We start from the raw sequence: 42,960 nt of genomic DNA on the forward strand, positions 1-42,960 counted from the left end.
AGCTGGTCGGCGGCCTGCGCTACGACAACTTCCGCGCCGCGTACCACAACGCCGCAGGCAGCCTGAGCAACTCGCGCTCCGACAGCCTGTTCAGCCCACGCGTGGGCATGATCTTCCAGCCTGACGAGCTGACCTCGTACTACCTGTCGTACGGCACTTCGTACAACACCTCGGGCGACACCTACCAGTTTGGCAACCCCGGCACCACCACGGCGCGCACCGCCAATACCGATCCAGAAAAGAGTCGCAACATCGAAGTCGGCGGCAAGTTCGAGCTGTTCGAGCGCCGCGCCCTGCTGGGTGTGGCCGCCTTCTACAGCCAGAAGTACAACGAGCGCAACACCGACCCCGACACCGCTGCCGCGCAAGAACTGCTCTCGGGCAAGCGCCACGCCACCGGCATGGAGTTCAACCTGGCGGGCCGCCTGACGCCGAAGTGGGAGCTGTTCTTCAACCACACCTGGATCCCGTCGGCGAAGATCGACAAGAGCAACGTGGTGCTGGCCGCCAACGGCGGCGGCGCGCAGGTGCAGGGTGACCGACCCGGCCTCACGCCCAAGCACAGCGGCAGCGTGTGGAGCACCTACGCTGTCACCTCCAAGCTGCGTGTGGGTGCTGGCCTGACATACCGCGCCAAGCAGAACCCCGAGGGCTCGCGCGCCGTGTACGCCAGCGGCTTTGCCGTGGTGGACGCCATGGCCGAGTACGCGTTTGACGACAAGACCTCGCTGAAGCTGAACGTGAGCAACCTGTTCGACCGCACGTATGCCGAAGGCCTGTACCGCGGCTTCTACACGCCCGGCGCCCCGCGCGCTGTGCAGCTGACGCTGAAGACACGCTTCTGACGCACCTCTGAAGTCCCTCGAAGAACCGGCCCCGGCACTGCCCGGGGCCGGTTCACAATGGCTCCATGTTCCTGCACATCCAAGACGTTCTCACCGCCGACGAGGTCGCGTTCTTCCGGCAAAAGCTCTGGGCGGCCGACGCCCCCTGGGTGGACGGCGCCCGCAGCGCGGGCGGCCAGGCGGTGCACCAGAAAAACAACCTGCAGCTCGCGCAAGCCAGCGAGCTGTCCGCCCAGCTCCAGAGCCTGGTCAAGGCCGCGTTGAATCGCAACGCCCTCTTCTTTTCGGCCGCGCTGCCGCGCCGCATCTACAACCCGCTGTTCAACAAATATGGTGATGGCGCCAACTACTATGGCAACCATGTGGACAGCGCCGTCATGCACTCCCGCGCCGACAGCTGCTGGGTGCGCAGCGACCTGTCGTGCACGCTGTTCCTCACCCCGCCCGAGGACTACGACGGCGGCGAGCTGGTGATTGACGAAGCCCTGGGCGAGAAGCGCATCAAGCTGCCTGCGGGCGACATGATTCTGTACCCCAGCAGCACCGTGCACCAGGTCGCGCCGGTCACGCGCGGGCACCGCGTGAGCAGCTTCTTCTGGGTGGAGAGCATGGTGCGCGGGCTGGAGCAGCGCCAGTTGCTGTTCGACATGGACATGGCCCTGCTCAAGCTGCGCCAGACACACGGCGACACCGACCCGTCGGCCATCGCGCTGTCGGGCACGTACCACAACCTGCTGCGCATGTGGGCCGATGTGTGAACCGCAGGCCCCTACCCCACGGCTGCGACCGAGGGTATGAGACACCCCGCAAGAACTATTATTTTGATAGCACCCAGCGCATGATCCACTAGCGCTTGGTGCTATTTTTGTTTGTATGACCCAATTTCCTGCACGCCACACCATCCCCCCGGGCCTGGTCACCCTGGCCGACCACGAGCAACACGCGCGCACGCAGCTGGACGACAACGCCTGGGCGTACTTCAGTGGCGGCGCGGCCGACGAGATCAGTCTGCACGCCAACCGCAGCGCCTGGGACGCCCTGCCCCTGTGGCCCCGCGTGCTGCGGCCGCTGGCGGGTGGGCACACCCGTGTGCCCCTGCTGGGCCGCACGCTGGCGCACCCCATCCTGCTCGCACCCGTGGCCTTCCAGCGCCTGGCGCACCCCGACGGCGAACTGGCCATGGCCTATGCCGCAGCGGCGCTGGGCGCGGGCGTGGTGCTCAGCACCCAGGCCAGCGTGTCGCTGGAGAGCGTGGCCCAGGCCGTCCTGCCCGACCTAGGGCGCGGCCCGCTGTGGTTTCAGCTCTACCTGCAACCCGACCGTGGCTTCACCCAGGCACTGGTGCAGCGTGCCGAAGCGGCCGGCTACGAGGCCCTGGTGCTCACGGTGGATGCCCCCACCAGCGGCGTGCGCGACCGCGAACGGCGTGCGGGCTTTCGGCTTCCGCCCGGCGTGGGCCCCGTCAACCTGGCAGGCCTGCAGGCACCCGCCCCTTCCGCATTGGGCCCCGGCCAGAGCGCCCTGTTCGACGGCCTGCTCCACCATGCGCCCACGTGGGACGACATCGCGTGGCTGCAGTCCATCACCCGGCTGCCGGTGCTGCTCAAGGGTGTGCTGCACCCCGCCGACGCACGCCAGGCCGTTTCGCTGGGCGCGGCGGGCCTCATCGTGTCCAACCATGGCGGGCGCACGCTGGACACGGCCCCTGCCACCGCCACCGCGCTGCCCCGTGTGGTGAAGGCTGTGCAGGGCAAGGTGCCGGTGCTGGTGGACGGCGGCATCCGGCGCGGCACCGATGTGCTCAAGGCCATGGCGCAGGGCGCCTCCGCCGTGCTGGTGGGCCGCCCTGCCGTGTGGGGCCTGGCCAATGCAGGTGCTGCGGGCGTGGCCCATGTGCTGCGCCTGCTGCGCGACGAGCTGGAGGTCGCCATGGCACTGACCGGCTGCGCCACGCTGGCAGAGGCCACACCTGCGCTGCTGGAGGGGCAGGACGGAGCCCCATCGGGCCCAGGCTAAAGCGGGGTATCAGTAACCGCCAGAGGCAGGCATCACCTTCCCCCTGTCGGCAGGAATGATTTATTGCAAATGCGATAGATTCGTATTTATAATCACAATCATCCTTTCAACAGCCAGCCACACTGCCTGCCGCCATGATCGTCTGTGTTTGCCGCCGGGTTTCGGACCGTGAGATTGCCCGCCATGCCCGTGCCGGCATGAGCTTCGATGAGATCCAGTTCGAACTGGGCGTGGCCACCCAATGCGGATGCTGCGAAAGCTGCGCCCGCGACGTGGTGGCGCAGTGCAGTGTCTCGAACCCGGTAGCCGCCTTGCGCAACGATGCGGCGCCGCAGACGATCCAGCTTGCCAGCTCCATCCTGGAAAGCAAGTCATGGAACTCCTCTCTACCCTCGCAGGCAGCCTGATCCTGGTCGCAGGTTCGGCCTGGTGGATCTTTCGCAAATAATCCGGGTTTACCCGGCAACGTCCGCCCTATGCTAGGGGCGGCGCTGCCCTTCCTTTCTTTTTATGTCTCACCCTGATCGTTTCGCCCCCCCTGCCGGTGTGAGCCGCAATGCCGTGATCGTCGGCTCCGTGGTGGCGCTGCATGTGGCGGGCATCTGGGCCCTGCAGTCCGGCCTGGTGCGCAAGGCGGCCGAGGTGATCGTGCCGGCCGAACTGCTCAGCGAATTCATCGCGCCGCCCGCCCCGCCCAAGGTCACCCCGCCGCCACCGGCACCACCACCCCCTCCCAAGCCAGCGCCCAAGGCCGCGCCGCGCCCGGCACCGATGCCCGTCGCCATTGCCGACCCCACGCCAGCGCCCAATGCCCCCACCGGCATCACCACGCCCCAGCCGCCCGCACCGCCCATCGAGGCCCCCGTGGCGCCCCCGGCCCCCGCGCCTGCGCCCCCGGCACCACCCGCACCACCCAAGATCGAGCTGCCGTCCAGCGACGCGGCCTATCTCAACAACCCCAAGCCCAGCTACCCCGCCATCAGCAAACGCATGGGCGAGCAAGGCAAGGTGGTGCTCAGGGTGCTCATCGGCACCGATGGCGTGCCGCAAAAGGTCGAAGTCAACAAGTCCAGCGGCTTTGACCGGCTGGACCGCCAGGCCCAGGACGCCGTGATGCGCTGGCGCTTTGTGCCCGGCAAACGCAACGGCGTGCCCGAGGCCATGTGGAACCTCGTCCCCGTCAACTTTGTTCTCGAATAAACCAATCACCGCTCAGGGAGTTTTCATGGAATCGCAATTCGGCATCGCCAACGTCTGGATCCAGGGTGACTTTGTCACCCGCGCCGTCGCCATCCTGCTGCTGGCCATGTCGCTGGCCTCGTGGATCGTCATCCTCATCAAGGCACTGGACATCATCAAGTTCAAGAAACACGCCCGCGCCGCCCAGGACTTCTGGCACAGCGAGGACTTTGCCGCCGGCCTGACCAAGCTGGGCGCCGACCCGACCAACCCCTTCCGCCACCTGGCGCTGGAAGGCCGCGAAGCCACCGCCCACCACCGCAACACCAAGGCCCACCTGCACGACAGCCTGGACGTGAGCGACTGGGTCACCCGCTGCCTGCGCAACTGCATCGACGAGTTCACCGCCCGCCTGTCCTCGGGCCTGGCCATCCTGGCGTCGGTGGGCTCCACCGCCCCGTTCATCGGCCTGTTCGGCACCGTGTGGGGTATCTACCACGCCCTGCTGGCCATCGGCACCTCGGGCCAGTCCACCATCGACAAGGTGGCCGGCCCCATCGGCGAGGCGCTGATCATGACCGCCCTGGGCCTGGCCGTGGCCATCCCGGCGGTGCTGGGCTACAACGCGCTGGTACGCGGCAACAAGTCCATCCTGAATGGCCTGAACAGCTTTGCCCATGACCTGCACGCCTACTTTGTGACCGGCGCCCGCGTGAACGCTGGCGAGCCCGGCAAGGTGCTGCCCATGAAGAAAGGCGGCTAAGCCATGGCCTTTGGAACCCAAGACGACACCGATGACGTGATGAACGAGATCAACATGACGCCCCTGGTGGACGTCATGCTGGTGCTGCTCATCATCTTCATCATCACCGTGCCGGTGATGAAACACGCGGTGAACGTGGACCTGCCCCGCGCCACCAACCAGCCCGAAAACGTCAAGCCCGAGACCGTGCGCCTGTCGGTGTCGGCCGATGGCAAGTTCTTCTGGAACGAGTCCCAGGTGTCGGAAGAAGAACTCTTCCCCCGCCTGCAGGCCGAGGCCGCCAAGGAGCCCCAGCCAGACCTCCACATCCGTGGCGACAAGAACGTGCGCTACGAATTCGTGGCCCAGGCCATGGCGGCCGCGCAACGCGCTGGCGTGCGCAAGATCGGGTTTGTGACCGACCCGCAGGGCCAGTAAAGACACGGCGAAAGTCACCGGCCCGGTCCCTGCGCATCTTGGCCAGCCCACCCTTCATGGGCGCGCTGGCGGGCGCCAGGGAACGCAGGGCCCGTGCGGCGGGCTCGCAGCCCCCTGCACTGCGCCCAGGGCGCACGAACCCTTGTCCCGCGCCCAGAGCGCTACTCAACGCCTCGCCCTTGCACCTGATGCGGGGCGGAACCAAGAACAAAAAGAAACACACCGTTCGCTTGACTTGTAATTGCGAATCGTTATCATTAACAAAACGCACTGCAATGACCCAGGAAAACTCCATGCAAGCCTCCCTGACCTCCGCCCCGCTCCGCCGCGCCGTGCCGGCTGACTCCGCAGACGCCTCGGCATCTGGCGAGGCCCCGTCGTCCGGTGCGCATTGCGCCACTGCTGCACTGGACAGCAGCGTGCTGCTGCAAGGGCACAAGACCGTCGCCATCAACCACAACGGCTCGGTGTACCGCCTGCAGGCCACCAAGCTGGGCAAGCTCATCCTGACCAAATAGTTTCATCGTGGGGCGACTCCCGGGCTTGCAACAAGCTCGCAAGGGTCGTTTTTGCCAGCCAACGGGTTTGCTCCCGCGTAGCCAGGCTTTTTTTTGCCGCCCCCCCGACCCTGCCAACAAAAAACCGGCCCACAGGCCGGTTTTTTCATGCTCCCAGAGGGTTTTGAAGCGATTTCAGCCCCATGCGCTAGTGGAACATGCGCTCGAAGCTATCAAAATAATAGCAACCACACTCCCTGCCGGGAGCCCCAGAATCAGAGGCCCAGGGCTGCAATGCCCGCGCGGGCGATCTGTGCATCTTCGGTGGACTTCACGCCGCTCACGCCCACGGCACCCAGGCACTGGCCGTCCTTCATGATCGGCACGCCGCCTTCGAGCAGGCCGTCAATGGTGGGCGCGCTCAGGAACGAGGTACGGCCGCCGTTGATCACGTCCTCGTAGACCTTGCTTTCGCGGCGGCCCAGAGCGGCCGTACGGGCCTTGGAAGGGGCGATGTGCGATGACACTGCTGCTGCACCGTCCAGACGCTGCAGCCACAGCAGGTGGCCGCCATCGTCCACGATGGCGATGGTCACGGCCCAGTTGTTCTTGAGGGCCTCGGCTTCGGCGGCAGCGGCCACGGCCTTGACGTCGGCCAGTTCGAGTTCGTGCTTGGTTTTCATGAAAGGATCCGAAAGTGGGAGAGGAAACCGGGCCGCACAGGCCGCCCCGGCACGCAAAGAGAACCGAGCATACCGGCATCCCCGGCGCCGTTGCCCCCAGCCAGGGTGAAAGTATCCTTACCAAAAGTAGGTGACCGGGTGCGGTCATTGCAAAGCAAAAAAGCATCACCACCTAGAATTTGTGATGTCTGCGTCGTGCAGGCCAACAAGGAGAGACACAAGATGAATGACCAAGTCACCACCCTGGGCCACTCTGCGGGCTATGGCATCTCGCAGGAAGAGCGCCACAAGGTGCTTCGCAATACGTACTGGCTGCTGGCCCTGAGCATGATCCCCACTGTGCTGGGCGCCTGGATCGGCGTGTCCACCGGCATCACCCGCTCGCTGACCGGCGGCCTGGGCCTGATCGTGTTCCTGGGCGGCGCGTTCGGCTTCATGTTCGCCATCGAAAAGACCAAGCGCTCGGCCGCAGGCGTGCCGGTGCTGCTGGCCTTCACGTTCTTCATGGGCCTGATGCTGTCGCGCATGATCGGCATGGTGCTGGGCTTCAAGAACGGCACCGACCTCATCATGACGGCCTTTGCCGGCACGGCCGGAGTGTTCTTCGTGATGGCCAGCCTGGCCAGCGTCATCAAGCGCGACCTCTCGGGCATGGGCAAGTGGCTGATGGTGGGCGCGCTAGTGCTCATGGTCGGCGGCATCATCAACGTGTTCGTCGGCTCTGGCGTGGGCATGATGGTGATCTCGATGCTGGCCATCGGCATCTTCAGCGCCTACATGCTGTATGACCTGAAGCAGATCCTGGACGGCGGCGAAACCAACTACATCAGCGCCACGCTGGCCCTGTACCTGGACATCTTCAACGTGTTCCAGAGCCTGCTGGCCCTGCTGGGCATCATGGGCGGCGAGCGCGACTGAGCCCTGCCAGTCCCTTGACCTCCATCAAAAGGCTCCCTCGGGAGCCTTTTTTGTGGGTCGCCACCCAGGATCAAGCCTCAATAGCGCGGCCAGTGTGCCGATAATGCAAGTACATGTATCCACAAAGCCCTTCCACCGCATTGCGCCTGATGGTTCTGGCGGGCCTGTTGCTGCTTGCAGGCTGCGACAAGATCCCGGGCCTGGGCCCCGACCCGCGCGTGGCCCAACGCGATGCCGAGGCCAAGGCCATCGGCGGTGCCTGCCGACACGCACTGCGGGGGCTGGAAGACTGCTACACCCTCAACCCCAAGGCCTCCAAGGCCTCGGTGTTTGCAGGCTGGAAGGACATGGACGCCTACATGCGTGAGAACAAGATCGAGGGCACGCCCTCGGTGCTGGGCAAGGTGGAAAAGCCCGAACGCAGCGAACGCGCACCCGACATCGAAACCGAACCCCGCGACCCCGCAGCCAGTCGCAACCGCAGCTGATATCGCGCGGGGGAGGCAAGGCCACGGGACGGAGGGCTGCGCTCTCCCCTTCCTGAGGCCTCTTTCTGGCAACCGGACTCAGACCCGCTCGAACACCGCCATGCTCTCCACATGGGCCGTGTGCGGGAACATGTTGATCATGCCCGCCGCCGTGCACCGGTAGCCGGCCAGATGCACCAGCAGCCCGGCATCGCGCGCCAAGGTGGCTGGGTTGCAGCTCACGTACACAATGCGCTTCGGGGGCGTCCAGCCTTCGGCCCCTGCAGGCAAGGGGCCAGCGCCCTCGGCGCCAATGCGGGCCTGTTCAATGTCCGCCAGCGCCTTGGCCAGCGCAAACGCCCCTTCGCGTGGTGGGTCCACCAGCCACTTGTCGGCAGCGCCGTCGGCCACCAGCATCTCGGGCGTCATCTCGAACAGGTTGCGCGCTACAAAATCCGTAGCTGCCAGCGCTTTATGGTCCGGCGCCTGGGCCTGGTTTAGTGCATAGTTTTCGCGCGAGCGGGCCACCAAGGCCTCACTGCCTTCAATGCCCAGCACCTCGCGCGCCTGCGTGGCCAGCGGCAGCGTGAAGTTGCCCAGGCCACAGAACCAGTCGATCACGCGTTCGTGCGGTTGCACGTCCAGCAGGCGCAGCGCGCGGCTCACCAGCACGCGGTTGATGTGCGGGTTCACCTGGGTGAAATCCGTGGGCTTGAAAGGCATGGTGATGCCGAAGTCCGGCAGTGCGTACGACAGCTGCTCGCCGCCCTCGTCCAGCAGCTTCACCGTGTCCGGGCCCTTGGGCTGCAGCCACCATTGCACATGGTGCTCCGCCGCAAAGGCGCGCAGCCTGGTGATGTCACCGGTGCTCAGCGGCTCCAGGTGGCGCAGCACCAGCGCGGTCACGGTGTCGCCGCAGGCCAGTTCGATCTGTGGGCAGGTGTCGCGGGCATCCAGGCTGGCAATCAGTGCGCGCAGGGGCATCAGCATGGCATCGACGTGCGGGGGCAATATCTTGCAGGTCTGCATATCAGCGATGTAGCGGCTCTTGCGCTCATGAAAGCCCACCAGGACCTGGCCCTTCTTGATCACGTGGCGCACCGCCAGGCGGGCGCGGTAACGGTAGCCCCAGGCGGGCCCTTCGACGGGACGCAGCATGGTCTCGGCCTTGACCTTGCCCAGGTGCCAGAGGTTGTCTTCCAGCACCCGCTGCTTGACGGCCACCTGGGCGCCCACGTGCAAGTGCTGCATCTTGCAGCCGCCACAGGCGCCTGCGTGCAGGCCAAAGTGGGGGCAATCCGGCCGCACGCGCTGGGACGACTCGCGGTGGATCGCTACCAGGCTGGCCTGCTCCCAGTTGTTCTTCTTGCGGTGGGTGTTTGCGGTGACCAGCTCGAATGGCAAGGCACCATCGATAAAGACCACCTTGCCGTCGGGCTTGCGGGCAACGCCCTGGGCGTCCAGGTCCATGGACTGCACGTGCAGCCAGCCTTCTGGCAGGTCGCTTTGGGAATTCTGCTCGGTGGGTTCAAACGAGGGGGATAGTTCTTTCGGTTCGCTCATCCCCCGATTGTCTCAGGCGCGGCACGCCCACTGGCCGCACCCCTGCGAACTGTCCGTTTCAGCCCCGGTCAGCACGCGCAGGCCGCATGCCCCCGGGCGCGGACACGGCCGTGAGTGGCAGCTTGTTGATGGTGAGTTCACAGCCAAAGTTGTCGGGCGAAAACACGAGGGTCGAGCCCGGGGCCACCAGGGGCAGGGTTTCGTGGATCTGCCGTGACATGTCCACCGGCGGCACCGGGGCGCGGTACACGATGTCCTTGTCAGGGCCATAGACGACGTAGCAGGATGCAGCGGCCGTCTGGCTGAACAGGGCAGCCACCAGGGCTGCGGCGGCATAGGGGAAAGCGGTCGTCATGGTGTAGCTCCTCATGCAAGCAGATCTGCAGAGAATTATGCGGGCTTCTGCCAGCACCGCCAATCCGGTAGGTGTACGCGCATGGTGTGGAGTCAGCGCAGGTACAGGTGGTTGGTGTGCTTGACCTCTTCCATCACCGCATAGGTCCGCGTCTCGCGCACGCCGGGCAGCTGCCACAGCACGTTGCCCGCAAACACGCGATAGGCATTCATGTCGGCCGATCGCGTCTTGAGCAGGTAATCAAACCCGCCCGCCACCATGTGGCACTCCATGATCTCGGGGTGCACCTGCACGGCGGCCTTGAACTGGTCGAACACGTTGGGCGTGGTGCGGTCCAGCAGCACCTCCACGAACACCAGCATGCCCGCGCCCAGCTTCAGGGGGTTCAGGCGCGCCTCGTAGCCCAGGATGAAGCCATCGCGCGTGAGGCGCTGCACCCGCGCCAGCACGGCCGTGGGCGACAGGGCCACCGCCTCGGCCAGCTTGAGGTTGGCAATGCGGCCGTCCTCCTGCAGGATTGACAGTATCTTGCGGTCAATCCGGTCGAGATCGGGTTCTGCTTGCATCTTGATTAGCGATTAATTCGGTGTAGAAGCCAATTTTCGACCATTTATTCACCACCAACCCAAGGATCATCGCCAATAACGCGCCCCACCAACACTTTCCCCCGTGTTGGGTCCCGCCAAACCCCTGAAAGACTCCGCCATGACGCAGCCCTCCGCCCCGTTTGCAGACTTCGCGCCCCGCACGCCGCTGAACAACCCGCTGCGCGCCGCCGTCACCGCCGCCACCCGCCGCCCCGAGCCCGAAGCCCTGGCCCCGCTGTTGGCCCAGGCCCGACTTCCTGCCGATCAAGCCGCAGCGGCTGAGCAACTGGCACTTCGCATTGCCAAGGCGCTGCGCGAACGCAAGGCCAGCGCCGGGCGTGCAGGCATCGTGCAGGGGCTGCTGCAGGAGTTTTCGCTGTCGTCACAAGAAGGCGTGGCCCTGATGTGCCTGGCCGAGGCGCTGCTGCGCATCCCCGACAAGGCCACACGCGACGCGCTGATCCGTGACAAGATCAGCCACGGCCAGTGGGATGCCCACCTGGGCAAGAGCCCCTCGCTCTTCGTCAACGCTGCCACCTGGGGCCTGCTCATCACCGGCAAGCTGGTGGCCACGCACAGCGAGGGCAGCCTGGGCAACTCGCTCAGCCGCCTGATCGGCAAGGGCGGCGAGCCGCTGATCCGCAAAGGCGTGGACATGGCCATGCGCATGATGGGCGAGCAGTTTGTGACCGGCGAAACCATTGACGGAGCCCTGCGCAACGCCCGCACGATGGAAGCCGAGGGCTTTCGCTATTCGTACGACATGCTGGGCGAAGCCGCACTGACCAGCGAAGACGCCAAGCACTACTACGCCTCTTACGAGCAGGCCATCCACGCGATTGGCAAGGCCTCTGCCGGGCGCGGCATCTACGAAGGCCCCGGCATCTCCATCAAGCTCTCGGCGCTGCACCCGCGCTACAGCCGCGCGCAGTTTGGCCGGGTGATGGACGAGCTGTACCCGCTGGTGTTGCGCCTGACCGCGCTGGCCAAGCAGTACGACATTGGCCTGAACATCGACGCCGAAGAAACCGACCGCCTGGAGCTGTCGCTGGACCTGCTGGAGCGCCTGTGCCACGAGCCCACCCTGGCGGGCTGGAACGGCATTGGTTTTGTGATCCAGGCCTACCAAAAGCGCTGCCCGTTCGTCATCGACTATGTCGTGGACCTGGCCCGACGCACCCAGCGCCGCCTGATGGTGCGCCTGGTCAAGGGCGCGTACTGGGACAGCGAAATCAAGCGCGCCCAGGTCGATGGCCTGGAGGACTACCCCGTCTACACCCGCAAGGTACACACCGACATTTCGTACATCGCCTGCGCCAAGAAGCTGCTGGCCGCGCCCGAGGCCGTGTACCCCCAGTTCGCCACGCACAACGCCGAGACGGTGGCCACCATCTACCAACTGGCAGGCAGCAACTACTACGCAGGCCAATACGAATTCCAGTGCCTGCACGGCATGGGCGAGCCGCTGTATGAGCAGGTGGTGGGTGCCATCACTGCGGGCAAACTCGGCCGCCCCTGCCGCATCTACGCCCCCGTGGGCACGCACGAAACCCTGCTGGCCTACCTGGTTCGCCGCCTGCTGGAAAACGGCGCCAACACCTCGTTTGTGAACCGCATTGCTGACGAAACGATTGCACTGAATGAGTTGGTACGCAGCCCCGTGCAGGTCGTAGACCAGCAAGCTGCGGCAGAAGGCACTGCGGGCTTGCCCCACCCCCGCATTGCCACGCCCCAGGGCCTGTATGGCGCGCACCGCACCAACTCGCGCGGGCTGGATTTGTCGAACGAAAACACGCTGACCGTGCTGGCCACCACCCTGCAAGCCACGGCAAGCCACGCCTGGACGGCAGCGCCCCTGCTGGCTACTGACTTGCCCGTAGGCACCACCCAGCACGTGCGCAATCCTGCTGACCATAGCGATGTGGTGGGCCGGGTGCAAGAGGCCACCACCGCCGACGTAGACCAGGCCCTGGCCCACGCGCAGGCCGCCGCAGCCCCCTGGGCCGCCACGCCGCCCGCCGAGCGCGCTGCCGCCCTGCTGCGCACCGCCGACCTGCTGGAGGCCCGCATGCAGCCCCTGCTGGGCCTGCTGATGCGCGAAGCGGGCAAGAGCGCTAGCAACGCTGTGGCTGAAGTGCGCGAGGCCGTGGACTTTTTGCGCTACTACGCAGCCCAGGTGCAAAGCAACTTCGACAACGCCACCCACATCCCGCTCGGCCCCGTGGCCTGCATCAGCCCCTGGAACTTCCCGCTCGCCATCTTCATGGGGCAAGTCGCCGCCGCATTGGCCGCAGGCAACCCGGTGCTGGCCAAGCCCGCCGAACAAACCCCGCTGATCGCCGCCGAGGCCGTGCGCCTGCTGTGGCAGGCCGGTGTGCCCCGCGCCGCCGTGCAACTGCTGCCCGGCCAGGGCGAGACGGTAGGTGCCCGCCTGATTGGCGACGCCCGCGTGATGGGCGTGATGTTCACCGGCTCCACCGAAGTGGCACGCATCCTGCAGCGCACCGTGGCCGGGCGCTTGGATACCGCAGGCCGCCCCATCCCGCTGATTGCAGAAACCGGCGGGCAGAACGCGATGATCGTGGACTCGTCCGCATTGGTAGAACAGGTGGTGGGCGACGCCGTGTCGTCGGCCTTTGACAGCGCAGGCCAGCGCTGCTCCGCCCTGCGCGTGCTGTGCGTGCAGGAAGAAGCTGCGGACCGCGTGGTGGAGATGCTGCAAGGTGCCATGGGCGAACTGCGCTTGGGCAACCCCGCCGAGTTGCGTGTGGACGTGGGCCCCGTCATTGATGCCGAGGCACAGGCAGGCATCGCCCAGCACATCGAGAAATTCAAGGCCCAGGGCCACCGCGTGTTTCAGCACCCGAATCATGTTGCTGCAGTCAGCGCACAGGGCACTTTTGTACCGCCCACCCTGATCGAACTGAACCACATCGGCGAGCTGCAACGCGAAGTCTTCGGTCCTGTGCTGCACCTGGTGCGCTACGCCCGCAACGACCTGGACCAGTTGCTCGACCAGATCAACGCCACCGGCTACGGCCTGACCCAGGGCGTGCACACCCGCATCGACGAAACCATTGCCCGCGTGGTCAACCGCGCCCACGCCGGCAACGTGTACGTCAACCGCAACATGGTCGGCGCCGTGGTGGGCGTGCAGCCCTTTGGCGGCGAGGGCCTGTCGGGCACGGGGCCCAAGGCAGGCGGGCCGCTGTACCTGCTGCGCCTTCTGTCACAGCGCCCGGCCGACGCGCTTGCCCGAACTTTTGCCGAGGCCGACCGCACCAGCCCACCCGACGCCGATCTGCGCGAGCGCCTGCTGGCACCCCTCGCCACGCTGGAGCAATGGGCGCAGCAACAAGGCAACGCCACGCTGGCCGCCACCTGCCAGAGCTTTGCCCACCAAACCCACAGCGGCACCGCCCGCACCCTGCCCGGCCCCACGGGGGAACGTAATGTCTATACGTTGGCACCCCGCGCCCGCGTGCTGTGCCTGGCGCACAGCACGGACGACCTGCTGGTGCAGACGGCTGCCGTGCTTGCCAGCGGCGGCACCGCCTTGTGGCCCACGGCCCAGACCCATCTGCGCACGCAGTTGCCCACGCTGGTGCAAGCGCAGATCCTGCTGCAGGACAACACACTGAGCGACAGCACACAGGCGCTGGACGCTGTGCTGCACCATGGCGACACCTCATCGCTGCAGGCCGTGTGCACCGCCCTCGCCCGCCGCGCGGGGCCTATCGTGGGCGTGACGGCACTGCAGCCCAGTGCAACGGACATCCCGCTGGAGCGCCTGCTGATCGAGCGCGCGCTGAGCGTGAACACAGCCGCAGCTGGCGGCAACGCGAGCCTGATGACCATTGGATGAGGGACCAGCATCGGGCCATCATCCAACCTGGAGAAATTTGAATAAAATTGGCTGCTAGCGCTTATTCATCAAGCGCCAGCAGCTATTAATTTAATAGCACTCAAGATACCGATGCCAGCGGCAGATTGAGCAACAGGTTCTGCGGCTTGATGCGCACCACGCCCTCGGCGTTGGTCGCCAGCCCCAGGTACACCGGCTTCCCCGCCACATCGGCACGCATCTCGGCCGGGTTGGCAAAGGTCAGCGTGAACAGGCTCACCAGCCGCGCCATGCGCTCGCCATCCACCGGCCGATCCTGGTACAGGTCGTTAAGGATGGCGGTGGACTCCGCATCCAGCCCCACATGCCAGAGCCACGCGCTGTCGGTGACCTGGTGCACAGGCTCGATCCGCACTTGCACGCCCAGCAAGTGGCCGACCCAGCGCTCCAGCACCCGCGCCAGCGCCTTCAGGCCAGAACGGGCGCGGGTCATCTTGAAGGTCAGGCCATGGCTCAGGTCCTGCGTCAGCTCATGGGTCAGGTCGAGCAGAAAGTGGTGGCGGTCGCTCTCCTGCCAATATTGCGCCGCATTGTCGGCCGACAGCACCTTGACCTGCGCCGTGGGCTGCAGTGCACCGCTTTGCAGCAGCAAGCGGCCCACCTCGCCCAGGCCCGCGGTCTCGTTGAGCATGTCGAGCGTCGCCCGGTCGCCTGCCAGCATTTGCCCGTCTTGCAAGGTGATGCGCTGCGAGCGAAACAGCATCTCGGCGGCGCGGGCTTCGAAGGCGTCGTTGCAGTTGTCCAGCACTTTGCGCAGCAGGGCCTGCACCACGGCATCGATGAACACGGCAGGCACGTTCACCGCCCCGCTGCGCATGAGTTGCAGGTAATACGCCTCCAACGTGCCGGCGGCCAGCAGGCCATCGCGGAAGCGCAGGAACACGGTGTAGTTCTCGCGCGCGTCTTCGTCCTGCAATGCAGCCAGCTCCGCAGAGGTGACCGCCCGCGCGGGTGACACCTTGAGCGATTCATGCAGTGCGATCTCTGCAGCGCACGACTCCGGCACCAGCGCCAGCTCTGGTCGGGCCAGCAGGCAACGCAGGTATCCGTCGGTGGGGGGCCGCCGGCCACGGGCATCGCGATCCAGCGTTTGGAAACCACAACCGGGCCAGAAATCGTGAAGTGTCGTCATGAAGAAATGAGAGAGCCAATGACCTCAGAGGATGGTAGCCGCGGAAGCTTCCGCACCACGACGCAGCACAGCGAGTACGCATTGGTATCCGCTTGCTTCCCAACATCACCAGTCAAGAAAGACCTGTTGCCGTGCCTTCAAGGTCCAGTGCGCGAGCACATCATGCCTGCTCAGGCCGTAGAGGCTGTCTACCAAGGCAAACTGCGTCACGGTCCACGCCACGGGAGCAACCACCATTGGGTCAATGCGTGCGTGCTTGTAGTGCAAAGTCATGTGCGGGTGGAAATGGCTGCGGATCTGAGTTTCTGCAAACCCCAGGCGGCGCATCGTGTTGCCAAGCGCATGTTGAAATCCTCGCAATTCACGCGCAGCGCCCGCTTGTGGCGCAAGCTCGACGGTGCCGAAAGTCCCCTTTTCAAAGCCGCCCCGGGACTGCAGCACGTCGAGGCGGACCCCAAACGGTTCGTAGTCCATGGCGCTACCCGCCGCCAGCGCCAAGTCGATTACCTCTCGGGGGATGCTGTTCAGGAAGCGCCCCAGGTAATGGAGCGTGATGTGCAGCCGATCCAAGGGCATGGGCTCGCCTCTGCCCGCCCCACAGGGTCCTTGGAGGCGCTGCAGTAACCTCTTGGCCATCTCGGCGGCAAGCGGCGTAGGGGAAAGAAAATAGTAGAGATCGTGAAGCTGGGACATGGCGCACAAAGCTCCGGAAGATCCGTCGCATTGTGCGCCAATACTGTTTAAATAACCAGTATTTTGATTTACCCCCCACTCACTCCCACTCAATCGTCGCTGGTGGCTTGCTGCTCACGTCGTACGTCACGCGGTTGATGCCACGCACTTCGTTGATGATGCGGCCTGACACCTTCTTGAGCAGCGCGTAGGGCAGTTCGGCCCAGTCGGCGGTCATGAAGTCGCTGGTCTGCACGGCGCGCAGTGCCACAACGTAGTCATAGGTGCGGCCGTCGCCCATCACGCCCACGCTCTTGACGGGCAGGAACACAGTGAAGGCCTGGCTGGTGAGGTCGTACCAGGTCTTTCCTGTAGCTTCGTCCTTGAAGTTACGCAGCTCTTCGATAAAGATCGCGTCGGCACGGCGCAGCAGGTCAGCGTATTCCTTCTTCACCTCGCCCAGGATGCGCACGCCCAGGCCGGGGCCGGGGAAGGGGTGGCGATAGACCATGTCGGGCGGCAGGCCCAGGGCTACGCCCAGTTCGCGCACTTCGTCCTTGAACAAATCGCGCAGGGGTTCCAGCAGCTTCAGGCCCAACTGCTCGGGCAGGCCGCCCACGTTGTGGTGGCTCTTGATGGTGACGGCCTTCTTGCTCTTGGCGCCGCCGGATTCGATCACGTCGGGGTAGATCGTGCCCTGGGCCAGGAAGGTGGCACCCTTGTGGCCACCGGTGCCTGCCTTGAGCTTGGCGGCCTCGGCCTTGAACACGTCCACAAACAGGCCGCCGATGATCTTGCGCTTTTGCTCGGGCTCGCCCACCCCGGCCAGCTTGCCCAGGAACAGGTCGCTGGCGTCCACGCGGATGACCTTGGCGTGCAGCTTGCCCTCGAACATGTCCATGACCATGTCGCCTTCGTTCAGGCGCAGCAGGCCGTGGTCCACAAACACGCAGGTGAGCTGGTCACCAATGGCGCGGTGGATCAGCGCGGCAGCCACGGACGAATCCACGCCGCCCGACAGGCCGAGGATCACCTCCTCATCGCCCACCTGCTCGCGAATCTTTTGCACAGCCTCTTCGATGTAGTCGCCCATGACCCAGTCGGCACGGGTGCTGCAGATGCCCAGCACAAAACGCTCCAGCAAGGCGCGGCCCTGCACGGTGTGTGTGACTTCAGGGTGGAACTGCACGGCGTAGTAGTGGCGGCTTTCGTCGGCCATGCCAGCGATGGGGCACGAGGGTGTGGAGCACATCACCTTGAAGCCCGGGGGCAAGGCGGTGACCTTGTCGCCATGGCTCATCCACACCTTGAGCATGCCATGGCCTTCGTCCGTGGCGAAGTCCTCAATGCCCTTGAGGAGTTCGGTGTGGCCATGGGCGCGCACTTCGGCGTAGCCAAATTCGCGGGTGTTGGAACCCTCGACCTTACCGCCCAGCTGCTGGGCCATGGTCTGCATGCCGTAGCAGATGCCCAGCACGGGGATGCCGAGTTCAAACACCGCATCCGGCGCCTTGTCGTCCACCTCGTACACGCTGGCGTGGCTGCCCGACAGGATCACGCCCTTGAGCGAGCCGTCCTTGGCGTAGTCGCGGATCCACTCGTCGGTCACGTCGCAGGGGTGCACCTCGCAGTACACATGGGCCTCACGCACGCGGCGGGCGATGAGCTGGGTGACTTGCGAGCCGAAATCGAGGATGAGGATTTTCTGGTGTTGCATGGTGGTGGTCCGTCAGAGGCTGGAGAGATCAAGGAGCGGGACGCCGCTGCGCTGGGCGGCAGCGATCTGGTGAGAATCAAAGGTGGCCAAAGGCAGGCGCAGCGAGCGCGCCAGCCACAGGTACGCAGCATCAAAGGTGGGCAGGCCGGTTTCCAACGCCACATCGAGCACGGCCTTGTGCTGGGCAGGGGCCAGTTCGTGCAATTCGACGCGGTGACGAATGGCTTCGAGCACGCCCCACAGGCCTTCGACGGAAGCGGCTGGAATGCGCCCGCTGTTCACACCGGTGGCCAGTATGTTGTGGCACTCCCAGTGCCAGAGGTTGGGCGCCTGCGGCTCGACCTCATCGCGGCGGATCAGGGCGTACAGGCGGCGGGTGTGTTCGCTGGCCGCGTCCGGCAACAACCAGGCGGCAGTGACCGAGGCATCAAGCACGAAAGCGGTCATGCAGTGCTCCGCCCTGCACGGCGCAAGCCATCCACTGTTGTTGACCCAGCGGGTTGAATGCTGGCATGCAACACGTCCATCTGGCCCAGTTCGCGCGCAATCTGTTCGTCAGAAATCACTGGGCGGCGGCGCACCGGTAGCATGCGCACCACCTCTTTGCCATGGCGGGTGATGCGCACTTCCTCCCCCTGCTCGACCAGTTCGATCAAGGCAGAGAACTTGCTTTTTGCTTCGTAGATGCCAACGGACTGCATAAATAAAAAAGTCTGGTCTGAATGGTGAATTCAGACCAGACTATATCAGTCTGACCAGATTTTTTCAATCAGGCCAGATCGGTTTGCAACGATCAGTCAGCGCGGTAGTTCGGCGCTTCCTTGGTGATCTGCACATCGTGCACGTGGCTTTCGCGGATACCAGCAGTGGTGATCTCGACGAACTCGGCCTTGTTGTTCATCTCTTCGATCGTGGCGCAACCGCAGTAGCCCATGGAGGCACGCACGCCGCCAGCCATCTGGTAGACGATGCTGACCATGGAGCCCTTGTAGGGCACGCGGCCTTCGATGCCTTCAGGCACCAGCTTGTCGGCATTGGGATTGCCGGTGCTCGATTCCTGGAAGTAGCGGTCGGCACTGCCCTGCTGCATGGCGCCAATGGAGCCCATGCCGCGGTAGCTCTTGTAGCTGCGGCCCTGGAACAGGATGACTTCGCCGGGCGCTTCTTCAGTGCCCGCAAACATACCGCCCATCATCACCGTCCCAGCGCCAGCGGCCAGGGCCTTGGCGATGTCGCCGCTGTAGCGAATACCGCCGTCCGCAATCAGCGGCACGCCGGTGCCCTTGAGGGCCGTGGCCACGTTGTCGATGGCCATGATCTGGGGCACGCCCACACCCGCCACGATGCGGGTGGTACAGATGGAACCTGGGCCGATACCGACCTTGACCGCATCCGCACCGGCCTCAACCAGTGCCAGGGCTGCAGCGCCGGTCGCGATGTTGCCGCCGATCACGTCGATCTGCGGGTAGTTCTGCTTGACCCAGCGCACGCGGTCGATCACGCCCTTGCTGTGGCCGTGGGCCGTGTCCACCACGATGGCATCCACACCGGCCTTGACCAGGGCTTCGACGCGTTCTTCGGTACCTTCACCCACACCCACCGCCGCGCCTACGCGCAGGCGGCCTGCGGCATCGCGGGCCGCGTTGGGAAAGCTGGTCTGCTTGGTGATGTCCTTCACCGTGATCAGGCCCTTGAGTTCAAAGGCGTCGTTCACGACCAGGATGCGTTCGAGTTTGTGCTTGTTGAGCAGCGCCTTGGCTTCGGCCGGCGTGGTGCCCTCTTTTTCATTGACCGTGATGAGCTTCTCGCGCGGGGTCATGATCTGGTGGACCTTGACGTCGTAACGGGTCTCGAAGCGCAGGTCGCGGCCGGTAACGATACCCACCACCTTGCCGCCGTCGCACACCGGGAAGCCCGAGATGCCCAGCTGTTCGGACAGCTGGAGCACCTGCAGCACCGTGTGCTCGGGGGTGATGACCACGGGATCACGCAACACGCCAGACTCGTAGCGCTTGACCTTGGCCACATGAGCAGCCTGCTCTTGCGCCGTGAGGTTCTTGTGCACGATGCCGATGCCGCCCTCCTGGGCAATGGCAATGGCCAGACGCGCCTCGGTCACGGTGTCCATGGCGGCGGACACAAGCGGCAGGTTCAGTTGGATATTGCGGGAGAGTTTCGTCGCGAGGGACGTGTCCTTGGGCAGGACCTGGGAGTACGCTGGCACCAGCAACACATCGTCGAAGGTGAGCGCTTTTCCAAGAAGGCGCATGAGAAAGCTCCAAAAAACGGATTGTACCCGCGCCGCGTGTGGTGAAAACGCGCCCACCCATCTGCAACGCACTGGCGGGGGGGGAATCACATGGATAAACTTGTCCGCATGAAAATGCACAAGCTTCTCCTGCTGGCCGTGGCCTGCACCTGGGCCATGGGCGCGGCGGCGCAATGGCAGTGGACAGACAAAGACGGGCGCAAAGTCTTCAGCGATCGTCCGCCACCACCCGATATCCCCGAAAAAAGCATCCTGAAACAGCCTGGGGGCAACCGCCCGGCACGGACTGCCGTCCCGGCCGCGCCAGCAGCCTCTGACGCGGCGCCCGCAGCAGCAGCAGCAGCGCCCAAGACCGCTGCCAGCGCCCCAGGTGCGGGCAAGGACAAGGAGCTGGAAGAGAAGAAAGCCCAGGCCGAGGCCGCAGAAGCCGCCAAGAAAAAGGCCGAGGACGAAAAGATCGCCAAGGCCAAGGCTGAAAACTGCACCCGCGCACGCGCAGCCAAAGCGGCGTTCGATGCTGGCAAGCCCATCACACAAGCGAACGCCCAGGGCGAAAGAATCTTCCTGGACGGCCCCGCCCGCGCGGCCGAAGCCAAACGCATCGACGAGATTGTCGCGGCCGATTGCGTACGCTGAGCTGCGTGCTGCTCCGCTACCGCGCGGATCAACTCAGCAGTATCAGTAGCCTGACTTGCCCCCTGGTCGGCGGCGCGCAAAGAGTCCTGTAGTGCGCGCCCCTTGTCGGGCAAAGCGCTCCCGCCGTGCTACCTTGGGGTCCACCTTCAAGGGTCGGTAGATTTCTACGCGGTCCTGGGGCTGCAACACCACATCCAGATTGGCAGCACGGCCCCAGATACCGACGCACGGTGCGCCCCCCTCCTCCAGCGCGGACAGCGTGGCCATACCGCAGCTGGCGTGCAGGGCATCCGCTACCGTAGCACCCACCGGCAAATCCAGAGTCCACTCACGCACCTCGCGCGGAGCCAGACAGACGACAACGGTGATAGCGATGGTCGCCGAGGCGCCTCCACCCACCTCAGCCATAGACCTGTTCCGCTCGCTTGACGAAGGCATCGACCATGCTCCCTGCGATGCGGTCAAACACCGGCCCCACCAGCGTGGCCAACGCGGCACTATCAAACCCATAGTTCAGCATCAACTCCACCTTGCACGCACGCTGCGTGCCGTCCCCCACGGGATGAAAGTGCCAATCCCCGTCCAGCCGTGAGAACGGTCCTTTCACCAGATGCATCTGCACACGCCTGCCCACTTCGTGCGTGTTGCGCGTGACAAAGGTCTGGCGAATGCCGCTGAATGCAATGCCCACCTCGGCGGTCATGCCCTCTTCGGTCTGCTCCAGCACTGCGGCGCGGTCGCACCAGGGCAGGAACTGCGGGTAGTGCTCCACCCCGGTGACCAGGGCAAACATCTCTTCGGGGCTGTACCAAATGAGGACGGACTTGTGGACGGTTTTCATGCAGGCAACTGGCGCGGGGCTTTCGAAGGGGAAAGGCGGGCCGGGGAAACTAGAATCACGGGTCTCTGAACGGCCACAATTGTATGTAGGGAGACCTTTTATCTCCCGCAGGGCGCCGCATCTGATCTACATGGCCAAAAAACCCGATCCCACCTCCCGCATTGCCGACAACAAGAAAGCGGCCTACAACTACTTCTTCGAGGAGCGCCACGAGGCGGGCATGGTGCTGCACGGCTGGGAGGTCAAGGCGCTGCGCGAGGGCAAGGTGCAGCTGACCGATGGCTACGTGCTGATCCGCGATGGCGAGCTGTATCTGCTCGGCTGCCTGATCATGCCGCTCAAGACAGCGTCCACCCATGTCAACCCCGAATCGGCACGCACCAAGAAACTGCTGCTCAAGAAGGACGACATCAAGCGCCTGATTGGCAAGGTCGAGCAAAAGGGCTATACGCTGGTCCCCATCAACCTGCACTGGAAGAACGGTTTCGTGAAGTGCGAGATTGCCCTGGCCAAAGGCAAGGCCGAGCACGACAAGCGCGACACCATCAAGGACCGCGAAGGCAAGCGCGAGGTGGAGCGCGCCATGAAGAGCAGGAACAAATAGTCCCCAAAGTCGCTGAGCGATGTCCCCCAAGAGGACCGCATACGGGGAGGCAGAGCAGCCTTGAGCGGATGCGCCGGCCCGGGCCGTGCCAGTTTTGAAAGCCCTGCGCGCTGCTGGTCACTATTTTTTCAGTTGTGATGGAATAAATCACCACGTCCGGGTGTTCATCCCGGTGCAAGGCAGCATTCGCCTCCGCCTGCACCACCCTCTGGAGAAACCCATGAAGAAACTGATCTCGATGGCCGCATTCGTCGCAGCCGCTGCACTGGCTGGCTGCGCCACCATGGACGACTCGCCCGTGAAGACCATGGACGGCGTACTGGTCGGCGCCGGCGGCATGACGCTCTATACGTTTGACCGCGATGCTGCAGGCAGTGGCAAGTCAGTGTGCAACGGCCCCTGCGCCACCAACTGGCCGCCGCTGATGGCCAGCAAGGCCCCTGGCGGCGACTACAGCGTCGTCACCCGCGACGATGGCAAGACCCAGCTGGCCTACAAGGGCAAGCCGCTGTACTACTGGATCAAGGACACCAAGCCCGGAGACAAGACGGGCGAAGGCGTGAACCAGGTGTGGCGCACCGCACGGCCGTAAGAGCACGCACAGCGCAACACAGGCCCCGCACGGCATGAATCGCTCCCAGGTCATCGAACAGCTGCCGGGCCTGCGCCGCTACGCGCGGGTGCTGACGGGCGATGCCTGGGCAGCTGATGACCTCGTGCAGGACACGCTGGAGCGGGCCTGCAGCAAATGGATGCTGTGGCGCACCGGCAGCGACCTGCGCGCATGGTTGTTCACCCTGATGCACAACCTGTATCTCAACCAACGCCGCGCGTTGCCCGCGCTGCCCCCTCTGGACATCGATGAGGTTCAAGACCAGCTGCAAGGCGCCCGTGCGCCCTCGGATGACGCCCTGGACCTGGAGCGCTGCCTGCAGCGCCTGCCCGCCGACCAGCGGGCCGTGCTGCTGCTGGTGGCGATGGAGGACATGAGCTACGAAGACACCGCACGCATCCTGAGCATTCCGGTGGGTACCGTCATGTCTCGCCTGTCGCGGGCCCGCATGCGCCTGCGAGTGCTGATGGACCGGCAGCCCACATCAGGCACTGCGCCGGCTGTACTGGCCGCCCAGGCGGGCGCAGGCGCCGCCGCAGGCACGACGCCTGCACTGCGCCGTCTCAAATAGCCACCCTGACCCGATCCTCCATCATGGACCCGACACATCCAGCCCCCCCAGCACGCGCAGAAGAGAGCAGCGCCTGGCATGCCCTTGTGGACGGCCAGTTGCCGCCCGCGCAGGCACAGGCGCTGCGCGAGCAACTGCGGGACGATGAGGAGGCACAGGCCACACTGGCCCACTGGCAGGCGCAGCGGCAGCGGCTGCATGACCTGCACCAGGACCTTCTCCACGCCCCCGTTCCCGATGCCTTGCTGGCCGCAGCATTGCGCGCCACAGACCACAGGGAGCAACAGGCGCAGTGGTGGCGTTGGGGTGGCATGGCTGCATCGGTCCTGCTGGCCTTTGTGCTGGGTTGGACGGGCCGCAGCCAGTGGCCCGCAGGGCTACCCGGCAAAACGCTGGCGACTGGCCAAGGAGCCGCGCTGGTGACAGCCGAACCGGCACAGCGCTTCGCACAGCAGGCCTCTGTGGCCCATGCGGTGTACCAACCCGAAGTGCGTCACCCCGTAGAGGTCACGGCTGCCCAGCAAGACCACCTGGTGCAATGGCTGTCCAAACGGCTGGACCGACCGCTGAAAGTCCCTGTGCTGGGCGCCCAGGGCTATGAACTGGTGGGAGGCCGGTTGTTGCCCGGCGATACCGGAGTGCGCGCGCAGTTCATGTACCAGAACAGCGCAGGCCAGCGAATCACGCTGTACCTGGGCGCTCTAGCTCCCACCCCGCCCCGCCCTGCCAATGACAACCAGGGCGGCACCAAAGCGCGCACGGAAGCACCGGCGGCAGCACCCACCACCGCGTTCCAGTTCACACACGAAGGCCCGGTGCCGGGCTTTTATTGGACGGATGCCGGCTTTGGCTACGCCCTGAGCGGACAGTTGTCGCGCACCGAGTTATTGAGCCTAGCCACAGCGGTTTATCAGCAGCTGAACCCCTGACGCGCCGCCGGGGGCCCGGCCCGACCATGTCCGTATGCGGTCAGGACAAATGGGCCAGCGGATGGGCGTGTGCGGGCCAGGGGCTGGCAAAGAACGGTGCCACCATCTCCGGCGTCACATCTTCAATGCGGCCTGGATTCCACTGAGGCGCATGGTCCTTGTCCACGGCCAGGGCGCGGATGCCTTCCACGGTCTCACTCTGTCCTGGGCGCAGGAAAAAGCAGTGACGCACCATATCGCGCTCCATGCGCAGGTCGTCGGCCAGGCCCATCGCACGGGCGCGGCGAATCTGCTCCAGCACCACATGCAGCATCAGTGGCGAACGCTTGCGCAGCGTGGCGGCCGTGGTGCGCGCCCAGTCGCTGTCGGCGGCCTCGAGTGTCCGCACGATCTCGCCGACGGTCGGCAGCGCAAAATATTGGTCAATATCGGCCAGAGCGCTATTACCGCTTGCCTGAGATGCTACAAATTGAGAAGCAACATAGGCCTTGATGGCCGCGCCATCCGCAAAGTTTTTGGTGGCCAAAGCATCCCACACCGCGGCCTGCCGGTCTGACGGCAGGCAGCCATCGGCCAGCAGGTATGCAATGGCATCTCCCGCGCCGATGGTGTCGCCAGTCAGTGCCAGCCACTCGCCCACGCGGCCAGGGCAGCGGCTCAAGAAGTAACCCCCGCCCACGTCCGGGAACAGGCCAATCGCCGTCTCGGGCATGGCCATCTTGGTGCGCTCGGTTACTACGCGCAGGGCGGCGCCCTGGCTGATGCCCATGCCGCCCCCCATCACGATGCCATCCATGAAGGCGATGTAGGGCTTGGCGTAGTTGTGGATCAAGTGGTTGAGCGCGTATTCCTCGGTGAAGAAGTCCTCGATCAGCGGGTTGCCCTGGCTACCCGCCTGGTGCAGAAAGCGGATATCGCCGCCTGCGCAGAAAGCGCCAAACGGGCCTTCCTTGTTGCTGCCACGGATGGCCACTGCCAGCACCCGCGCATCGTTCTGCCATGCCAGCAGGATGCCCATCAGGTCACGCACCATACCCAGCGACAAGGCATTGAGCGCACGCGGGCGGTTCAGGGTAATGAAGCCCACCTGGCCACGCACTTCGCTCAACACTTCAGACACGACCGTCTCCGTCATTTTTGTTCCTTCCAACCCAACAGTTCATTGAAAACCAGCGCACCGATCACCAGTGCGCCCCCCGTCAGCACCGCCGTGCCAGGCTTTTCGCCCGCGCCCAGCCATGCCAGCAAGATGCCAAAGATCACTTCAAGCAGCCCGAGCAGCGCCATCTCGGGCGCCTTGAGCACGCGCCCGCAGCGCACGGCCAGCACACAAGGGATGGCCAATTGCACCACGCCCAGCAAGGCCAGCAGGCCCAGGTCGTGGGCCGACGCCTGAAAAGGCAGCGCCAGCGGCAGCGTGGCCACCACCGAAATCACTGCGCCGACCAGCACTGCAGGCACCAGGTCCACCGCATGGCCGTGGCGCTGCGAATGTTGTACCACCGTCCAGTTGATGGCGGCGGCCACAGGCACACACAGCGCCACCAGCGTGCCCGCCAGAGGGAGGCCCGCCATCTGCGAACCATACATCCACGCAATACCCAGCCCCGCCACGGCAATCGCAGCCCAGGTGCGCGGGGCGATGTGATGGCCGATGAACACCCTTGCAAACAGCGCTGTGAGCAGCGGCCCCACAGCCATCGTGACCAGCACATTGGCCACCGGCATGAGAACCAGCGCCACCATGAACGCCGTGAACATCACGCTCCAGCACACGCCAGAGATCCACAACGCACGGCCACTGTGGCGCATGGATGCAAACACCGCCCTGCCCTGCAGCGCGGGCAAGATGACCAGCAGCGACAGCAACGTGAAAAAGCTGCGCCAGAAGGTCACTTCAAAACTTGCCGCATGCTCCAGGTGGCGCGTGACCACGCCGGCGATGGACCACATCAGGGTCACCGCCACCATCAGCAGCACCGCCCGGGTATGGGTGAGTTTCAACATGGTTTGTGCAGGGTTCAGACGGAAAAAAGGCCACTGCGTGGCAGTGGCCCTTTCGGAAACGCTGAGCTTATCAAGAACGGGAGGCGCGCTTGCGCTCGTTTTCGGTCAGATAGCGCTTGCGCAGGCGCACGGACTTGGGCGTGATTTCGACCAGTTCGTCGTCCTCGATGAACTCCACGCCGTATTCGAGCGTGAGGTCGATCGGAGGCGTGATCTTGATCGCGTCTTCCTTGCCGGACACGCGGAAGTTGGTCAGCTGCTTGGTACGTGTGGCGTTCACCACCAGGTCGTTATCACGGCTGTGGATGCCGACGATCATGCCTTCATACACAGGGTCGTTGGCCTTCACGAACATGCGACCACGGTCGTCCAGCTTGCCCAGCGCGTAGGTGAAGATTTCACCGTCGTCCATGGAGATCAGCACGCCGTTCTTGCGGCCGCCGATGTCGCCCTTGTGCGGCTCGTAGCTGTCGAAGATGTTGCTGATAAGGCCGGAGCCGCGCGTCAGGTTCAGGAATTCGTTGGTGAAACCGATCAGGCCACGGGCCGGGATGCGGTACTCCAGGCGAACGCGGCCACGGCCGTCGGACTCCATGTTCACCAGCTCGCCCTTGCGCTCGCCCAGGGCCTGCATCACGCCGCCCTGGTGGCCTTCTTCGATGTCGGCCGTCACCAGCTCGATAGGCTCGTGCTTGACACCGTCGATGTCCTTGAACACCACGCGGGGCTTCGACACAGCCAGCTCGTAACCTTCGCGGCGCATGTTTTCCAAAAGGATGGTCAGGTGCAATTCACCACGGCCCATCACTTCGAAGATGCCTTCTTCGTCGGTTTCGTTCACGCGCAGGGCCACGTTGTGCTGCAGTTCCTTTTGCAGGCGGTCCCAGATCTGGCGGCTGGTCACGAACTTGCCTTCGCGGCCGGCCAGCGGGCTGGTGTTCACGCAGAAGTTCATGGTCAGCGTGGGCTCATCCACCTTCAGCATGGGCAGCGGCGCGGGGTTGGCGGGGTCGGTCACGGTCACGCCGATACCGATGTCTTCAATGCCGTTGATCAGCACGATGTCGCCAGGGCCCGCCAAGGGGGTCTGCATGCGATCAAGGCCCTGGAACGTCAGCACCTGGTTCACACGGCCCTTCACGGCCTTGCCATCAGGGCCTTCCATGACGATCACGTCCTGCATGGGCTTCAGGGTACCCTGGCTGATGCGGCCCACGCCGATGCGGCCCACGAAGCTGGAGAAGTCCAGCGCAGAGATCTGCAGCTGCAGCGGCGCATTGGCATCGCCCGTGTTGGGTGGAACGTGCGAGAGGATGGTGTCGAACAGGGCCGACATGTCGGGGCCCCACTGCTCACCGGGCGCGCCTTCTTCCAGCGACGACCAGCCGTTGATGCCCGAGGCGTACACCACGGGGAAGTCGAGCTGTTCATCGGTAGCACCGAGCTTGTCGAACAGGTCGAACGCGGCGTTCACCACCTTGTCGGGGTTGGCACCGGGCTTGTCCACCTTGTTCACCACCAGGATGGGGCGCAGGCCCAGCGCCAGGGCCTTCTTAGTCACGAAACGCGTCTGGGGCATGGGGCCTTCTTGTGCATCGATCAGCAGCACCACGCTGTCCACCATGGACAGCGCACGTTCCACTTCGCCACCGAAGTCCGCGTGGCCGGGGGTGTCCACGATGTTGATGTGCGTGCCCTTCCAGCTCACGGCGCAGTTCTTGGCCAAGATGGTGATGCCGCGTTCCTTTTCGATCGCGTTGTTGTCCATCACGGTATCGACGACCTTTTCGTGGTCGGCGAAGGTGCCGGACTGGCGCAGCAGCTGGTCCACCATGGTGGTTTTGCCATGGTCAACGTGGGCAATGATGGCGATATTGCGGATTTGTTTAGTCATAGTTTTTCCAATATGCCGCTGTGCGCCATGGACGCGGAATGCGGCGTGCTTTCCAAAATTTGTTGAATTTCCAGCGGACTCAGGAGCCTGTCCGGCACCAGCTCCCCGCCCACGATGTGGCCCACCCCCAGCAGCGCCGGGGGATTCTCGCCAAACACCGCCACGGCACTGGCATCGGGCCAGTTGCCACGGCGACGCACGCCCGACAGGAATCGGGCTGCATTCTCACCGTCCAGCGTGACACGCATGTGTTGTGCCAGCAGTGACTCGGGCGCTTCCAGACTGGCCAGGCGTTCTGCCTCGGGCATGGCCTCCAGCTGGGCCAGCGTGACACAGCGCTCCACACCAATTCCCCCAGTGTCGATGCGGCGCAAGAAGGTCAGGTGAGCCCCGCAGCCCAATGCCGCGCCAATGTCTTCACCCAACGTACGGATGTAGGTGCCCTTGCTGCAGGTCACTATCATTTTAATAGCTGCTTGCGCTTGATCTGTCTGCACCAGCGTCAGCTTGAGGGCATGAATGATCACGTCCCGTGCTTCGCGCTCCACCGTGACACCGGCGCGTGCATATTCGTACAGCGCCTTGCCGTCCTTCTTGAGCGCGCTGTGCATCGGCGGCACCTGGCGGATGGGACCCGTGAACTGTTGCTGCACAGCCGCCAGGCGCTCTGGCGTGAGTTGGGCAGCATCTACATCGCAGCGTTGCACCACGTCACCCTCGGCATCGCCGGTGGTCGTGGTGGCGCCGAGCAGCGCAATCGCCTCGTAGGTCTTGGCGGCATCCAGCTGCAGCTGGCTGAACTTGGTGGCGGCGCCGAAACACAGCGGCAACACGCCCGTGGCGAGCGGATCCAGCGTGCCCGTATGGCCCGCTTTCTCGGCGCGCAGCAGCCATTTCGCCTTTTGCAAGGCGTCATTGCTCGAAAGGCCGAGCGGTTTGTCGAGCAGCAACACCCCATGCACAGGGCGCCGCTGCACCCTGGTGCGTGGCGCGTGCATGGACTAATCCTCTTTGGCGCGCGAAGACACCGCCTTGGCGATCAAGGCGTTCATGTCGGCCGCACGCTCGGAGGTGCGGTCGAACACGAAGTGCAGCGTAGGCACGGTGTGGATGTGCAGGCGCTTGAACAAGCCATTGCGCAGGAATCCAGCCGCCTGGTTGAGCGCCGCCTGCGTTTCCACAGGGTCGCCCGTCAACAGGCTGAAGAACACCTTGGCATGTGCATAGTCGGGAGTCACCTCCACGCCCTGCAGCGTCACCATGCCCACGCGCGGGTCTTTCAACTCGCGCGCGATCAGCTCCGTCAGATCACGCTGGATCTGGTCGGCCACCTTGAAGGCGCGGTTGGGGGTGGAAGATTTCTTCGCAGCCATATCGTCGTCACCGAGGCTTTACAGCGTCCGGGCGATTTCCTTGATGTCAAAGAACTCGAGTTGATCGCCTTCCTTGATGTCGTTGTAGTTCTTGAGCTTGATACCGCACTCAAAGCCTTCCTTGACATCCTTGACATCGTCCTTGAGGCGCTTGATCGAGTCGACTTCGCCGGTGTAGACCACCACGTTGTCGCGCAGCAGACGGAACTTGGCGTTGCGATGGACCATGCCGGACGTGATGTACGAACCCGCCACAGTACCGATCTTGGAGGCCACGAACACGGTGCGGATCTCGGCCGTACCAATGACTTCTTCGCGCTGCTCGGGAGCCAGCATGCCGGACATCGCCACACGCAACTCGTCCACAGCGTCGTAAATGATGCTGTAGTAATGCAGGTCCACGCCATTGCCTTCGGCCAGCTTGCGCGCACCGGCATCGGCACGCACGTTGAAGCCGATCACGATGGCCTTGGAGGCGATCGCCAGGTTGATGTCGGACTCGCTGATGGCGCCCACAGCGGCGTACACCAGTTGCACCTTGACCTCGTCGGTCGAGAGCTTGAGCAGCGACTGGGCCAGCGCTTCCTGCGAGCCTTGCACGTCGGCCTTGACGATGATGGGCAGGGTCTTGACCTCACCCGCCGTCATGTCGGCGAACATGTTTTCCAGCTTGGCGGCTTGCTGCTTGGCCAGCTTGGTGTTGCGGAACTTGCCTGCACGGTACGTCGCGATCTCACGGGCACGGCGCTCGTCCGTCAACACCATGAATTCGTCACCCGCCTGCGGCACTTCCGTCAGACCCTGGATTTCGACAGGAATCGATGGACCAGCCGTCTTGGCGACCTTGCCGTTTTCGTCCAGCATGGCGCGCACGCGGCCATAGGTCTGGCCAGCCAGCACCACATCACCCACCTTCAGCGTACCGGACTGCACCAACACAGTGGCCACAGGGCCGCGGCCCTTGTCCAGCTGGGCTTCGATCACGAGACCCTTGGCCAGCGAATCCACCGGCGCCTTGAGTTCCAGCACTTCGGCCTGCAGCAGCACTTGCTCCAGCAGGGTGTCGATGCCCATGCCGGTCTTGGAGGACACGGGCACAAAGGGCGAATCGCCACCGTATTCTTCAGGCACCACCTCTTCGACCACCAGCTCCTGCTTGACGCGGTCGGGGTTGGCATCAGGCTTGTCAGCCTTGGTGATGGCCACCACGATCGGTACACCAGCAGCCTTGGCGTGCTTGATGGCTTCCTTGGTCTGGGGCATGACGCCGTCATCGGCGGCCACTACCAGAATCACGATGTCGGTGGCCTGTGCACCACGGGCACGCATGGCCGTGAAAGCCTCGTGACCCGGGGTGTCGAGGAACGACACCATGCCGCGTGGCGTTTCCACGTGGTAGGCACCAATGTGCTGGGTAATGCCACCGGCTTCACCCGCAGCCACCTTGGCGCGGCGGATGTAATCCAGCAGCGAGGTCTTGCCATGGTCCACGTGACCCATCACGGTCACGACCGGAGCGCGCGGCAACAGTTCTGCGTTTTGCTGGCCTGCATCTTCGTCGGTAAAGGCTTCCGGGTCGTCCAGCGCAGCCACGACGGCCTTGTGGCCCAGCTCTTCCACCACGATCATGGCCGTGTCCTGGTCCAGCGGCTGGTTGATGGTGACCATCTGGCCCATCTTCATCAGCGCCTTGATGACCTCGTTGGCCTTGATGGACATCTTGTGCGCCAGTTCAGCCACGGTAATGGTCTCGGGCACATGCACTTCGATGATGCGTGCTTCGACCGGTGCGGCCTGCTGGTGATCATCACGGTGGTCGCGGTTGTCGCCACGGCGGCCACGCGGGCCACCACGCCAGTTGTTGCGACCGACACCGCCGCTGCTGTCGCCGCGGGTCTTGATTTCTTTCTTCTTGGCCGTGTCATTGGCCCAGCTGGAGGACAGCTTGGCTGACTTCACTTCCTTGCCAGCGCCAGGCGCACCCGCGCCCGCTCCAGCAGCAGCGGGAGCACCGGCGCGCGCCACGCCAGTGCCAACTGCCGGCTTGTGCAGCGTGCCCTTCTTGGCGTCGCCCACGGCAGCAGGCTTGGCCACTGGCTTGGGTTCCTCGGGCTTCTTGGCGACCATGACCGCCTTCTTGGGCGTGGCCATCATGGAGCGAATGGCGGCAGCTTCTGCCTCGGCCTTGCGGCGACGTGCATCCAGGTCGGCCGCACGGGCGGCTTCTTCGTCAGAGCGGGCCTTGGATTCGGCAGCAGCCTTTTCGCGGGCTTCGTTCTGTGCTGCCGTGCGCGCAGCGGCTTCGGCAGCCTGCTCGCGGGTGGCTTCCTGCTTGACGGCAGAAGCCTGGGCCTTCTTCTCAGCTTCCTGAGCAGCGTAAGCGGCAGCACGCTCTTCGGCTTCGCGCTCGCGCTTTTCGCGGGCTTCGCGCTCGGCGCGCTTTTCGGCCAATTCCGCCTCCTGGCGGCGGATCAGCTCGGCCTGGCGGCGGGCTTCTTCCTCGCGGCGGGACAGCTCAAGGTCTTCACTCGACACAGCGGGTTCTTCCACCGCCGCGGGTGCGTGCGACTCTGCAGCAGCCTCTGCACCTTCGTCGCGCTGAATGAACGTGCGCTTCTTGCGCACTTCCACTTGGATGGTACGGGCCTTGCCCGTAGCGTCCGCCTGCTTGATTTCGCTGGTGGACTTCTTGACCAGCGTGATCTTCTTGCGATCGGCCGAGGCCGTGCCGTGGCTGGCCTGCAGGTAAGCAAGAAGCTTTTGCTTGTCCGACTCGGTCAACGCGTCAGAGGGAGCAGCCTTGCCCACGCCGGCAGCCTTGAGCTGGTCGAGCAGGGTTTCAGGCGATTTTTTGAGTTCGGTAGCGAACTCGGCGACAGTGTTACTGGACATATGTGGTTCGTGCCTCCCTGACCTTTACTCTTGCCCCGCGAACCAGTGTTCGCGCGCCTTCATGATCAAGGCTTTGGCTTCCTCTTCAGACTGTCCGGTCAGGTCGGTCAGTTCATCAATGGCCAGATCGGCCAGGTCGTCACGTGTGTGCACACCGCCTTCGGCCAATTTGGCAATCAGCTCAGGGGTGAGGCCTTCGAGGTCGCGCAGGTCCTGGGAGACCTCTTCCACGCTTTCCTCACGGGCAATTTCCATGGTGAGCAGCGCGTCCTTGGCACGGGCCCGCAGCTCGTTGACGGTGTCTTCATCGAAGCTTTCGATCTCCAGCATTTCCTGCAGGGGAACGTAGGCCACTTCTTCGAGGCTGTTGAAGCCTTCGGAGATCAGGATGTCGGCGATTTCCTCGTCCACATCGAGCTTTTCCATGAACAGCTTGCGGGCCGTATCGGTCTCGTTGGCCTGCTTTTGCGCGCTTTCAGCGGCGTCCATGATGTTGATCTTCCAGCCGGTCAGGTCGGACGCCAGGCGCACGTTTTGACCGCCACGGCCGATGGCGATGGCGAGGTTTTCCTCGTCCACGACCACATCCATGGCGTGCTTTTCTTCATCGACCACGATGGAGGACACGTTGGCCGGAGCCAGCGCGCCAATCACGAACTGTGCGGGGTCTTCGGACCACAGCACGATGTCCACGCGCTCGCCAGCAAGCTCGTTGGTCACCGCGTTCACACGGGTGCCACGCACGCCGACGCAGGTGCCGATGGGGTCCACGCGCTTGTCATGGGACAACACGGCGATCTTGGCACGCGAGCCGGGATCACGGGCGCAGGATTTGATCTCCAGCAGGCCTTGCTCGATCTCGGGCACTTCCTGGCGGAAGAGTTCGATCATGAACTCAGGCGCCGAACGCGACAGGATGATGGGAGCGCCGCGCAGCGTCAGGTCCACTTCCATGATCATGGCCCGCACGCGGTCGCCGCTGCGCAGGTTTTCCTTGGGGATCATTTCGCTGCGGCGCAGACGGCCTTCCACGCGGCCGGACTCGACGATGATGTCGCCCTTGTCCATGCGCTTGACGGTGCCGGTGAAGATCTTCTCGCCGCGCGACATGAAGTCGTTGAGCAACATTTCGCGCTCAGCGTCGCGGATCTTCTGCAGGATGACCTGCTTGGCAGCCATGGCGCCGATACGACCGATGGGCACCGACTCGACACCCTCTTCGATGTACTCGCCGACTTCGATGTCTGGGATGCGATCCTTCGCATCCATCAGCAGCTCCTCGGCTTCGGGGTTTTGCAGGCCCGCATCGTCGGGCACCACCAGCCAGCGACGGAAAGTCTCGTAGTTGCCGCTGTCGCGATCCACGGACACGCGAATGTCCACCTCGCCCTGGTACAGCTTCTTGGTAGCCTGGGCCAGGGCCGACTCCACGGCGCCCAAGACCACATCACGCTCCACGTTCTTTTCGCGCGAAATGGCCTCAACCAACATCAACAATTCGCGATTCATGCGACGACTCTCCTGTTTTCAATCACCCGAGGGCAAGGCAACGCACTGCAGCCACCCACCCCACAATTTTCAGCAGCAAATCAGGCAGGTGCAGCCCCGGCCTTGCCTGCGCGCCCCTTGAAGTCCACGATGGGCGCAAGGCGCACATCCCGGCATTCGTCCAAGGTGAAGCCCATCGCCTGCAACGGGGCGGGCACGCGTTTCTTGCTGACTCTTTGTCCTGGCTTGACCGGCGGCTCGTCGCTCCAGACGATCTGCCAGCCTCCGGCCTCGGCCCGCTCCAGCGTGCCGCGAAATTTCTTGCGGGTGGCGTTGACCTGGCCTCCCGCTGCTGCGGCGCCGATGGGCGCCTTCAGGGTGATGTCGATGACAGAGCCTTCAAAGCGCACGAAGTCTTGCTCGTGGCGCAAGGGCCGGTCGATACCAGGGGATGACACTTCGAGGCGCTTGTACTCGACGCCATCGACCTCCAGCGCAAACTGCAGCTGACGGGTGACCTTCTCGCAATCCTCGACCGTCACGAACTGCTCGATCACGGGCTGGGGCGCATCAGCGGCCGGCTGCACCCAAGGCAAGTCGATGGTGACGCGCAACAGGCCGCCGGCAGAGCGCTCGATCTCCACCAGGTCATACCCCAGTCCCGTCACAATTTGTTCAACGACTTGCTGCAATGCCACGTGTTCAGTTCAATCCCGGATAAACCACACAACTTGCGCCAATCAGGACCAGGCCACCAGCCTGCCCACCGGGAGCACTGTTTGTGCCCCCTCATTTGCGCAAATCCAAAACAAAAAACCCGATAACCCCCGGAGACTCTTCCCCGACAGCTTCGAGCTCCAAAAGCGTTCGACCAAAAAAAACGGGCGGTTGGTACCCGCCCGTTTGGTCGTGAGATTCGTATTGTAGCGTGCAAAGTGTTGATTTGCAAAGGCGCAGACAGGGAAAACTGTTGTCAACACGCTCAGGCAGGACGCCCAAGCCAGTGTCCATGCGGCCCTCCGGGCGGTGCCCTGCCTCAATGGCACCACGCGCTTGTCCAACCTGCACCAGCAGCTATGACAGTGATAGCGGCTGCAGCAGTTCTGCCAGATCGCTTTCGGTGAAGAGCGGCTCCTTGCGGGCAGCAGCTCCGCTGTACAGGCTGCCCGCCAGCTGCGCCTTGCGCTCCTGCAGGGCCAGGATGCGCTCCTCGATCGTCCCCTGCGCTACCAGCTTGATCACCCACACGCTCTGCGTCTGGCCCATGCGGTGCGCGCGGTCGGTGGCCTGGTTTTCCACCGCCGGGTTCCACCAGGGGTCGAAATGGATCACCGTGTCGGCCTGCGGCAGGTTCAGCCCCACCCCGCCCGCCTTGAGGCTGATGAGAAACAAAGGCACCTGCCCGCTGGTGAACTGCTCGATGATCGCGTCGCGCTTTTGGCTCTGCCCCGTTAGCTTGACCCAGGGCAGGTCGCGCTTTTTCAGCTCGGTCTCAATCAGCCTGAGCATGCTGGTGAACTGCGAGAACAGCAAAATGCGCCGCCCCTCGGCCAACATTTCGGGCAGCAGCGTCATCAAATGGTCCAGCTTGGCCGAGGTCTCCACGGCCTTGGCTGCGTCCAACGGCACCAGCTGCGGGTGGCAGCACACCTGCCGCAGCTTGAGCAGCGCATCCAGGATGGTGATCTGCGATGGCGCCAGCCCCTTGGACTGCAGCGCTTCGCGCACGGTCTTCTCCATGCCCAGGCGGATGGTTTCGTACAGGTCCGCCTGCGCGCCGGTCAGCTCCACAGGCATGACCGATTCGACCTTGGGCGGCAGCTCCCCTGCCACCAGCGCCTTGGTCCGCCGCAGCATGAAGGGGGTGATGCGGGCGCGCAACTGGGCCATGCGCGCACCGTCGCCCTGCTTTTCGATGGGCGTACGAAACACCTCCTTGAAGCGCGTTTGGCTGCCCAAAAAGCCCGGCATCAAGAAGTGGAACAGGCTCCAGACCTCGCCCAGGTGGTTTTCCATGGGCGTACCCGACAAGCACAGCCGGTGGCGCGCCTGCAGTTCGCTGACCACCTGTGCGGCCTGGCTGCTGGCGTTCTTGATGTTCTGGGCCTCGTCCAGCACCACCAGGTGCCACTGGTGCGCCAGCCAGCGGTCTCGGTCGCGTTGCAGCAGCGAATACGGCGCGATGACCAGGTCGTGCTCGGTGACTTCATCGGCCACTTCATGGCGATCCGCGCCATGCAGCACCAGGCACCGCAGACCCGGGCAAAAGCGAGCCGCCTCGCGCTGCCAGTTGCCCATCAGGCTCACGGGCGCAATGACCAGCGCAGGGCACGTCAGCCGCCCAGCGTCCTTTTCGACCTGGATGTGCGCCAGGGTCTGCAGGGTCTTGCCCAGGCCCATGTCGTCGGCCAGCACACCGGCCAGGCCGTGGGCCCGCAAAAACTGCAGCCAGTTCAGGCCTTGCTGCTGGTACGGGCGCAGCGTGGCACGCACGCTGGCGGGCAGCGGCACCTCGGGCAAGGTGCTGGCGCCCCGCAGCTGGGCCAGCATGTCGCGCAAGGCACCGGCGCCCTGCCACACCGCGCCCTCGCCCAGCGCAGCACTGGTGCGCAGGGCATCCAGGCGCGAGAGCTTCAGGCGGTCGGCGTTGAAGTCACGCGCGCGGTCGCCCGCGAGATCGAGCAGCGCTGCCATCCAGGGCCGCAGGGTATCTGTCGGCAGGCGCACAAACCCGGCACCGGTCAACGAGGGCATGTAGACATGTTCCGGCAGCTGGGGCAAGCCCGTCGCAGGGTCCAGCGGCTGTGCCGCCGCAGCGGCAATCAGATCGGGCAGCCAGGGCAGGATGTTGTGGCGCACACCATCGATCTCCATGCCCAGCGACAGCGCAAACCAGGGCGATGTGGTCGCGTCATCCCCCTCAGGCTGCAGCACCACATCCAGTCGGTCGGCGTGCTGGACCCAGCCGTGCAGCGCCGCGTCCAGCGTGACATCAAAACCCGCGTCGCGCAGCCCTGCAAAGCCGTTGTCTGCCCAATGCATCCAGTCATCCTGCGCACGCTCGCCAGGGATGCCGAACAGGCCGTCGTCGGTGGCCAGGAGACCCAGACCTTCCAGACGCTCGACGGCATGGCGTTCAGCCACCGCATCGCGCTGCAGCAGCACCTGGCCGCCGTCGGCACCGGGCACCAGCACCGCCAGCTCCTGCCCTGCCCACCAGCCCACATGGCCCTGGTAGTCAAAACGCAAGTGCGCGGTGATCAGCCCCATTTCAGCCACCTGGTTCGGAGATGACGGAGCCAGATGCAGGCGCGCCACGGGTTTCACCCCCCGCACCTGTGTGAGCGGACCCAGCGCCGGCGGCAACGGCAACACCCCGCCAATGCGGCGCACCACCTCGGCATGGTGTTTTTGCAGCGCCGCAGCACTGAGCGCGGGGGCCTTGAGCAGCATGGCCACCTGGGCCGGGCTCAGGCCTTCGGCGTGCACCGGGCCGCAGACGCCCTGGACGGCGTCCAGGTACAAGGGCGGATGGTTGTCGCACAGTACGGCTGTGTCGCCTGGCAGACTGGCCCGCAGGCCCCAGACGGCCTCGCCACCTTGCGCGGGCGTGGACGCCTGCCATGCCCACGCGATGGGCAGCGGGTCGCCCCATCGCAAAGGCTCGCCCACGGTGGACCCACCCGCATCGACGAACAGACGGCCCGTGGCCGCAGCCTGCTCCAGCGCCAGCAAGCCCACCGCACCCTCCAGCACCCCAATGGGCGCGACGCTGTAGGCCGAGTAGTACCCCACGCTGCGGGGCATGGCACGCAGCAGCTGCAGCACCTGGCGGTCGGCGTCGCTGGCGCGGTCGTACACCGCCTGGCCGGGCGCAGGCTGGGTGCGGATCTGTTGCGGCTTGGCCCACCCCCCCGTGAGCTTGGGGTACGACACCACGGCCTCCAGCTGCAACTGCGGCACGCTGGTGCGCGCCCGCCCTACGGTAGAGACAAGATAGAGATAACACTCGGGCCGCCCCGGCCGTGCGACTGGCTCCTGCGGCACAGCACCGCCCAGAGCGCGGTCCCACTCCTGCAGCCAGTGCACCAGCCGCGCCTCGGCCTCGGCGCGCGCCAGGGCCTCTTTGCGCTCCTGCATGGCCTTGAGCGCATCGGCGGCCCGCGTGGACGACGGGCCCTGCGCCGGGTCGCGGTGCGCGGCCTCCAGGGTCAGGGCCACGGCGTGCTTGCAATCTGCCTCCACGGGGCAACTGCAATCGCCCGACCATTGCTTGACCTGGCCATTGGGCGCAAGCACCAGTTGCACAGACACTTCGTACGGGTCGGGCGAGCTGCCCTGCACTTCACCCGCCAAGGCCCAGCGGCCCTCGGCCTGTTGCTGGAGCCCCACGCGCACCACATCTGCCTGGCGGTACAGCTCCATGCCCCGCTCCCAGGTGCCCTTGTCGCACTGGGCCTGCAGCGAGTTGAGCGGGAACCAGGGTGGATGGGGTGTGGACACAGATTTCGAGCAAAAAGTGGCTGTAGCGCTAGTGAATCATGCGCCGTCAGCTATCAAAAAAAGAGCATTCAAGATGTGGACGAAGGTGCGGTAACCACCGCTGCCAGCCCGCAAGCCCGCCCGCTAGGCGCGGCGTGCTGCGCGCACCCGCTCGAAAACGCTCTGGGCCTCGCCCCCCGCCCCGGCACTGCCGGGCGCTGCCGCCTGCAGGCTGGTCAACAACCGCGTGAGCACTGGCGCCTGCGGCAACAACGGGCCCAGGAACAGGGCCCGCTCGCCGTCGGCAATCAGCAGGGTGGGAAAGGTTTCCACATCCAGGTCCCCGACCAGATCGGATTCGTCTTCGATGTCCACCCATTCAAACCGCACGTCCGGGTGTGCACGGGCCAATTCGTCGAACAAGGGGCGATAAATGCCGCAGGTGCCACACCACGCTGCACACAGGCACACAGCCCACCAGCCGCCAGGCGTGGCGGCACCAGGGCTCGTGGGGGTGGGTTCGGGCAGTGCGGCGGGACTGGACATCAAAAGGGCTCCTGGAGGGCCGCGCTGCGGGGCGGCGGGCGCGGGCCCCGGGGCCTTGCGCTACATGCCGCGGCGCTCACGCGCGCGATAGACCTCGATGGTACCCACACCTGGCGCCTGGTTGCCCCAGCTGTTGCGCACAAACGTGGTCACCGCCGCCACCTCCTCGTCCGACAAGGTCTGCTGAAACGGCGGCATGCCGTGCGGACGCGGGTTGCCTGCGGTGGCGGGCAGGTAGCCGCCCTGCAGCACCACGCGCACCAGGTTGGTGGGGTCGGCCAGCGTGATGGCACGATTGCCCGCCAGTGCCGGAAACGCGCCGGGTTCGCCCTGCCCCCGGTCGCCGTGGCACTGGGCGCACTGCTGCTCGTACACCTTGCCGCCCCGCGCCATCGCGCTGGCCGGGGGGGCGGCCACGGTGGCAGGCGCCTTGCGATCCTGCTGCGGCAGGCCCTGCAGGTACACGGCCATGGCGCGCGCATCGGCGTCGCTCAGATACTGCGTGCTGCGAAACACCACCTCGGCCATGGGGCCCAGCACCGAGCCCTGCGGGGCCACGCCGGTCTTGAGCAGTGCCACCACATCGTCGGTGCGCCACTCCTTCACGCCCGCCTCGTGCGCCGCATTGAGTGCGGGGGCATACCAGTTCTGCACCGGGATCAGCCCCCCGGTGAAGGCCTTGGCGTCCGACGTGGCGCCCAGTGCATTGCGGGGCGTGTGGCAGGCGGTGCAGTGGCCCAGGCCGTTGACCAGATAGGCGCCCCGGTTGTATTCAGCCGTCTGCGTGGGTTCGGTGGGAGGCGTTCCGGGTGCGAAGAACAGCGCACGCCACACGGCCAATGCCGCCTGCGTGTTGTACGGAAAACGCAGCGCATGGGCGCGGTTGGCATCTGGCGCAGCGGGCACGCTTTGCAGATAGGCAAAGATGGCGTCCGAATCCTCGCGCGTCACCTGCGTGTAGTTGGGGTATGGGAAGGCCGGGTACAGCAGCCGCCCGTCCTTGCTGCGGCCATGGTGCATGGCGCGCCAGAACTCGGCCGAGGTCCAGCTGCCAATGCCTTGCACCCTGTCGGGCGTGAGGTTGGAGCTGTGCACCACGCCAAAGGGCGTCTCGATGCCTCGACCACCCGCAAACGGCGCGCCGCCCTGGGTGGTGTGGCAGGCCATGCAGTTGCCGACGCGGGCCAGGTATTCGCCGCGCTGCACCAGCACGGGCGTGGATTGCAGCGTCTCGGCGGCGGGCAGCGGATCTTCGCCACGCAGGTTCAGGGTGATCAGCACGGCGGCGGCAATGCCGAGCGCCGCCAGCACGGAAGAGAGGGTCCAGAGGATGCGTTTCATCGGTGCATCCCTTCTCAGCGTGCCGCTGCAGCAGCAACGGGAACCTCCGCCACACCGCCGCAGCGCGCCGGCATGGCGGCGGGCAGCGTGCGGGCCGGCTTGCCACCCGCCGCCACGGGCTGGGCAGCCAGCCAGGCCGAGACAGCGCTCACGTCATCGGGCGTGAGCTGGCGGGCAATATCGGCCATGCAGTCGGGCACGTGCGCGCGGCGCTGGCCGGTCTTCCAGGCGCCCAGCTGGCTGTTGAGGTAGTCACGCGGCAGGCCCAGCAGGCCGGGGATGGACGGTGCAACGCCCGTCATGGCCGCACCGTGGCAGGCCACACAGGCGGGAATGCGGCGCGCCGCGTCGCCCTGCTGCACCAGCTGGCGGCCCTGCTCCAGCGCGGCGGCGGGCGCTTGTGGTGCGGGCGGCGGTGGGTACGGCAAGTCGAGCGCGGCAAAGTGCTCGGCCATCTCGCGCAGGTAATCGTCCGTCAGGTGCTCGATGAGGTAGCCCATCTGCGGGTAGCTGCGGCGCCCGTCCCGAAAATTGAGCAGCTGGTTGGCCAGATAGCCCGCCGGCTTGCCCGCAATGCGCGGAAAGTAGCCGTCGGGCGTGGCACGGCCTTCCTTGCCATGGCAGGCGGTGCAGGCCAGCACGCGCGAAGACATGGAAGACACGGGCACTGTGGCCGCAGTGGATGCAGTGGCCACCGGGGTAGCAGGGGTGGTGCTGGCAGGCACCGTCTGGGCCACAGCGCCAGCGCTCAAGGCCAGCGCCAACAGGGCAGTGGCCGCAGGCAGGCGGAGAACGGGGCGCAGCAAGCTGCGCAGGCAATCGGTCATGGGGATCTTTTTGTCCGGGAAAGAAACGGTTGGGCGGCCCACAGCGGCCAAACACGCAAGGCGTGCGCCCACACAGTCCGCCACTCTACGCCCGCCCCCAAAAACAGTACAGATTCAGTTTCGAGTTAAAAATACAGATCAGTTTGCCCTGTATCAACCTCGCCCTGCCCATGAAGCGCTACGAACGCCACGCCGACGCCATTGCCCAGCTCATCCACAGCGGCGCCCTGCGTCCCGGCGACCGCGTGCCCTCGGTGCGCGAGGCCAGCCGCACACGGGGCATCAGCCCGTCCACCGTGTTCGAGGCGTATTACCTGCTGGAGGCCCAGGGCCTGATCCATGCGCGCCCGCGTTCGGGGTACTACGTCAGCGCCCGGCTACCAGGTACGGCCGAGGTTCGACCCGCGGAGCCCCAGCCCTCGCAGCCCGCCGCCACCTCCACCGGCGTGGCCATCAGCGACCTGGTGTTCGAGGTGCTGGGCCTGGCGCGCGACCGCGACCTGGTGCCGCTGGGCTCGGCCTTTCCAGGGCTGGAGCTGTTTCCACTGGAGCGCCTGGCGCGCTGCCTGGGCAGCGGCATGCGCAAGCTCGACCCGTGGACCATCGTGCAAAGCCTGCCGCCCGGCGACGAACGCCTGCGCCAGCAGATCGCCCTGCGCTACGGCGTGCACGGCATGGGGGTGGATGTGGAAGAAATCATCATCACCAACGGCGCCATGGAGGCGCTCAACCTCTGCCTGGAGGCCGTCACCCAGCCCGGTGACGTGGTGGTGGTCGAATCGCCCACCTTTTACGCCGCGTTGCAGGCCCTGGAGCGGCTGAACCTGCAGGCGCTGGAAATTGCCACCCACCCGCGCGATGGCATCGACCTGGCGGCGTTGGCGCAAGCACTGGAGCGGCAAACACCCCACCAGCCCATCAAGGCCTGCTGGCTCATGCCCAGTTTTCAGAACCCGCTGGGCAGCCTGATGCCCGAGGACAAGAAGCGCGAGCTGGTCGCCCTGCTGGCGCGCCACGGCGTGCCGCTGATCGAGGATGACGTGTATGGCGAGCTGCACTTTGGCCCCCAGCGCCCGCCCCCAGCCAAGGCGTTTGATACCGAGGGGCTGGTGATGCACTGCAGCTCATTCAGCAAAAGCCTGGCGCCCGGCTACCGGGTGGGCTGGGTGGCGGCGGGCCGCCAGGCCAAGGCGGTGCAGCGGCTCAAGCTGATGACCACGCTATCGGCTGCCACGCCGTCACAGCAGGCGCTGTCGGAGTACCTGGCCCAGGGCGGCTACGACCGGCACCTGCGCCAGCTGCGCCGCAGCCTGGCCGAGCAGCAGGCGATGGCCCTGGCGGCCGTAGCGCAGCACTTCCCACCCGGCACCCGCGTATCGCGGCCTGAGGGTGGGTACTTCTTGTGGGTGGAGCTGCCGCCTGAAGTGAACGCGCTGGAACTGCACCGACTGGCACTGCAGCAGGGCATCAGCCTCGCGCCTGGGCAGATCTTCTCGGCCGACCAGCGGTTTGCGCACTGCGTACGCATCAACTACGGGCATCCAGCGCAGGGGCGGCTGGAACCAGCACTGCGCACCGTGGGCCAACTGGCCACGGGCTTGGCGACCGCCGTGGCAGGGAGGCCGGTGCGGCCAAAAATGCTATCAAAACAATAGCCACAAAGACATACCGACCTAGCGCACAGGCCGATTTTTATCAAAACCCTGGCCCCAAACCCGGCGTGCAGCTCCTGGCCCCACCACACTGCATCGCACAACCCAACACACGCTGCGCCAGCCTTGCACCAGGCTGACATCCCACGCACCGCGTTGGAAAAGCCCAACCTCGGGTTCTCCCGCAGCAGGCACGGCGCTTGCAGCGGCATACTGGCGCCCGCCCGTACCCCGGGCAGTGCACCACGGCGGACCACCCGCCCCGCCCTACAACCCCAAC

41 protein-coding genes (1 of these 41 only partly in view) are annotated in these 42,960 nt (G+C 65.1%); 17 read left to right on the top strand and 24 right to left on the bottom strand.

The window, feature by feature from the left end; all coding sequences use genetic code 11:
* The 8 genes from N4G42_RS12740 to hemP form a co-directional block, all read left to right on the top strand.
* Positions 1-845: the 3' end of a TonB-dependent receptor gene (locus N4G42_RS12740; RefSeq protein ID WP_056063815.1), read on the top strand. 1,378 nt of this gene lie to the left of the window's left edge; only the last 845 of its 2,223 coding nucleotides appear in the window; the start codon falls outside the window, past its left edge; its stop codon occupies positions 843-845.
* A gap of 65 nt (positions 846-910) precedes the next feature.
* Positions 911-1,603, top strand: a complete 693-nt coding sequence (locus tag N4G42_RS12745) for a Fe2+-dependent dioxygenase (protein WP_260667409.1) — start codon at positions 911-913, stop codon at positions 1,601-1,603.
* 115 nt (positions 1,604-1,718) lie between these two features.
* Positions 1,719-2,861, top strand: coding sequence for an alpha-hydroxy acid oxidase (locus tag N4G42_RS12750; protein WP_260667410.1), 1,143 nt, complete (start codon positions 1,719-1,721; stop codon positions 2,859-2,861).
* 134 nt (positions 2,862-2,995) lie between these two features.
* Positions 2,996-3,268: a bacterioferritin-associated ferredoxin gene (locus N4G42_RS12755; RefSeq protein WP_056063825.1), complete on the top strand. Its 273-nt coding sequence runs from the start codon at positions 2,996-2,998 to the stop codon at positions 3,266-3,268.
* Positions 3,269-3,371: 103 nt separating this feature from the next.
* On the top strand, positions 3,372-4,061 hold the full coding sequence (locus N4G42_RS12760; protein ID WP_260667411.1) for an energy transducer TonB: 690 nt from the start codon (positions 3,372-3,374) through the stop codon (positions 4,059-4,061).
* Between the two features lie 25 nt (positions 4,062-4,086).
* Positions 4,087-4,803 (top strand): MotA/TolQ/ExbB proton channel family protein, encoded by a 717-nt coding sequence (locus N4G42_RS12765; RefSeq protein WP_056063831.1) that lies wholly within the window; start codon positions 4,087-4,089, stop codon positions 4,801-4,803.
* Positions 4,804-4,806: 3 nt separating this feature from the next.
* On the top strand, positions 4,807-5,220 hold the full coding sequence (locus tag N4G42_RS12770) for an ExbD/TolR family protein (protein WP_015014562.1): 414 nt from the start codon (positions 4,807-4,809) through the stop codon (positions 5,218-5,220).
* 293 nt (positions 5,221-5,513) lie between these two features.
* Positions 5,514-5,738 (top strand): hemin uptake protein HemP, encoded by a 225-nt coding sequence (hemP, locus tag N4G42_RS12775; protein ID WP_260667412.1) that lies wholly within the window; start codon positions 5,514-5,516, stop codon positions 5,736-5,738.
* Positions 5,739-5,992: 254 nt separating this feature from the next.
* On the opposite strand, the gene N4G42_RS12780 is transcribed toward hemP, so the two are convergent.
* Positions 5,993-6,400, bottom strand: coding sequence for a GlcG/HbpS family heme-binding protein (locus N4G42_RS12780; RefSeq protein ID WP_015014564.1), 408 nt, complete (start codon positions 6,398-6,400; stop codon positions 5,993-5,995).
* A gap of 222 nt (positions 6,401-6,622) precedes the next feature.
* Here N4G42_RS12780 and N4G42_RS12785 point away from each other — a divergent pair, with 222 nt between their 5' ends.
* Together N4G42_RS12785 and N4G42_RS12790 are read left to right on the top strand one after the other, a co-directional pair.
* The gene (locus N4G42_RS12785; RefSeq protein WP_260667413.1) at positions 6,623-7,318 is read left to right on the top strand and encodes a Bax inhibitor-1/YccA family protein; all 696 of its coding nucleotides are present in this window, start codon (positions 6,623-6,625) and stop codon (positions 7,316-7,318) included.
* A 113-nt stretch (positions 7,319-7,431) separates the two neighbouring features.
* Positions 7,432-7,806 carry a hypothetical protein gene (locus tag N4G42_RS12790; RefSeq protein WP_056063836.1) on the top strand — a complete coding sequence of 125 codons (375 nt, stop codon included), beginning with the start codon at positions 7,432-7,434 and terminating at the stop codon, positions 7,804-7,806.
* A gap of 78 nt (positions 7,807-7,884) precedes the next feature.
* On the opposite strand, the gene rlmD is transcribed toward N4G42_RS12790, so the two are convergent.
* From rlmD to N4G42_RS12805, 3 genes are all read right to left on the bottom strand, one after another.
* On the bottom strand, positions 7,885-9,348 hold the full coding sequence (gene rlmD, locus N4G42_RS12795) for a 23S rRNA (uracil(1939)-C(5))-methyltransferase RlmD (protein ID WP_260667414.1): 1,464 nt from the start codon (positions 9,346-9,348) through the stop codon (positions 7,885-7,887).
* Positions 9,349-9,406: 58 nt separating this feature from the next.
* On the bottom strand, positions 9,407-9,703 hold the full coding sequence (locus tag N4G42_RS12800) for a hypothetical protein (RefSeq protein ID WP_099730513.1): 297 nt from the start codon (positions 9,701-9,703) through the stop codon (positions 9,407-9,409).
* 92 nt (positions 9,704-9,795) lie between these two features.
* On the bottom strand, positions 9,796-10,269 hold the full coding sequence (locus N4G42_RS12805; RefSeq protein ID WP_060985213.1) for an Lrp/AsnC ligand binding domain-containing protein: 474 nt from the start codon (positions 10,267-10,269) through the stop codon (positions 9,796-9,798).
* Between the two features lie 139 nt (positions 10,270-10,408).
* Between N4G42_RS12805 and putA the strand changes: the two genes are divergently transcribed.
* Positions 10,409-14,155 carry a trifunctional transcriptional regulator/proline dehydrogenase/L-glutamate gamma-semialdehyde dehydrogenase gene (gene putA, locus N4G42_RS12810; RefSeq protein WP_260667416.1) on the top strand — a complete coding sequence of 1,249 codons (3,747 nt, stop codon included), beginning with the start codon at positions 10,409-10,411 and terminating at the stop codon, positions 14,153-14,155.
* Positions 14,156-14,255: 100 nt separating this feature from the next.
* Here putA and N4G42_RS12815 read toward each other — a convergent pair whose 3' ends face one another.
* The 6 genes from N4G42_RS12815 to guaB form a co-directional block, all read right to left on the bottom strand.
* Positions 14,256-15,326 carry a DUF6352 family protein gene (locus N4G42_RS12815; RefSeq protein WP_260667417.1) on the bottom strand — a complete coding sequence of 357 codons (1,071 nt, stop codon included), beginning with the start codon at positions 15,324-15,326 and terminating at the stop codon, positions 14,256-14,258.
* A 105-nt stretch (positions 15,327-15,431) separates the two neighbouring features.
* Positions 15,432-16,019: a 2'-5' RNA ligase family protein gene (locus N4G42_RS12820; RefSeq protein WP_108500093.1), complete on the bottom strand. Its 588-nt coding sequence runs from the start codon at positions 16,017-16,019 to the stop codon at positions 15,432-15,434.
* Positions 16,020-16,098: 79 nt separating this feature from the next.
* Entirely contained in the window at positions 16,099-17,715 is a 1,617-nt protein-coding gene (gene guaA / locus N4G42_RS12825) for a glutamine-hydrolyzing GMP synthase (RefSeq protein ID WP_260667418.1), read from the bottom strand.
* A gap of 12 nt (positions 17,716-17,727) precedes the next feature.
* Entirely contained in the window at positions 17,728-18,162 is a 435-nt protein-coding gene (locus N4G42_RS12830; protein WP_056063857.1) for a type II toxin-antitoxin system VapC family toxin, read from the bottom strand.
* Positions 18,159-18,416 (bottom strand): type II toxin-antitoxin system Phd/YefM family antitoxin, encoded by a 258-nt coding sequence (locus tag N4G42_RS12835; protein ID WP_056746479.1) that lies wholly within the window; start codon positions 18,414-18,416, stop codon positions 18,159-18,161. The genes N4G42_RS12830 and N4G42_RS12835 overlap by 4 nt, the downstream gene beginning before the upstream one ends.
* Before the next feature lie 92 nt (positions 18,417-18,508).
* Positions 18,509-19,984, bottom strand: a complete 1,476-nt coding sequence (gene guaB / locus N4G42_RS12840) for an IMP dehydrogenase (RefSeq protein WP_055398151.1) — start codon at positions 19,982-19,984, stop codon at positions 18,509-18,511.
* A gap of 108 nt (positions 19,985-20,092) precedes the next feature.
* On the opposite strand from guaB, the gene N4G42_RS12845 reads away from it, so the two are divergent.
* Positions 20,093-20,620 carry a DUF4124 domain-containing protein gene (locus N4G42_RS12845; RefSeq protein ID WP_121942682.1) on the top strand — a complete coding sequence of 176 codons (528 nt, stop codon included), beginning with the start codon at positions 20,093-20,095 and terminating at the stop codon, positions 20,618-20,620.
* Positions 20,621-20,662: 42 nt separating this feature from the next.
* Here the strand turns inward: N4G42_RS12845 and N4G42_RS12850 are convergent, their stop codons facing one another.
* Both N4G42_RS12850 and N4G42_RS12855 read right to left on the bottom strand, forming a co-directional pair.
* Positions 20,663-21,028: an RnfH family protein gene (locus N4G42_RS12850; RefSeq protein WP_121942681.1), complete on the bottom strand. Its 366-nt coding sequence runs from the start codon at positions 21,026-21,028 to the stop codon at positions 20,663-20,665.
* On the bottom strand, positions 21,021-21,461 hold the full coding sequence (locus tag N4G42_RS12855) for a type II toxin-antitoxin system RatA family toxin (RefSeq protein ID WP_056746485.1): 441 nt from the start codon (positions 21,459-21,461) through the stop codon (positions 21,021-21,023). The genes N4G42_RS12850 and N4G42_RS12855 overlap by 8 nt, the downstream gene beginning before the upstream one ends.
* Before the next feature lie 130 nt (positions 21,462-21,591).
* Between N4G42_RS12855 and smpB the strand changes: the two genes are divergently transcribed.
* The 4 genes from smpB to N4G42_RS12875 all read left to right on the top strand — a co-directional run bounded on the left by smpB (position 21,592) and on the right by N4G42_RS12875 (position 24,178).
* Positions 21,592-22,065, top strand: a complete 474-nt coding sequence (gene smpB, locus N4G42_RS12860; protein WP_056746487.1) for an SsrA-binding protein SmpB — start codon at positions 21,592-21,594, stop codon at positions 22,063-22,065.
* 220 nt (positions 22,066-22,285) lie between these two features.
* Positions 22,286-22,657 carry a hypothetical protein gene (locus N4G42_RS12865; protein ID WP_116747265.1) on the top strand — a complete coding sequence of 124 codons (372 nt, stop codon included), beginning with the start codon at positions 22,286-22,288 and terminating at the stop codon, positions 22,655-22,657.
* A 34-nt stretch (positions 22,658-22,691) separates the two neighbouring features.
* Positions 22,692-23,249: an RNA polymerase sigma factor gene (locus N4G42_RS12870; protein WP_260667422.1), complete on the top strand. Its 558-nt coding sequence runs from the start codon at positions 22,692-22,694 to the stop codon at positions 23,247-23,249.
* Between the two features lie 23 nt (positions 23,250-23,272).
* Entirely contained in the window at positions 23,273-24,178 is a 906-nt protein-coding gene (locus N4G42_RS12875; protein ID WP_260667423.1) for an anti-sigma factor family protein, read from the top strand.
* Positions 24,179-24,218: 40 nt separating this feature from the next.
* Here the strand turns inward: N4G42_RS12875 and N4G42_RS12880 are convergent, their stop codons facing one another.
* From N4G42_RS12880 to N4G42_RS12935, 12 genes are all read right to left on the bottom strand, one after another.
* Positions 24,219-25,313 carry an enoyl-CoA hydratase/isomerase family protein gene (locus N4G42_RS12880; RefSeq protein WP_260667424.1) on the bottom strand — a complete coding sequence of 365 codons (1,095 nt, stop codon included), beginning with the start codon at positions 25,311-25,313 and terminating at the stop codon, positions 24,219-24,221.
* Positions 25,310-26,185 carry a DMT family transporter gene (locus N4G42_RS12885; protein WP_056063881.1) on the bottom strand — a complete coding sequence of 292 codons (876 nt, stop codon included), beginning with the start codon at positions 26,183-26,185 and terminating at the stop codon, positions 25,310-25,312. The genes N4G42_RS12880 and N4G42_RS12885 overlap by 4 nt, the downstream gene beginning before the upstream one ends.
* Before the next feature lie 70 nt (positions 26,186-26,255).
* Positions 26,256-28,079 carry a translational GTPase TypA gene (gene typA, locus N4G42_RS12890; protein WP_056063883.1) on the bottom strand — a complete coding sequence of 608 codons (1,824 nt, stop codon included), beginning with the start codon at positions 28,077-28,079 and terminating at the stop codon, positions 26,256-26,258.
* A complete protein-coding gene (gene truB, locus N4G42_RS12895; RefSeq protein ID WP_116747268.1) occupies positions 28,076-29,077 on the bottom strand; it encodes a tRNA pseudouridine(55) synthase TruB in 1,002 nt (333 codons plus the stop codon). Before truB ends, typA begins: the two co-directional genes overlap by 4 nt.
* Positions 29,078-29,080: 3 nt before the next feature.
* Positions 29,081-29,452, bottom strand: coding sequence for a 30S ribosome-binding factor RbfA (gene rbfA, locus N4G42_RS12900; protein ID WP_008904004.1), 372 nt, complete (start codon positions 29,450-29,452; stop codon positions 29,081-29,083).
* A gap of 18 nt (positions 29,453-29,470) precedes the next feature.
* Positions 29,471-32,344 carry a translation initiation factor IF-2 gene (gene infB / locus N4G42_RS12905; protein ID WP_056746494.1) on the bottom strand — a complete coding sequence of 958 codons (2,874 nt, stop codon included), beginning with the start codon at positions 32,342-32,344 and terminating at the stop codon, positions 29,471-29,473.
* Positions 32,345-32,368: 24 nt separating this feature from the next.
* Positions 32,369-33,853: a transcription termination factor NusA gene (nusA, locus tag N4G42_RS12910; RefSeq protein WP_056063891.1), complete on the bottom strand. Its 1,485-nt coding sequence runs from the start codon at positions 33,851-33,853 to the stop codon at positions 32,369-32,371.
* An 80-nt stretch (positions 33,854-33,933) separates the two neighbouring features.
* A complete protein-coding gene (gene rimP / locus N4G42_RS12915) occupies positions 33,934-34,530 on the bottom strand; it encodes a ribosome maturation factor RimP (protein WP_056063893.1) in 597 nt (198 codons plus the stop codon).
* 376 nt (positions 34,531-34,906) lie between these two features.
* Positions 34,907-38,335 (bottom strand): SNF2-related protein, encoded by a 3,429-nt coding sequence (locus N4G42_RS12920; RefSeq protein WP_409557821.1) that lies wholly within the window; start codon positions 38,333-38,335, stop codon positions 34,907-34,909.
* A gap of 123 nt (positions 38,336-38,458) precedes the next feature.
* Positions 38,459-38,860, bottom strand: a complete 402-nt coding sequence (locus N4G42_RS12925; protein ID WP_260667425.1) for a thioredoxin family protein — start codon at positions 38,858-38,860, stop codon at positions 38,459-38,461.
* 60 nt (positions 38,861-38,920) lie between these two features.
* Positions 38,921-40,201 carry a c-type cytochrome gene (locus tag N4G42_RS12930; RefSeq protein ID WP_260667426.1) on the bottom strand — a complete coding sequence of 427 codons (1,281 nt, stop codon included), beginning with the start codon at positions 40,199-40,201 and terminating at the stop codon, positions 38,921-38,923.
* A 14-nt stretch (positions 40,202-40,215) separates the two neighbouring features.
* Positions 40,216-41,028 carry a c-type cytochrome gene (locus tag N4G42_RS12935; protein ID WP_260667427.1) on the bottom strand — a complete coding sequence of 271 codons (813 nt, stop codon included), beginning with the start codon at positions 41,026-41,028 and terminating at the stop codon, positions 40,216-40,218.
* A gap of 170 nt (positions 41,029-41,198) precedes the next feature.
* On the opposite strand from N4G42_RS12935, the gene N4G42_RS12940 reads away from it, so the two are divergent.
* Positions 41,199-42,683 carry a PLP-dependent aminotransferase family protein gene (locus tag N4G42_RS12940; RefSeq protein WP_260667428.1) on the top strand — a complete coding sequence of 495 codons (1,485 nt, stop codon included), beginning with the start codon at positions 41,199-41,201 and terminating at the stop codon, positions 42,681-42,683.
* Positions 42,684-42,960 lie beyond the last annotated feature (277 nt).

It is taken from the genome of Acidovorax sp. K2F (assembly GCF_025246485.1).
Classification (GTDB): domain Bacteria; phylum Pseudomonadota; class Gammaproteobacteria; order Burkholderiales; family Burkholderiaceae_C; genus Acidovorax; species Acidovorax delafieldii.

Excerpts from the sequence above, each read along its gene's own strand:
- N4G42_RS12745 (WP_260667409.1), top strand. The coding sequence starts at position 911 with ATGTTCCTGCACATCCAAGACGTTCTCACCGCCGACGAGGTCGCGTTC.
- N4G42_RS12750 (WP_260667410.1), top strand. The coding sequence starts at position 1,719 with ATGACCCAATTTCCTGCACGCCACACCATCCCCCCGGGCCTGGTCACC.
- N4G42_RS12755 (WP_056063825.1), top strand. The coding sequence starts at position 2,996 with ATGATCGTCTGTGTTTGCCGCCGGGTTTCGGACCGTGAGATTGCCCGC.
- N4G42_RS12760 (WP_260667411.1), top strand. The coding sequence starts at position 3,372 with ATGTCTCACCCTGATCGTTTCGCCCCCCCTGCCGGTGTGAGCCGCAAT.
- N4G42_RS12765 (WP_056063831.1), top strand. The coding sequence starts at position 4,087 with ATGGAATCGCAATTCGGCATCGCCAACGTCTGGATCCAGGGTGACTTT.
- N4G42_RS12770 (WP_015014562.1), top strand. The coding sequence starts at position 4,807 with ATGGCCTTTGGAACCCAAGACGACACCGATGACGTGATGAACGAGATC.
- hemP (WP_260667412.1), top strand. The coding sequence starts at position 5,514 with ATGCAAGCCTCCCTGACCTCCGCCCCGCTCCGCCGCGCCGTGCCGGCT.
- N4G42_RS12780 (WP_015014564.1), bottom strand. The coding sequence starts at position 6,400 with ATGAAAACCAAGCACGAACTCGAACTGGCCGACGTCAAGGCCGTGGCC.
- N4G42_RS12785 (WP_260667413.1), top strand. The coding sequence starts at position 6,623 with ATGAATGACCAAGTCACCACCCTGGGCCACTCTGCGGGCTATGGCATC.
- N4G42_RS12790 (WP_056063836.1), top strand. The coding sequence starts at position 7,432 with ATGTATCCACAAAGCCCTTCCACCGCATTGCGCCTGATGGTTCTGGCG.
- rlmD (WP_260667414.1), bottom strand. The coding sequence starts at position 9,348 with ATGAGCGAACCGAAAGAACTATCCCCCTCGTTTGAACCCACCGAGCAG.
- N4G42_RS12800 (WP_099730513.1), bottom strand. The coding sequence starts at position 9,703 with ATGACGACCGCTTTCCCCTATGCCGCCGCAGCCCTGGTGGCTGCCCTG.
- N4G42_RS12805 (WP_060985213.1), bottom strand. The coding sequence starts at position 10,269 with ATGCAAGCAGAACCCGATCTCGACCGGATTGACCGCAAGATACTGTCA.
- putA (WP_260667416.1), top strand. The coding sequence starts at position 10,409 with ATGACGCAGCCCTCCGCCCCGTTTGCAGACTTCGCGCCCCGCACGCCG.
- N4G42_RS12815 (WP_260667417.1), bottom strand. The coding sequence starts at position 15,326 with ATGACGACACTTCACGATTTCTGGCCCGGTTGTGGTTTCCAAACGCTG.
- N4G42_RS12820 (WP_108500093.1), bottom strand. The coding sequence starts at position 16,019 with ATGTCCCAGCTTCACGATCTCTACTATTTTCTTTCCCCTACGCCGCTT.
- guaA (WP_260667418.1), bottom strand. The coding sequence starts at position 17,715 with ATGCAACACCAGAAAATCCTCATCCTCGATTTCGGCTCGCAAGTCACC.
- N4G42_RS12830 (WP_056063857.1), bottom strand. The coding sequence starts at position 18,162 with ATGACCGCTTTCGTGCTTGATGCCTCGGTCACTGCCGCCTGGTTGTTG.
- N4G42_RS12835 (WP_056746479.1), bottom strand. The coding sequence starts at position 18,416 with ATGCAGTCCGTTGGCATCTACGAAGCAAAAAGCAAGTTCTCTGCCTTG.
- guaB (WP_055398151.1), bottom strand. The coding sequence starts at position 19,984 with ATGCGCCTTCTTGGAAAAGCGCTCACCTTCGACGATGTGTTGCTGGTG.
- N4G42_RS12845 (WP_121942682.1), top strand. The coding sequence starts at position 20,093 with ATGAAAATGCACAAGCTTCTCCTGCTGGCCGTGGCCTGCACCTGGGCC.
- N4G42_RS12850 (WP_121942681.1), bottom strand. The coding sequence starts at position 21,028 with ATGGCTGAGGTGGGTGGAGGCGCCTCGGCGACCATCGCTATCACCGTT.
- N4G42_RS12855 (WP_056746485.1), bottom strand. The coding sequence starts at position 21,461 with ATGAAAACCGTCCACAAGTCCGTCCTCATTTGGTACAGCCCCGAAGAG.
- smpB (WP_056746487.1), top strand. The coding sequence starts at position 21,592 with ATGGCCAAAAAACCCGATCCCACCTCCCGCATTGCCGACAACAAGAAA.
- N4G42_RS12865 (WP_116747265.1), top strand. The coding sequence starts at position 22,286 with ATGAAGAAACTGATCTCGATGGCCGCATTCGTCGCAGCCGCTGCACTG.
- N4G42_RS12870 (WP_260667422.1), top strand. The coding sequence starts at position 22,692 with ATGAATCGCTCCCAGGTCATCGAACAGCTGCCGGGCCTGCGCCGCTAC.
- N4G42_RS12875 (WP_260667423.1), top strand. The coding sequence starts at position 23,273 with ATGGACCCGACACATCCAGCCCCCCCAGCACGCGCAGAAGAGAGCAGC.
- N4G42_RS12880 (WP_260667424.1), bottom strand. The coding sequence starts at position 25,313 with ATGACGGAGACGGTCGTGTCTGAAGTGTTGAGCGAAGTGCGTGGCCAG.
- N4G42_RS12885 (WP_056063881.1), bottom strand. The coding sequence starts at position 26,185 with ATGTTGAAACTCACCCATACCCGGGCGGTGCTGCTGATGGTGGCGGTG.
- typA (WP_056063883.1), bottom strand. The coding sequence starts at position 28,079 with ATGACTAAACAAATCCGCAATATCGCCATCATTGCCCACGTTGACCAT.
- truB (WP_116747268.1), bottom strand. The coding sequence starts at position 29,077 with ATGCACGCGCCACGCACCAGGGTGCAGCGGCGCCCTGTGCATGGGGTG.
- rbfA (WP_008904004.1), bottom strand. The coding sequence starts at position 29,452 with ATGGCTGCGAAGAAATCTTCCACCCCCAACCGCGCCTTCAAGGTGGCC.
- infB (WP_056746494.1), bottom strand. The coding sequence starts at position 32,344 with ATGTCCAGTAACACTGTCGCCGAGTTCGCTACCGAACTCAAAAAATCG.
- nusA (WP_056063891.1), bottom strand. The coding sequence starts at position 33,853 with ATGAATCGCGAATTGTTGATGTTGGTTGAGGCCATTTCGCGCGAAAAG.
- N4G42_RS12925 (WP_260667425.1), bottom strand. The coding sequence starts at position 38,860 with ATGTCCAGTCCCGCCGCACTGCCCGAACCCACCCCCACGAGCCCTGGT.
- N4G42_RS12930 (WP_260667426.1), bottom strand. The coding sequence starts at position 40,201 with ATGAAACGCATCCTCTGGACCCTCTCTTCCGTGCTGGCGGCGCTCGGC.
- N4G42_RS12935 (WP_260667427.1), bottom strand. The coding sequence starts at position 41,028 with ATGACCGATTGCCTGCGCAGCTTGCTGCGCCCCGTTCTCCGCCTGCCT.
- N4G42_RS12940 (WP_260667428.1), top strand. The coding sequence starts at position 41,199 with ATGAAGCGCTACGAACGCCACGCCGACGCCATTGCCCAGCTCATCCAC.